Annotated in this window: 56 protein-coding genes, 1 tRNA gene and 1 riboswitch (1 of these 58 running past the window's edge); of the genes, 26 read left to right on the top strand and 31 right to left on the bottom strand. The window is 61.2% G+C overall.

What is annotated here, in order from left to right:
- Positions 1-153 precede the first annotated feature (153 nt).
- The 3 genes from AB0P14_RS10805 to AB0P14_RS10815 all read right to left on the bottom strand — a co-directional run bounded on the left by AB0P14_RS10805 (position 154) and on the right by AB0P14_RS10815 (position 3423).
- Positions 154-990, bottom strand: coding sequence for a winged helix-turn-helix domain-containing protein (locus AB0P14_RS10805; RefSeq protein WP_363841613.1), 837 nt, complete (start codon positions 988-990; stop codon positions 154-156).
- Positions 991-1693: 703 nt separating this feature from the next.
- Positions 1694-2968, bottom strand: coding sequence for an MFS transporter (locus AB0P14_RS10810; protein ID WP_363841616.1), 1275 nt, complete (start codon positions 2966-2968; stop codon positions 1694-1696).
- Entirely contained in the window at positions 2968-3423 is a 456-nt protein-coding gene (locus AB0P14_RS10815; RefSeq protein WP_363841618.1) for a MarR family transcriptional regulator, read from the bottom strand. The genes AB0P14_RS10810 and AB0P14_RS10815 overlap by 1 nt, the downstream gene beginning before the upstream one ends.
- 216 nt (positions 3424-3639) lie before the next feature.
- A riboswitch (cyclic di-AMP (ydaO/yuaA leader) is annotated at positions 3640-3835 on the top strand.
- Positions 3836-3839: 4 nt separating this feature from the next.
- On the opposite strand from AB0P14_RS10815, the gene AB0P14_RS10820 reads away from it, so the two are divergent.
- Positions 3840-4601 (top strand): transglycosylase, encoded by a 762-nt coding sequence (locus AB0P14_RS10820; protein WP_363841621.1) that lies wholly within the window; start codon positions 3840-3842, stop codon positions 4599-4601.
- A gap of 64 nt (positions 4602-4665) precedes the next feature.
- Positions 4666-5541: an SUMF1/EgtB/PvdO family nonheme iron enzyme gene (locus tag AB0P14_RS10825; protein ID WP_363841624.1), complete on the top strand. Its 876-nt coding sequence runs from the start codon at positions 4666-4668 to the stop codon at positions 5539-5541.
- A gap of 126 nt (positions 5542-5667) precedes the next feature.
- Here AB0P14_RS10825 and upp read toward each other — a convergent pair whose 3' ends face one another.
- Positions 5668-6306: a uracil phosphoribosyltransferase gene (gene upp, locus AB0P14_RS10830; protein WP_363841627.1), complete on the bottom strand. Its 639-nt coding sequence runs from the start codon at positions 6304-6306 to the stop codon at positions 5668-5670.
- Positions 6307-6328: 22 nt separating this feature from the next.
- Between upp and tadA the strand changes: the two genes are divergently transcribed.
- Positions 6329-6826 carry a tRNA adenosine(34) deaminase TadA gene (gene tadA, locus AB0P14_RS10835; protein WP_363841630.1) on the top strand — a complete coding sequence of 166 codons (498 nt, stop codon included), beginning with the start codon at positions 6329-6331 and terminating at the stop codon, positions 6824-6826.
- Between the two features lie 32 nt (positions 6827-6858).
- Here tadA and AB0P14_RS10840 read toward each other — a convergent pair whose 3' ends face one another.
- Both AB0P14_RS10840 and AB0P14_RS10845 read right to left on the bottom strand, forming a co-directional pair.
- The gene (locus AB0P14_RS10840) at positions 6859-7341 is read right to left on the bottom strand and encodes a hypothetical protein (protein WP_363841632.1); all 483 of its coding nucleotides are present in this window, start codon (positions 7339-7341) and stop codon (positions 6859-6861) included.
- A gap of 2 nt (positions 7342-7343) precedes the next feature.
- A complete protein-coding gene (locus AB0P14_RS10845) occupies positions 7344-8525 on the bottom strand; it encodes a crosslink repair DNA glycosylase YcaQ family protein (protein WP_363841635.1) in 1182 nt (393 codons plus the stop codon).
- A 92-nt stretch (positions 8526-8617) separates the two neighbouring features.
- Here AB0P14_RS10845 and AB0P14_RS10850 point away from each other — a divergent pair.
- From AB0P14_RS10850 to AB0P14_RS10875, 6 genes are all read left to right on the top strand, one after another.
- A tRNA-Ser gene (locus AB0P14_RS10850) sits at positions 8618-8707 on the top strand.
- Positions 8708-8836: 129 nt separating this feature from the next.
- Positions 8837-9316 carry a hypothetical protein gene (locus tag AB0P14_RS10855; protein WP_363841638.1) on the top strand — a complete coding sequence of 160 codons (480 nt, stop codon included), beginning with the start codon at positions 8837-8839 and terminating at the stop codon, positions 9314-9316.
- Positions 9313-10932 (top strand): DUF5671 domain-containing protein, encoded by a 1620-nt coding sequence (locus AB0P14_RS10860; RefSeq protein WP_363841641.1) that lies wholly within the window; start codon positions 9313-9315, stop codon positions 10930-10932. Before AB0P14_RS10855 ends, AB0P14_RS10860 begins: the two co-directional genes overlap by 4 nt.
- Positions 10933-11081: 149 nt before the next feature.
- Complete coding sequence (locus AB0P14_RS10865; RefSeq protein ID WP_363841644.1) at positions 11082-11480, top strand: hypothetical protein; 399 nt, start codon at positions 11082-11084, stop codon at positions 11478-11480.
- A gap of 3 nt (positions 11481-11483) precedes the next feature.
- On the top strand, positions 11484-12050 hold the full coding sequence (locus AB0P14_RS10870; RefSeq protein ID WP_363841647.1) for an AAA family ATPase: 567 nt from the start codon (positions 11484-11486) through the stop codon (positions 12048-12050).
- Between the two features lie 406 nt (positions 12051-12456).
- Entirely contained in the window at positions 12457-12597 is a 141-nt protein-coding gene (locus AB0P14_RS10875) for a hypothetical protein (protein WP_363841648.1), read from the top strand.
- An 81-nt stretch (positions 12598-12678) separates the two neighbouring features.
- Here the strand turns inward: AB0P14_RS10875 and AB0P14_RS10880 are convergent, their stop codons facing one another.
- A complete protein-coding gene (locus AB0P14_RS10880; RefSeq protein ID WP_363841650.1) occupies positions 12679-13239 on the bottom strand; it encodes an excalibur calcium-binding domain-containing protein in 561 nt (186 codons plus the stop codon).
- A gap of 464 nt (positions 13240-13703) precedes the next feature.
- On the opposite strand from AB0P14_RS10880, the gene AB0P14_RS10885 reads away from it, so the two are divergent.
- The 5 genes from AB0P14_RS10885 (at position 13704) to AB0P14_RS10905 (ending at position 18434) form a co-directional block, all read left to right on the top strand.
- A complete protein-coding gene (locus AB0P14_RS10885; RefSeq protein WP_363841653.1) occupies positions 13704-14510 on the top strand; it encodes a response regulator transcription factor in 807 nt (268 codons plus the stop codon).
- On the top strand, positions 14507-16087 hold the full coding sequence (locus AB0P14_RS10890; RefSeq protein WP_363841656.1) for a HAMP domain-containing sensor histidine kinase: 1581 nt from the start codon (positions 14507-14509) through the stop codon (positions 16085-16087). The genes AB0P14_RS10885 and AB0P14_RS10890 overlap by 4 nt, the downstream gene beginning before the upstream one ends.
- A gap of 33 nt (positions 16088-16120) precedes the next feature.
- Complete coding sequence (locus AB0P14_RS10895; protein ID WP_363841659.1) at positions 16121-16828, top strand: hypothetical protein; 708 nt, start codon at positions 16121-16123, stop codon at positions 16826-16828.
- Positions 16829-16900: 72 nt separating this feature from the next.
- A complete protein-coding gene (locus tag AB0P14_RS10900; protein WP_363841662.1) occupies positions 16901-17614 on the top strand; it encodes a YcnI family protein in 714 nt (237 codons plus the stop codon).
- 118 nt (positions 17615-17732) lie between these two features.
- On the top strand, positions 17733-18434 hold the full coding sequence (locus AB0P14_RS10905) for a DUF4232 domain-containing protein (RefSeq protein WP_363841665.1): 702 nt from the start codon (positions 17733-17735) through the stop codon (positions 18432-18434).
- A 170-nt stretch (positions 18435-18604) separates the two neighbouring features.
- Here AB0P14_RS10905 and AB0P14_RS10910 read toward each other — a convergent pair whose 3' ends face one another.
- The 4 genes from AB0P14_RS10910 to AB0P14_RS10925 are packed head-to-tail and all read right to left on the bottom strand — an operon-like array spanning position 18605 to position 23844.
- Positions 18605-19930 (bottom strand): sugar ABC transporter substrate-binding protein, encoded by a 1326-nt coding sequence (locus AB0P14_RS10910; protein WP_363841668.1) that lies wholly within the window; start codon positions 19928-19930, stop codon positions 18605-18607.
- A gap of 50 nt (positions 19931-19980) precedes the next feature.
- On the bottom strand, positions 19981-20901 hold the full coding sequence (locus AB0P14_RS10915; protein ID WP_363841671.1) for a carbohydrate ABC transporter permease: 921 nt from the start codon (positions 20899-20901) through the stop codon (positions 19981-19983).
- Positions 20894-21820: a sugar ABC transporter permease gene (locus AB0P14_RS10920; RefSeq protein ID WP_363841674.1), complete on the bottom strand. Its 927-nt coding sequence runs from the start codon at positions 21818-21820 to the stop codon at positions 20894-20896. Before AB0P14_RS10920 ends, AB0P14_RS10915 begins: the two co-directional genes overlap by 8 nt.
- On the bottom strand, positions 21817-23844 hold the full coding sequence (locus tag AB0P14_RS10925; protein WP_363841677.1) for a beta-galactosidase: 2028 nt from the start codon (positions 23842-23844) through the stop codon (positions 21817-21819). Before AB0P14_RS10925 ends, AB0P14_RS10920 begins: the two co-directional genes overlap by 4 nt.
- A 193-nt stretch (positions 23845-24037) precedes the next feature.
- Between AB0P14_RS10925 and AB0P14_RS10930 the strand changes: the two genes are divergently transcribed.
- The 3 genes from AB0P14_RS10930 (at position 24038) to AB0P14_RS10940 (ending at position 27168) form a co-directional block, all read left to right on the top strand.
- Positions 24038-25060 (top strand): LacI family DNA-binding transcriptional regulator, encoded by a 1023-nt coding sequence (locus tag AB0P14_RS10930; protein ID WP_363841679.1) that lies wholly within the window; start codon positions 24038-24040, stop codon positions 25058-25060.
- A 475-nt stretch (positions 25061-25535) separates the two neighbouring features.
- Positions 25536-26288, top strand: a complete 753-nt coding sequence (locus AB0P14_RS10935; protein WP_363841682.1) for a hypothetical protein — start codon at positions 25536-25538, stop codon at positions 26286-26288.
- Between the two features lie 457 nt (positions 26289-26745).
- Positions 26746-27168: a hypothetical protein gene (locus tag AB0P14_RS10940; protein ID WP_363841685.1), complete on the top strand. Its 423-nt coding sequence runs from the start codon at positions 26746-26748 to the stop codon at positions 27166-27168.
- Between the two features lie 490 nt (positions 27169-27658).
- On the opposite strand, the gene AB0P14_RS10945 is transcribed toward AB0P14_RS10940, so the two are convergent.
- Together AB0P14_RS10945 and AB0P14_RS10950 are read right to left on the bottom strand one after the other, a co-directional pair.
- Positions 27659-29803: an alpha-galactosidase gene (locus AB0P14_RS10945; RefSeq protein ID WP_363841688.1), complete on the bottom strand. Its 2145-nt coding sequence runs from the start codon at positions 29801-29803 to the stop codon at positions 27659-27661.
- A 288-nt stretch (positions 29804-30091) separates the two neighbouring features.
- Complete coding sequence (locus AB0P14_RS10950; protein ID WP_363841691.1) at positions 30092-30646, bottom strand: hypothetical protein; 555 nt, start codon at positions 30644-30646, stop codon at positions 30092-30094.
- A gap of 288 nt (positions 30647-30934) precedes the next feature.
- Here AB0P14_RS10950 and AB0P14_RS10955 point away from each other — a divergent pair, with 288 nt between their 5' ends.
- The gene (locus AB0P14_RS10955; protein WP_363842169.1) at positions 30935-35788 is read left to right on the top strand and encodes a DEAD/DEAH box helicase; all 4854 of its coding nucleotides are present in this window, start codon (positions 30935-30937) and stop codon (positions 35786-35788) included.
- A 26-nt stretch (positions 35789-35814) separates the two neighbouring features.
- Positions 35815-36636, top strand: a complete 822-nt coding sequence (locus AB0P14_RS10960; RefSeq protein ID WP_363841694.1) for a DNA-formamidopyrimidine glycosylase family protein — start codon at positions 35815-35817, stop codon at positions 36634-36636.
- A 70-nt stretch (positions 36637-36706) separates the two neighbouring features.
- Here the strand turns inward: AB0P14_RS10960 and AB0P14_RS10965 are convergent, their stop codons facing one another.
- Together AB0P14_RS10965 and AB0P14_RS10970 are read right to left on the bottom strand one after the other, a co-directional pair.
- Entirely contained in the window at positions 36707-37342 is a 636-nt protein-coding gene (locus AB0P14_RS10965) for a maleylpyruvate isomerase family mycothiol-dependent enzyme (RefSeq protein ID WP_363841697.1), read from the bottom strand.
- Between the two features lie 32 nt (positions 37343-37374).
- Positions 37375-37767, bottom strand: a complete 393-nt coding sequence (locus AB0P14_RS10970) for a hypothetical protein (protein WP_363841700.1) — start codon at positions 37765-37767, stop codon at positions 37375-37377.
- A 106-nt stretch (positions 37768-37873) separates the two neighbouring features.
- Here AB0P14_RS10970 and AB0P14_RS10975 point away from each other — a divergent pair, with 106 nt between their 5' ends.
- Complete coding sequence (locus AB0P14_RS10975; protein WP_363841703.1) at positions 37874-38800, top strand: pseudouridine synthase; 927 nt, start codon at positions 37874-37876, stop codon at positions 38798-38800.
- Between the two features lie 44 nt (positions 38801-38844).
- Here AB0P14_RS10975 and AB0P14_RS10980 read toward each other — a convergent pair whose 3' ends face one another.
- The 12 genes from AB0P14_RS10980 to AB0P14_RS11035 form a co-directional block, all read right to left on the bottom strand.
- The gene (locus AB0P14_RS10980) at positions 38845-39225 is read right to left on the bottom strand and encodes a hypothetical protein (RefSeq protein ID WP_363841706.1); all 381 of its coding nucleotides are present in this window, start codon (positions 39223-39225) and stop codon (positions 38845-38847) included.
- The gene (locus AB0P14_RS10985; RefSeq protein ID WP_363841709.1) at positions 39222-39908 is read right to left on the bottom strand and encodes an Asp23/Gls24 family envelope stress response protein; all 687 of its coding nucleotides are present in this window, start codon (positions 39906-39908) and stop codon (positions 39222-39224) included. Before AB0P14_RS10985 ends, AB0P14_RS10980 begins: the two co-directional genes overlap by 4 nt.
- Positions 39905-40474, bottom strand: coding sequence for an RNA polymerase sigma factor (locus AB0P14_RS10990; protein WP_363841712.1), 570 nt, complete (start codon positions 40472-40474; stop codon positions 39905-39907). The genes AB0P14_RS10985 and AB0P14_RS10990 overlap by 4 nt, the downstream gene beginning before the upstream one ends.
- Positions 40475-40602: 128 nt before the next feature.
- Positions 40603-40860: a GlsB/YeaQ/YmgE family stress response membrane protein gene (locus tag AB0P14_RS10995; protein ID WP_363841715.1), complete on the bottom strand. Its 258-nt coding sequence runs from the start codon at positions 40858-40860 to the stop codon at positions 40603-40605.
- 22 nt (positions 40861-40882) lie between these two features.
- A complete protein-coding gene (locus AB0P14_RS11000) occupies positions 40883-41575 on the bottom strand; it encodes a hypothetical protein (protein WP_363841718.1) in 693 nt (230 codons plus the stop codon).
- Entirely contained in the window at positions 41572-42162 is a 591-nt protein-coding gene (locus tag AB0P14_RS11005; RefSeq protein ID WP_363841721.1) for a hypothetical protein, read from the bottom strand. Before AB0P14_RS11005 ends, AB0P14_RS11000 begins: the two co-directional genes overlap by 4 nt.
- Positions 42159-42590, bottom strand: a complete 432-nt coding sequence (locus AB0P14_RS11010) for a hypothetical protein (protein ID WP_363841724.1) — start codon at positions 42588-42590, stop codon at positions 42159-42161. The genes AB0P14_RS11005 and AB0P14_RS11010 overlap by 4 nt, the downstream gene beginning before the upstream one ends.
- Entirely contained in the window at positions 42587-42778 is a 192-nt protein-coding gene (locus tag AB0P14_RS11015; RefSeq protein ID WP_363841726.1) for a DUF2273 domain-containing protein, read from the bottom strand. The genes AB0P14_RS11010 and AB0P14_RS11015 overlap by 4 nt, the downstream gene beginning before the upstream one ends.
- Positions 42775-43296, bottom strand: coding sequence for an Asp23/Gls24 family envelope stress response protein (locus AB0P14_RS11020; RefSeq protein WP_363841728.1), 522 nt, complete (start codon positions 43294-43296; stop codon positions 42775-42777). Before AB0P14_RS11020 ends, AB0P14_RS11015 begins: the two co-directional genes overlap by 4 nt.
- Before the next feature lie 180 nt (positions 43297-43476).
- Positions 43477-43782 carry a hypothetical protein gene (locus AB0P14_RS11025; RefSeq protein WP_062285558.1) on the bottom strand — a complete coding sequence of 102 codons (306 nt, stop codon included), beginning with the start codon at positions 43780-43782 and terminating at the stop codon, positions 43477-43479.
- A gap of 181 nt (positions 43783-43963) precedes the next feature.
- Positions 43964-46828: a phosphoenolpyruvate carboxylase gene (ppc, locus tag AB0P14_RS11030; RefSeq protein WP_363841731.1), complete on the bottom strand. Its 2865-nt coding sequence runs from the start codon at positions 46826-46828 to the stop codon at positions 43964-43966.
- A gap of 153 nt (positions 46829-46981) precedes the next feature.
- Positions 46982-47551 carry an SRPBCC family protein gene (locus AB0P14_RS11035; RefSeq protein WP_363841734.1) on the bottom strand — a complete coding sequence of 190 codons (570 nt, stop codon included), beginning with the start codon at positions 47549-47551 and terminating at the stop codon, positions 46982-46984.
- A 126-nt stretch (positions 47552-47677) separates the two neighbouring features.
- Here AB0P14_RS11035 and AB0P14_RS11040 point away from each other — a divergent pair, with 126 nt between their 5' ends.
- The gene (locus tag AB0P14_RS11040; RefSeq protein WP_363841737.1) at positions 47678-48484 is read left to right on the top strand and encodes a DUF1684 domain-containing protein; all 807 of its coding nucleotides are present in this window, start codon (positions 47678-47680) and stop codon (positions 48482-48484) included.
- 3 nt (positions 48485-48487) lie between these two features.
- Here the strand turns inward: AB0P14_RS11040 and AB0P14_RS11045 are convergent, their stop codons facing one another.
- The gene (locus tag AB0P14_RS11045) at positions 48488-49693 is read right to left on the bottom strand and encodes an acyl-CoA dehydrogenase family protein (protein ID WP_363841740.1); all 1206 of its coding nucleotides are present in this window, start codon (positions 49691-49693) and stop codon (positions 48488-48490) included.
- Complete coding sequence (locus tag AB0P14_RS11050; RefSeq protein WP_363841743.1) at positions 49690-50469, bottom strand: 3-hydroxyacyl-CoA dehydrogenase; 780 nt, start codon at positions 50467-50469, stop codon at positions 49690-49692. The genes AB0P14_RS11045 and AB0P14_RS11050 overlap by 4 nt, the downstream gene beginning before the upstream one ends.
- A gap of 198 nt (positions 50470-50667) precedes the next feature.
- Here AB0P14_RS11050 and AB0P14_RS11055 point away from each other — a divergent pair, with 198 nt between their 5' ends.
- A complete protein-coding gene (locus AB0P14_RS11055; protein ID WP_363841746.1) occupies positions 50668-51762 on the top strand; it encodes a glycoside hydrolase family 76 protein in 1095 nt (364 codons plus the stop codon).
- An 8-nt stretch (positions 51763-51770) separates the two neighbouring features.
- On the opposite strand, the gene AB0P14_RS11060 is transcribed toward AB0P14_RS11055, so the two are convergent.
- The gene (locus tag AB0P14_RS11060; RefSeq protein WP_363841749.1) at positions 51771-52361 is read right to left on the bottom strand and encodes a YdeI/OmpD-associated family protein; all 591 of its coding nucleotides are present in this window, start codon (positions 52359-52361) and stop codon (positions 51771-51773) included.
- A 47-nt stretch (positions 52362-52408) separates the two neighbouring features.
- On the opposite strand from AB0P14_RS11060, the gene AB0P14_RS11065 reads away from it, so the two are divergent.
- The 3 genes from AB0P14_RS11065 (at position 52409) to AB0P14_RS11075 (ending at position 54370) form a co-directional block, all read left to right on the top strand.
- Entirely contained in the window at positions 52409-52993 is a 585-nt protein-coding gene (locus AB0P14_RS11065) for a hypothetical protein (RefSeq protein WP_363841752.1), read from the top strand.
- A 55-nt stretch (positions 52994-53048) separates the two neighbouring features.
- Positions 53049-53588, top strand: a complete 540-nt coding sequence (locus AB0P14_RS11070) for an NUDIX hydrolase family protein (protein ID WP_363841755.1) — start codon at positions 53049-53051, stop codon at positions 53586-53588.
- A 65-nt stretch (positions 53589-53653) separates the two neighbouring features.
- Positions 53654-54370 carry an SRPBCC domain-containing protein gene (locus AB0P14_RS11075; protein ID WP_363841758.1) on the top strand — a complete coding sequence of 239 codons (717 nt, stop codon included), beginning with the start codon at positions 53654-53656 and terminating at the stop codon, positions 54368-54370.
- Between the two features lie 53 nt (positions 54371-54423).
- On the opposite strand, the gene AB0P14_RS11080 is transcribed toward AB0P14_RS11075, so the two are convergent.
- Positions 54424-54936: a MarR family winged helix-turn-helix transcriptional regulator gene (locus AB0P14_RS11080; RefSeq protein ID WP_363841761.1), complete on the bottom strand. Its 513-nt coding sequence runs from the start codon at positions 54934-54936 to the stop codon at positions 54424-54426.
- A 142-nt stretch (positions 54937-55078) separates the two neighbouring features.
- On the opposite strand from AB0P14_RS11080, the gene AB0P14_RS11085 reads away from it, so the two are divergent.
- Positions 55079-56041, top strand: partial view of an MFS transporter gene (locus tag AB0P14_RS11085; protein ID WP_363841764.1) — the 5' portion only. 495 nt of this gene lie beyond the right edge of the window; 963 of the gene's 1458 nt are visible here — the first part of the coding sequence; it begins with the start codon at positions 55079-55081; its stop codon lies beyond the right edge, outside the window.

Here is a 56041-nt window from a genome sequence, read left to right on the forward strand (position 1 = left end):
GAGGGACCCGCGCCGAGGCACGAGCCGTGGGAGGGTGTGGTGGGCCCACACACCCGAGGGACCCGCGCCGAGGCACGAGCCGTGGGAGGGTGTGGTGGGCCCACACACCCGAGGGACCCGCGCCGAGGCACGAGCCGTGGGAGGGTGTGGGGATTAGATGGAGTATTCCGGGGCGGCCCAGACAACCACTTCGGGGTGCTCGTAGAAACGGTAGCCTTCGCCGCGGACGGTGCGCACGGTGTTGGCGAGGCGGCCCAATTTGGAGCGCAGCCGGCGAATGTGAACGTCGATGGTGCGCTCGTTCGGCACTTCATCAGCGTTGGACCAGAGGCCTTCGAGGAGTTCATCGCGGCCCACGGTGCGGGTGCCGTTCTCCACGAGGTAGTTCAACAGTTCAAACTCCTTGAAGGTCAGGTTCAAGGTGTCGCCGTCGAGGTGGACTTCGCGGCGGGCAAGATCGATCAGCACGCCGGTGGGACGCTGTTCGGCGGGGGGAATGCGCACGGCTTCTGCGCGCTGGCGGCTGGCAACTGTGGGGTCGCCGAAGGTGGAGCGGACTACATCCAGCGCAGTTCCAACGGCGTCTGAGGGGGCAATCGCCACAGCGGCATAGCTCTGCGCCTGCGGGACGAGAGTTTGGGCGTACGCCCGAATGTCCTGGGCAAGCTTGGCCAGTGATGTGCCAGCAGCCGCTGCCGTATCCTCGTCCACACCCACGTAGAGCACGAAGCCGCGGGCCACGTTGTCGGGGCTGACGCCGCGGAGGTTATCCGAGCCGGCCCCTGCAATCACGGGGGTGGGAGCTGTCATGGGGTTGCTGTCTGTGGCCGGAACTGCGCGTAGACGAGCTGCGGCGTTTCCAGCGTCGGCACGGAAGCCCAGGTGTTCGGGCTGTGCGCTGCGAGTTGAGGATCCCTGGCCGGTGTTGCGGGCAACAGCCTTGGCGGCATTGCGGACAGAGATGTGGACGTAACCGGATGCTACTGACATTGAACTACCTAGCTGTATGGCCGTGTGACTACGGCGCGAATGCTTCCTGCGGTTCTGTCCCTCCAGAACCATGTTGCCTTGTATTCCAAGGCCGACCCAAGGGCCAAGACTTGTACCTGCCACGCCGTACATTGCTTCAAGCGTCATCCGCTGTACTGCTATCCGCCGATGTTTGCAATGATTGCAATGTGCGGTGATCAGGGCTGTGAGTTAGGCCTGCATTCGACAACCACGCATAAGCCCTCCGGTGGCTCCGGAACGGACAGTTGCTGCGGCTGCAGAATTTACTGAGTGGGTGTTCACACTTGTCAGTGTGCTACGTAACAAAGCGAACTTGCAAGTAACAAAGCCCCAAAGTGTCCAGCATGTGAGATTGTGATCTAATTTGTGATCAAGCTAATATTGTTGCTTTCCTCTCATTTTTGAGGAGAAAGGCAAGATATGCCGAATTAAAAGATTCAAAGAGCTTAAGCAGTGGTGGTTTATTCGGCTATATGTCCATTTTTGATAAAATTGTTTTCTCACTGCCAGCGCACGCCCAGAGTGGGTCCTGCAAGTTACTCAAAGCGTGCAGCTTCCTCCCAGAGTTTCACGCTAAGTAAACGGAAGTTTACAAGCAGGTGTCGGGATGGAGTACGCGCTAGCAGGGGCCACTCGCAGGCATAAAGCGGGCCGCACCTGACCGGCCCGACAGTCGAACGGGTTAACTGGCCGAACGGTGCAGGCCCAGGACGGGCCAATGGGGGCGCAGGCCCCTGATCTGGTCCCGCAGCCTGACGTTGTTGCGCCGATTCATCAGGAACAAAGCGGCTAAGCCGGCAAGAAGAGCAACAACCGCGGCGAGCCCCAAGGACCAGCGCGCCCCAAATTCAGTGGCAATCCAGCCCACCAACGGCGCACCTATGGGCGTCCCGCCCTGCAAGACCACCATGTACACGGCAAGAACTCGTCCCCTCATGGCCGCATCGGTGGACAACTGGATGGTGGTGTTACAGGCATTCATGAACGTGAGTGAGGCCAGCCCCACCGGTACCAGAGCCACTGCGTAGAGGACGTAGCTCGGCATGACTGCGGCCACGCCAACGGTGATCCCGAACCCTAGGGCACCGCCAATGATGTACACCATCCGGGTGTTCTGACGCCGGGCCGCCAACAGCGCAGCTCCCAGCGTGCCAATTGCCATGACCGACCCCAGCAGCCCATACTCCCCCGCCCCCAGGTCAAACACAGTGGTGGCCATAAGCGCGTTAGTGATCTGGAAGTTCATGCCAAAGGTGCCCACCACGAACACCAGCACCATGATCATGAGCAGATCGGGCCGCTGCCGAATGTACACTAGCCCTTCACGAATCTGCCCCTTGGCCCGGGGCACGCGCACCGCCGGGACGAGCTGATCGGCTCGCATCCGCCACAGTGAGACGATCACGGCCGCAAAGCTGGCGGCGTTGATCAGGAAGGCCGGTCCCGTGCCAACCAGCGCGATCACCAGCCCGGCAACACCCGGGCCAGCAAGACGGGCCAGATTGAAGGACGCGCTATTAAGTGCGACGGCGTTGGGGACGTCTTCCTTGCCGACGACTTCCGAGACAAACGCCTGTCTTGACGGAGCATCAAAGGCGCTGGCCACACCCAGTAGGAGCGCCAATGCATACACATGCCACAGATGTACAGAGCCCGTGACCACCAAGATTCCCAACAAAAGCGCACAGATCCCCATGGCCGATTGGGTAACTAGCAACAGCTTTCGCTTGTTGACGCGGTCTCCCAAGAGCCCCGCGTAGGGCCCTAGGAAAATAATGGGCAGAAATTGTAGGCCAGTGGTGATTCCCGCGGCTGTTCCTGAATTGTTGGTCAGAACCGTCAAGACCAGCCAGTCTTGCGCCACTCGCTGCATCCACGTACCGATGTTGGAGACCAGCGCACCGGTCACCCAGAGCCGATAGTTGCGCACCTTGAGCGCTCGGAACATTGAACTCATTAGGCGCTCATCTCCTGCAGGATCAAGGCCGCCTCATGGAGAGTGCTCCGCTCCTGTGGGGTCAGCGCGGCAACTCGCTGCGCCAGCCACGCGGTTCGCAAGGAGCGCGCTTGGCGCAGTGCAGCACTCCCGGCAGCGGTGATGCTGATCAATACTTGGCGCTTGTCCAAGGGATTTTCACTCCGGCTGACAAAATTAACTGCCGCTAAGTCATTGACAATCCGAGTCATGGACGGCGCCTGCACCTGTTCCCGTGCAGCCAACTGCCCCACGGTCCGCGGTCCTTCCCCTAGCCCCGCCAGCACCGAGTAGCGTCCGGGACTCAATTCCCCTGTCGCCGCTTCAGCCCGGAGCCGCCTCGAGGTACGCATCACGGCCACCCGCAGTTCCGCGGCCAAGTGCCCTGGATCTTGGGCGTCAGAATCTTGGACGGGTTGCGGGGAATGTTCAGTCATGGTTGCTCATCTACCTAGTTACAAAAGTTTCGTATCTTCTGCTTCCAATCATAGATCGTTAGCATTGCTAAGTAAATGTCAGCTTGCTCACCCGCCAAAAAGTCGCCTACTACAAAGGTCGTTACCATAATGTGACATATGGTTTCGTTTCGGTTACGCTGGCTAAAGTGCCTTCTGAATCATTACCGGTTCTGGCATCAATGGACGGTTCGCCGAGCTCTGCCGCCGCCCATTCCCACCAGATCCATGGCAGAGACGGGGGACCCAATCTTTACGGGCCTTCCCATAATGGAAGCCCTTGGGGTTAAGCCAGCGCAACGAAAATAGGCAGTGAATACTGCCTCTGGAAGCTGCGCGGCCGGATTCTCTAGTCCGTTCCCGACAGCTCACCTCGCAGGCGTAGAGAGGCACCACACATGTCTGCAGCACCTCAGCGCGGCCGTCGTCGCGCAGAACCAGCAAGCCGGCCCTCACTTCGCGACCTAGCTACTGTCCACAAAGGAACGGCCCGCACGGGAACCCGTGCGGCCACCCCGCGCAGCGTTTCTGCTGTCTCTACCACCGCCAAGTGCATGGCCGCTGTAGCCGTCGTGGGCGCCTTGATGGCTGCCGGATCGGTGGCCTCAAACACCATGAACCCTGTGGCCGATGGTGCGGACACGCGCAGCCTGGTCGCAGCCATTGATCAGGGCGTACCCACTGCTATCTCTGCCCCGTCGGACGCAGCCATTAGCTTCTCCGGGATCACCGTCAGCTCCAAGGCTTCGCCCACAACCACACCTTCCGCGGCTCCGGTCAAGCCCGAAGCCGCTGCGGTCACTCCCGTGGCGAGCCCTGAAGCTGCCCCGCTTGCACGCCCCGCCGCCGTGGATGACCCCGCCGCAGCGAAGGCTTTCGCGGCCAGCCAGCTGGGTTCCCACGGCTGGGGTGCGGACCAGATGAACTGCCTAAACCTGCTCTGGGAGCGCGAATCTAACTGGCGCACCACGGCCGAGAACGCCTCCAGTGGCGCTTACGGGATTGTCCAGTCGCTGCCAGCCAGCAAGATGGAAAGCGTCGGATCCGACTGGGCCACCAACTATGAAACCCAAATCCGTTGGGGCCTGGGCTACATCGAAGGCCGTTACGGATCACCTTGCGGGGCCTGGGGCCACTCCGAATCCGTGGGCTGGTACTAACTACAGCGCGAACGCAGCTCAGCGCGAGCCTAGCACCGCTTAGCACCGCATGAAAGGCGAGTCTATGGCTGATGAAACCGCTGCTCTCCACGAGCTGATTACCGCGCTAGGACTACTGCCGATTCCCGGCGGCACCGTCCACTTGCGCGACGCCCGCTCAGGCATCACCCGGGACGAGGCACTACTCCCCTTCACCCTCGGCAAGACCCAACTGACCCGCGGCATGTGGGATCTGGTGAGCGGGCCGACGTCGAACTTCACTTCCTCATTCCCTTCCTCTACTGCCACTGCTAACCCTGCGGTCCCCATGGCGTCTGCCGCTGACGACGCCGGAACCCCACTTGCGCTCGACCGGCGCCCCGCGCAACCCCTCACCTGGTTTGACGCCGTCGGCTGGTGCAATGCTGCCTCGGAATTGGCTGGCCTGACGCCCGCGTACGCCATCGCCGGCCGCGACGTTTTCTGGGATGTCGACTCAGACGGCTTCCGGCTGCCCACGGAAGCGGAATGGGAGTGGGCTGCGCGCGCCGGTTCGACAGGCCCGCTGTACGGTGAACTGCCCGACATTGCCTGGACGTTTTTGGATAGTCTTGACGGCCCGCAAGACGTTGGCACTAAAGAACCCAACAGCTTCGGACTCTTCGACATGATCGGCAATGTCTGGGAATGGTGCTGGGACTACGCCGACACCGCCCGCTACGGTGACTACAGAAGTTTGCGTGGAGCCGGCTGGGATGATCGCCCGTGGAGCGCCCGGGCGTCGGTCCGCCGAGGCAGCGCCCCGGATGCCGTGCTGGAAGATGTGGGATTCAGAGTGGCTCGCGGTGCGGTGGGTAAACCTGGCACCATGGCCGCTCAAGGCTGGTCCGCTGACGCCGACAGAAACAGGGCCGCCATCACGGGTCCACGGCCCGTTGGCTGGACCCCGCTGCGCCACTGACGGCCTCCCTGCGCCGCCCACAGATCAGCTGCGCCGCCGCATACGAAAAATGCCACAGTTTGACGTTGTTGCCATGGTTCAAACCCTGGCAACAACGTCAAACTGTGGCATTTCCTATCAGTGTGCTTAGTCCACTACGCCGTACAGGCGGTCGCCCGCGTCGCCGAGGCCCGGCACGATGTAGGAGTTCTCGTCGAGACCCTCATCGATAGAGGCCAAAACTACGTGCACGTTGTCGCGTCCGCCGTGGGCAGCTTCGAGCTTGGCGAGGCCTTCCGGTGCTGCGAGCAGGCAGATGCAGGTGATGTCCGCGGCACCGCGGTCAAAGAGGAACTTGAATGCCTCGATCAGGGTGCCGCCGGTGGCGAGCATGGGATCCAGGACGTACACCTGGCGGCCAGTGAGGTCTTCGGGAAGACGCTCGGCGTAGGTGATGGCTTCGAGGGTTTCCTCGTTGCGTGCCATGCCCAGGAAGCCAACCTCGGCGGTGGGCAGCAGGCGGGTCATGCCCTCGAGCATGCCCAGGCCAGCACGCAGAATCGGCACGACCAGGGGTGTCGGCTTGACCAGACCAGTACCAATAGCGTTGGTCACGGGCGTCTCGATGTTGACGGGCTCCACGCGCACTTCACGAGTCGCCTCGTAGGCCAGCAACGTGACCAGTTCTTCAGTCAGCTGACGAAAAACCGGTGACGGCGTGTTCTTGTCTCGAAGAACAGTCAACTTGTGGGCAATAAGCGGATGATCCGCAACGAATACGCGCATAAATAAAAGCTACCATTGAGCCGTGTCCAATTCCCCAGATTTGCCAAGAATCGAGACCACTACCACGGCTTTGCATGCTGCGTGGATGGGTATTGCGCTTACTCAGGCACAGCAGGCCTTGCGCACGGCGGATGTCCCCATCGGCGCTGTCGTCCTCGGACCGGACGGTGAAGTCCTGGGTTTGGGCCGAAATGAGCGTGAGGCGCATGGGGATCCCACCGCTCACGCCGAGGTGGTGGCCATCCGTGAGGCTGCCGCGAAGTTGGGGGAATGGCGGCTCGCTAATTGCACTCTCGTGGTGACATTGGAGCCTTGCACCATGTGTGCCGGGGCCATTGTGCTGGCGCGCATTCCGAAGGTGGTCTTTGGCGCGTGGGATGAGAAGGCCGGAGCAGCTGGGTCAGTATTTGATGTGCTGCGCGAACGCCGACTCAACCATTGGGTGGAAGTGTTCCCCGGTGTGCGCGAGGACGAATGCGCCGCTCTCCTGAAAAATTTCTTCGCCAGCCACCGCCTGTAGGCGCCGGGACCGCACCGTCTGAAGCTACGCCGTCAAGGCGTAATCATGATCGACTGTGACGGCATGACGCACGAGACCCGCTGAATTTCTAGCGCTCCGGAATTGGACGGGGCACCCACGCGGTTGTTCCGTCCAGTGTCATCGCACCAGTCGAGAATATATGGATAGGCCGAGACCACTGCTTGGCCGGGGACGGCAGTTTCGGGGAGCAAAAGATCGGTACGGAACCCGCCGGCGTCGTTCATGGGGGCTTGGAGCTCCAGAATTATGGTTCCCGAGGAATCGAGCACCTCAATGTGTATTTGGGCGCTATCGCCGTACCTCGGATTGCAGGTGGCATCATTGGCTTGAACAGTGAAGCTGCCACCGCGCTGAGCCGAATCGGCACTCAGTGAGAACGGTGGCGGCATGCAGGCCGAGCCCATCGGCGCCGTCCCGAGAGGCCCCGAACAGCCCGTGACGGCCATACCCGTGAACAGCGCGGCCACGGCTGCCATGGAGTACACCTTGGGCATGGTCAAACTCCCCTTCCGAAACCTGCCGCTGCATTGAGGGCATCGATCCTTTTCTGCCTGCTGGCGGGGGAATCCAGGCTGAAGGAACGGAAATCTCCCAAGTCCCCGCGGATGAACTCCTCAACCTCAGCAATCCGTTTTTTGACGGCGGCCGTAGCTTTTTTGAACGTCCAGTGCGCAATGCGTTCCTGGCCGGGATCGTATTGCCACAGCCCAATGATCAGGCCGCGGTCGACGATGGGGTGATCCGGCAGGTCCGCCTGGAGCGCAAGTTTGGCACCCACCAGATGGAGCTCCCGGTCCTCCTCGGAAAAATGGTCGGCAGCGTTGCGACGGAGCAAAAAGAGCGTATCCGAGCCAGCAAGCAGCTGAATTTGTTCTTCATCCGGGGCGGTAAAAGTGGCCGCTTCCGCCACATCGCGGGGCAGCATCCACTGTCCGTCACATTCAACAGCACCCACGGCTGCGAGCGCGGCCTTGGTTTGCGCCACGGTAAAGGCGGTGAACCACTGGCTCTGTTTGAGCGTTGCTCCGCCAGTCCAGCCCAGGTAGCTTTCCATCAGGTGAGCCCGGGCTTGTTCCGGAGTCTCCTTGGCAGCGGGCAATCCCCACGCCGTGTAGGCGTAACGCTGCTGGTCCAGCCGCCCATTGATGGGCACGCGGCGAATGCGACCATCGGCCTGCAGCAGCCCGAGCACCGTGGGCAGTGTTGTGGAGGCGCCCTTCTTCTTACCCTCCTCGCCCAGACTGCGCACGGCATCACCGAGTTGGTCTTTGAGTTGTTTCGGATCCAGCGGGCCCTGCGCCTTGTGGAGCATCTTCAGGGTCTTGTCTGCGAGCGCATTCACCTCGGAACGTTCGACGCCGAGCTTGTCTAAGACTTTTACCGTCGCCTCGGCTGCCCCTTGGCCAAGGGACAGCGCCCAGGCGTAGTCACGCTCCCCCAGCACATAGGTGCAGCCGCGCGCCGTCGGGAGTTCATGGATGTGCAGGGCCGCTACCTCGGCGTCGACCTGCTCACGGCGGATGCCTGCGCGTGCGAAGAGCGTCATATAGGGATTGGCGCCGCCGATCGAGCGGGCCCAGCCTGCTTTGGCGAAGACGTCTGCTGCGTTGCTGCCCGCAAGGGATCCGTCGAGGCCCTGTTTGTGCCAGCTCCAGGCACGCTGCGTTGCACTGTCCATGAGGCCATCTTGCCTTATCGATGCACGATCCATAGGCGGGCGCGGAAGCTCATTTTTGTTGTACGGCTTTGACCCGGTAAGGTTGACGCGTTGGTGACGTGTCCGAGCGGCCGAAGGTGCAACACTCGAAATGTTGTTCAGGTGAGAGCCTGACGTGGGTTCAAATCCCACCGTCACCGCCAATGCGATGTTGCGACATCGCCAACGCAAGCTCTCTCCTTCGGGAGGGAGCTTGCGTCGTTTCGGCGTCAGAATTCGGGGTTAGGGGTGGGTTAGCGGCCAAACAACGGTTTCTATCGCATACTTGAGCCATGGAACAGCAACCAGCCGCCGGGAGCCGCACTCCCCTATTCCTGCTGGGCAGCATCTTGTTGCTCGTCGTCGTGGCCTTTGTGGTGGTGCTGACCCGCGGGCCAGCAACTCCCGCAGACCCCGGGTCACCCGAAGGCGTGGTTCAAAGTTACGTCACCGCGTTGCTTGCCGGGGACAAGGAATCCGCCGCTGGCCTACTCTCCTCCGAAGCAACTAGCGAGTGCCACGCCAACGCATTCCTTGACGCAGGCCTTGACGACGGGAACCTACGCGTCGGACTCGTGGCAACCACTATCAGCGGAACAAATGCCACCGTGAAAGTCACCATCAGTGAAACCATGGGTAATGGACCCTTCGGCTTGGGCCAGAGCAACTACCAGGATTCCTTCACGTTGCTGAAATCCGGTGACACCTGGCTCATTAGCGCAGCCCCGTGGCCTTTGTTGGCATGCAGCGAGTCGGCGGTGAACCACCCATGAGCGTGAATCTCCCGGTACAGAGCACCGGTGCTTTGCCAACAGTGCGCAGACTGGTGCTCTACATTCTGCTTTTCACCCTGGTCACCCTCGCGGCGGTCGGTGCCGCAGGACTACTGGGGCTGCTGTTTACCTCGGGAAGTGGCGACGATCCGGGACGCACTGACAATCTGGCCAGATCCCTCGCTTTCGTCATCATTGCGGGTCCGCTGGCACTACTGCTGTGGCGCTCGCTGGCCAAACGCTTGCTGGATTCGTTTGAATCTGCGGCCTTGGCTTGGGGCTTGTATGTGGCAGCCATGTATTCCACATCGCTGGTAGTTGCCAGTACGGGGTTGTTCGTCCTGCTGGGGAAGCTTCTGTCAGCACACACCCAGGGGTGGGCGCAGGACCTTTCAACAGCCCTCATCTGGGCAGGTGTCTGTTGGTGGCACCATCACATGTGGAGCGATACCCGCCGTTCTCCGCGTAGCCTTCCGAATCTGCCGGGCATTCTCGCCAGCTGGTATGCGGTGACACTCGTGGCTACGGCGACGGTGAGTGCCTTAGTCATGGTCTTTTCCGCGGCCGTAGATTCGATCTTCCACAACTTCTCCGCGGGTTTTCCATGGTGGCGCGGGGCGCTGGCGCAGCTGCCTTGGATTGTGGGTGGATTCGCCCTGTGGTGGTGGCATTGGACACGCAAGCACATAGGCAAGGTACATGGCGGTTTCGCCGATGTTGCACTGGTACTTCTTGGTGTACTTGCCGCAGGTGCAGCAGCACTAGGCGGCACCGGTTATCTGCTCTACGCCCTTGGGCGTTCCGCCGTGCACGGAACCGACGCCCAGTCACTCTCGCCGGTGCCGTTGTCACTTGGCGCGGCGCTGGTGGGCGCCCTGATCTTCAGCCTGGCGTGGCAGGAATTGGGTTCGCGTTCCGTGGAGACCATGAGCGCTGGACGGCTTGTGTCCGCGGGGCTCGGTTTGGCATCCATGGCCTCCGGATTCGGCGTCTGCATCAATGCGCTACTTGCCGCGTTGACTCCTCCGCTGGCAGGGGACCGGGGTACTGACCTGCTGTTGGCCGGTCTGATCTGGCTGGTGCTCGGCTCGCTGGTATGGGTTGGGGCTTGGCGCCCCCACAAACCCGCAGATCCACGCGGACGCAGGGTCTATCTAGTGGCGGTGTTCGGTGTCAGCGCGGTGGTGGCCCTGATCGCCCTGCTCTTTGCCGGATTCCGAATCTTCACCTTCTTCTTGGAACCCGGCACTCTGGCATCAGGGCTACTGGATTCGGTGCGCGCACCGATTGGCCTCCTGACAGCCACACTCTTGGTGGCGATCTACCACTTTGCAGTCTGGCGCTCGGACAGGACGCTGATCGAAGCCACGGCACCCGCTAGCTCCGGAACCATTGAATCAATCATTCTGGTAGCCGGAGAAGAGAGCCCCGAAATCAGCCGTGCACTGGGTGCCATGACAGGAGCAAAGATTCAGGTGCTGGTCAGAGCCGGGGAAGGCTACCAAGCCAGCGCTGATGAACTGACGGCAGCCTTGGACGCAGCAGAAACGCAGTCACCGAGGATCATGTTGCTGGTGGAGGGTGCAGGTTCGGTGCGAGTCATCGACCTCGCATAGCCTCGGCAGTTGTCGTGGACCGATGCCCAGCGACCGGATGTGACGTGCGCCCTCAGGTTCGCGCCGGAGATCCTCGCCGCACTCAATACGCTCGGCATGCAGGTCAAGCACCACTACTCTAACCTGTAGCAATCCGCTACAATTGAATTATGAGCAGCACAATTCCCATGAGGGTGGATAGCGACCTGTTCGACGCTGCGAAGTCCGTCGGCGCCGTGGCAAGTCGCAGCGCGGCGCAGCAGATCAGCCACTGGGCGCGGATTGGACGCGAGCTTGAAGCTGCCCCAAACGTGGGCGTGCGCGACATTGAGCGCGTGCTCGCCGGAGAGAAACCATACGATGACCTCGGTGAGCACGATCAGGCAATAGTGCGGGCAAGCTGGGATGAGCGGGTAACCGAACGTCTGGCCAGCTTGGATCTCGCTGCCGAATTCACGCAGGCTGGGCGTTCCTGGACAGAAGCGGATGAGCAAGGCTCTGTCGTCGTGCGGGGTAGCACTAACATACCAAGCCCCGCCGGTCCGGGCCCCACTGATCCGGACGCCTAACAGGTGCCGCTCCTCCACCTAGTTGCCGGGCCGAACGGCTCCGGAAAATCCACCTACGTCGAGCGAATCCTCCAGCCGGTGACACTCCTGCCTTTCGTGAACGCGGATCTCATTGCGGCCGAACGCTGGCCGGAAGCCCAAGTCAAGCATGCTTACGAAGCATCCCGGGCCGCAGCCGACGAACGCTTACAGTTGCTGGCAGATGGGCAGTCGTTCATCACCGAGACGGTGTTCAGCCACCCGAGCAAGCTCGGCCTGATCCGCGAAGCTCACCTTCGGGGGTACCTTGTGCATCTGCACGTGCTGCTCCTCCCCATCGATGCGGCCGTGAATCGCGTCGCCGAACGTGTTCAGCACGGCGGACATGACGTGCCCGAGCAGAAGATCCGCGAACGCCATGCGAGGCTGTGGGACCTGATCGCGGATGCGCGCTCGGTTGCGGACCGCGCCGAATTCTTCGACAACAGCTCCGCTAAACGCCCATTCCGACGCGTCGCCGAATACGAGCGCGGGCGGATTGTGGGCGGACCCGGGTGGCCCGTTTGGGCGCCGGCGACGCTTACCGACTGACACTGCCACCACAGACTCAATCCCCGCGGCTACGCTTGTCACCGCGATCGCAGCCCATCTTCTTTAACTCAGCCACTACATCGTTGAACTGAGAGCGAAGTGGGTGGCTTCCTGCTCGTGACAGCGGCACCGAGGTTATCACTGATGATGCTTTTTCCTTTGACATCTGGCCCTTGAGCTTCTGCCCCAAACCGGCAGTGTTGGTGGTTGCCGTCAGAATTCTACTCACGCAAGCACCCCAGAAGCCTATCCCCCGCCTTTGGCTTAGGGCCCCGACAGGAAATTGCTAAGATGAGATGTCCGACGACGTCGGCGAGCTTGTTTCGTTGCGCACCACATCTGCGGGGCACTAAGGCAACGATGATCCCCGGCCCGGGTCTATAGGGCCGTCGAACAAAGGAAACCATTGGGTACTCAGACAAAAACACAGACTTCGGCACATGCTTCTGAAAGCACCTCCGGTGACATGGCTGGCAACATCATCGGCATCGGCGCAGTAATCATCGGCGTTGCCGGTTTTGGCGGCTTGATCTTTTTCGGCATGTAATCACGCCGTGCACCGCACAAAAACGCCCATCGATAATTCGATGGGCGTTTTTTGGTTGCTGCGGTTGCAACAACCTTTGAACTACTTCTCGCAGGCTATGCCGTCGCCATCGCGATCCAACTTGGTGCTGTAGCCAGGCTGGTTCCTATACAGTGGTGCCGCCCCTGCATCTTTGACTGCCGTGCAGTTTTGATAGGAGACATCGGCCGGCGCCTCCACGAGCGGCTGTATCGCCGGGGCCTGTGGCTGAGCGGCCTCTTGAGCTGCCTCTTGAGCTGCCTGCTGGGCTGCCTTTTCAGCAGCCACACGTGCACTGTCATCGGCCGCGGCTTTCGCGACGGCCGCCGCCTCCACAGCAGCTTTTTCGGCAGCAACCTTTTCCATGGCGGCTTTCTCAACCGCCACCTTTTCATCGGCAACGCGCTTGGCCTCAACACGCTTCTCTTCAGCGCGTTGCGCCAGCAGAGTCGTGGACTCGCTCTCTCCCATCCAGACGAGTGCGTCTTGATCGTCGAGAGTGCACACCAAGGTTGCTGCGCCTTCCTGGACAGATTTGCCGTCGTCAAAGCACTCTTCCAGCAGCACGTATCGAGGAGTCGGGCTGGCTGAGGGAGTAGGCGAAGTTGTCCCTGCTGCAGTCATCTCTGCAAGCGGAACAATGCCACTAGGGGCCGGCTCCGTACCCGGCAGCATCATTGCTCCAGCTATCAAGGTAACTAGGCCTACCCCAACCGCAGCTCCCGCACTTTTGCGGCGCGGTAGTCCCATCCATGATGGGCGGCCAGTAACAAGGGAATAGAGTGCCGAAATAACCAAGAACAAAGCAAAAGCTACCAGCCAGCTCATGAAACCAGCTGTCGGCAAAGTGATAACTAGAATCAGGAGCCAAATCGCCACCGTAATCCAAAATGACTTTGATGCTCGCCAACGACTCTTACTGCTCATCACAGAAAAATTGCCACTCATAACGCCCCCAACGGATCTCTAGTTTTTCCGATACCAACAATGCATCTGGACAGATGTGAGGTCAGCCTAGACCAAAGGGGCACAGAGAACACACAGGGTCCATACAGTGAACCTTGGGGCCGGTATCAGAGAATGGAAGCATGACTTTTCCGTCCGCTCCCCCGGCTGGTAACCTGGCAGCCACCCCGTCAGTAGCGCCTGTAGCCGCACCGGCAGATGCTCCAGCCCCTGCCGCCCTGCCCAAGCTAACGCGCGCCGACGGTGAGCCCATCCGCGCCCTGGTAGTGGATGACGAACCCGAGCTGGCCGATCTGATGCGCCGCGGACTGGAAATCACCGGCTGGGAAGTCAGAACCGCCAACGACGGTTTTGAAGCCTTGAAGATCGCCCGCGAGTTTTTCCCGGACGTTTTGGTGCTGGATATCATGATGCCTGGGATGGACGGCGTCGAACTTCTGCAAAGGATCCGCACCATTTATCCCGAGGTGCCCGCACTGTTCCTGACTGCCAAAGACGCCGTCGCAGACAAGGTCAGCGGTCTGCAATCCGGCGGCGACGATTACGTCAGCAAGCCCTTCAGCATGAAGGAAGTCCTGCTGCGGCTGCACCGAATTGTCCAACGCTCCGGGATCACGGCGCCCAACTTCGGACTCCTCACAGTAGGGGACTTGAGCCTGAACAAAGACACCAAGGCCGTGCAGCGCGCCGGCGTGGACATCAATCTGACCGCCACCGAATTTGAACTGCTGAAATTTCTGATGGAAAACCCACGCCACGTGGTGAGCAAGGCCCGCATTCTGGAACGCGTCTGGAACTACAACTTTGGCGGCCAAAGCAACATTGTGGAGCTCTACATCTCCTACCTGCGCAAGAAGATCGACGCCGGGCAGGAACCCATGCTGCACACCGTCCGCGGCTCCGGCTATGTGATCAAACCATGTCAATGACCAGCATTACGCGCAATCTTCTGCGCCCCAGCAGCTGGCATCTGAGCACCCGCCTAGTAGCCGTCATGCTGGCCCTGCTCACAGTCATTTGTGTGCTGGTGGGCATGGTGAGTTACTCGGCTCTAAGCATGACCGTGCGGAGCCAGCTCGACTCCTCCCTGCAGCAAGCGTCCGGGCGCACAGTCTCCTTCTACACGAGTCAAAACGGCTCCAGCCTGCCGGACCCGCTCAACGCCCGAGCCACCAGCGCAGGCCAGTTGAGCGCGGTCTTGAGCAACGGCGTCGTCCACTATGCGGCGATCCTTTCCGATAAGGGGGAACGCCAACAACTCACCACCGCCGACGCCGATATCCTGGCCGGGCTCTCCCCCAACGGCGAACTCAGCACCAAAACGCTGTCCATCGGCGAATATCGGCTGCAGACCCAAGCCGCTCCCAACCGCGACATCCTCATCACCGGGCTGCCCCTCGCCGCCACCGAGCAGACGCTGTCCACCCTGGTCCTCTCCATCGTGCTGGTCTCGCTGGCCGGACTGCTGGCACTGGGCTGGGCGGGGACAGCCATCATCCGGCGCAGCTTGCGCCCACTCGCGCAGCTTTCGGACACCGCCACCCGGGTTTCAACTCTCAGGCTCGACGCCGGAGAGGTCACCTTGGGTGCCCGGGTTCCGGACGCGGCGGCCCATCCGGGCACCGAGGTGGGCAATGTGGGGCACGCATTCAACGCCATGTTGGAGAACGTCTCCCATGCGCTCGAAGCCCGGCAGCACAGCGAGACCAAACTGCGCCGATTTGTGGCCGATGCCAGCCATGAGCTGCGCACCCCGCTGACCGCCATCCGCGGCTATGCCGAACTGCTGGCCATGACCGAACAGCTCAGCCCGGACGGCCAAACATCGTTGGACCGCGTGCAGGATCAATCGGTGCGCATGAGCCGACTCGTGGAGGATCTGCTGACGTTGGCCCGGTTGGATGAAGCCGCAGCAGGATTGGCTGGTCCAGGGTCCGCCGGCTCAGGAGCAGCTGTTCCAGGAGCAGACGGTTCGGGGGCTGCGCGTAACGGAAAACTGATGGGTGCCCCCACCGTGGTCAATCTAAGTCCGCTGGTTATGGAGACGGTACGCGATATCCAGGTGGCCACCCCTGATCATGTTTGGACACTGACCGTGCCCGATGAACCCGTCGAGGTTTTGGGCGAAGACCAGGCCCTGCGGCAGATCCTCTTAAACTTGCTGTCCAATGCTGCCAAGCACACCCCGTCCGGAACAGCCGTTCACACCGCCGTCTCCCACACACCTGGTGGGTGGTGCCTCCTAGAGGTCAGCGACACCGGACCCGGCATCGACTCGGACTTCCAAAACATCATCTTCGACCGTTTCTCCCGCGCGGATCAGGCCCGCACCGGCACCTCCGGCAGCACTGGGCTGGGCTTGAGTATTGTGCAGGGCATTGTGCGCGCACATCATGGAACTATGAGCGTCACCAGCGTGCCCGGCCTCACCACTTTCACTGTCCGGCTACCCGGCACCACTGCCGCGGCCCATTCGCCGATGCATCCCACCGCATTTTCTCGGTAAGCTAGTTAGGTTAGCTAGTTCGAAGGGAGCGCTGTGCCACACGCACCCTTTAGGCTGCTCCGAACCACACTAGTGGGCGCCACCATCTTCGGTCTTGCAGCCGCGGCTCACCTGGTGGCCGGCGGGACATTGCCAGCGCCACCCATTCTGGCGGCCATTTTGGCACTGCATATTCTGTGCTCCACGGTTGCCACCATGTTCAAGCTGAATCTGCCTGTCATGCTCGCTCTGCTAGCCAGCAGTCAGGTGGTTCTGCACCAAAGTTTTGACAGTCTCTCGCACAGCGCCCACGCCGTTGCGGTCACGGGAGCACAGGCACAAGCACAGGCACAGGCACTGAGCCACCACGGTATGTCTGCCGAGGGACACGCCGCCGCCATGCTGTCCACCGTGATGGCCCCGGACCTGTCATCAACCATGGCATCAGGCATGTCATCAGGCATGGCCTCCTCAGGGCTAGAAGCTCTAAGCCATTCCGGCCCGCTCTCCCTGTGGATGTGGGCGGCCCACATCGCGGCAACACTAGCTGCTGCCGGCCTACTGGCCTACGGCGAGAACGCTCTGTGGTCGCTTGCGAACTGGCTGCGTCCGCTGTACCAGCGCGCCGCCGCGGTGCTAGTCATCCCGGCCCAGTCCACACGTCCCACCGTGGTCCCGCGCCCGCTGCCCCGTCAGCCGTGGCGCAATCTACGTCCCAATACGCGCCGCGGGCCGCCCCTTTCGGTAGCAGCTTTCGCCTAACACCCTTCGAGCACTTCGCAGGGTGTCCTCCCTGTATCTCTTGCGCATCAGCGCGTTCGAAAGGTTTTCATCATGCGTTTTTCTCGTCCCCTCAAGACCACCCTCGCCGTCGGCGCCACAGGCACTTTGATGCTGATGGGTCTGGGCAGCGCCTCGGCCCACGTCAGCGCCACGCCCACGGAAACCGCCGCCGGCGCCTACACTCTTGTCACTTTCGCCGTAGGCCACGGTTGCGAGGGTTCTTCCACCACCTCGGTGACCATCACCTTGCCCGATGAGCTGAACGCGGCCACCCCCACGGTCAACCCGAACTGGACCATCAGTACGGCCACGCAGAAGCTGGACACCCCGCGCACTTTGGCCAACGGCAGCAAGATCAGTGAGCGCACCGAGTCCATCACCTACACGGCTAAGACTCCGCTGGCTGACCACGAGCGCGACACCTTCACGCTCTCACTCCAACTGCCCGACGCCGCCGGGACCACCCTGAACTTCCCCACCCTGCAGAAGTGTGAAACGGGCCAGACCGATTGGAAGGAGATTCCGGCCGCCGGCGCGGACCACGATTCGGTGGATTCCCCCGCCCCGGCCATGACCATCACGGCGGCAGTGGCCGGGGATGCGCACGGCGGGCACGGCAGCAGTTCTGATTCCGCTTCTGCTTCTCATACTTCTGAGAAGAACGACGCCGGCACCTCCTGGCCCGCATGGCTTGGCTTGGGTGCGGGGCTGGCCGGGTTGATCTTGGGCGGCTTGGCCTTCTTGCGCACCACCAAAAAGGCGTAGCAGCAAAAGCTCTCATGCCAGCAAGCACTACCCCGCGGAAGCACGGTCTTATTCATAGGACCGTGCCTCCGCGGCGGGGCCTGTTGACTCAGGAATCCATGAGCGGAACAGTGGTGACATGACTACCGCACAGCGAACCATTGACGCACAGCGATCCCCAACCCATCGCCCCACGTGGAGAACCGCACTCGTCCTAGCGGTGGCGCTCGGACTCGGTGGCTCGTTGGCGGCATGTGGCCCAGATAATTCCGGAGATCTGCCCTCCTCGGCCAGTCCCAGTAACACGAGCTCCAGCAGCACTAGCTCAGCCAGCCCCAGCGCAAGTTCAACTGCCTCCACAACGGAGGCAACGCCGTCGTCCGCACCAAGCAGCGCCCCGGTCACACCGTCGGGGCAAACCCCCGTGCTCTGCCCGGCGGCATCGCTGAAGGGTTCCCTCGATGACACAGGCGGCGGTGCTGCGGGACATATTTATATGACGTTATCGGTGACGAATACCTCCGCGGCCGATTGCATTCTGGACGGCTACCCGGGCGTCTCGATGGTGAGCGCTGGCAGCACCGAGGCGATCGGGGCACCAGCGGACCGTGATCCGGCGGCGCCGTCGAACGGTCCCATCACGCTGGCACCGGGCCAAAGCGCGGGTGCCACGCTGCGCTACACGCAGGCGGGAAATTACCAGAACTGCCAGCGTGTACAGGCGGAATCACTGCTGGTTTATCCGCCCAGCGCCTACGACAGCCTTGAGATCGCCCACCCCTTGACCGCGTGCAGCAACGCGGACATCAAGTTGCTCACGATCGGGGCTTTTATGCCGTAACCGTACGGCTTCGTCGGGGCCGTTCCCTCGGGGCCGTAAGGATTCTCAGGGCCTGTACACCTACGCAAAATGACCTGTTGCTCCAGCGGATTTCCACTGGAGCAACAGGTCACTTTTATATCTGTCTGAACCCGTTGGGCTAAGACAGAAGTTCTAGATCAAGGCGGAGATTACTCAGCCACGGGAATCGATTGGGTCTTCAGTTCCTTGATGGTTGCTTCCTGAGCAGTCTTCAAGGAATCTACAAGGGTACCCTTGCTGGTGACGGCAGCCTTGAAGCCATCTGAAACGCTATTGTAGGTTTGTGTCATGGTCGGGCCCCAGAGGAAATCGCTGGATACCTGGGTGGAGGCGTCAGCGAAGACGTCGTAGATCTTCTGGTCGCCATAGAATTCAACGCCTTCCTTCAATGCGGGAAGTTCCAAACCAGCGGTTGTGGCCGGGTAGATATTCGCGGACTCGTTGAGCATGGTCAATGATTCCGCTGAGGTGTTCAGCCACAGAGCAAACTTTGTTGCTTCGTAGGGGTGCTCGGAGCCTGTGAAGACAACCGTTGATGAACCGCCCCAGTTACCGCTGGCATTATCGCCCTTCTTCCACTGCGGCATGGGTGCGACGCTCCAGGAACCAGCCGTGTCAGGTGCACCTGAGGCAATGGAGTTTGCACCCCAGACTGCTGAGTTCCAGCTCCATACATTGCCCGTGTTGTAGGCGTTGTCCCACTCAGAGGTCCAGCCGGGGTAGCTGGAGACCAGGTCGCGGTCAATCAGGTCCTGCCAGTATTCGGCTACGGAGGTGCTGCCCGGGCCAGTCAATTCGACGTTCCATGCGTCGCCGTCGTTCTTGAACCAGCTGTCACCGGTCTGCCACACAAAGCCGGCGAACTGGTTGATATCGTTTTGCGAGAAGTTGGTGATGTAGCTGCCGGTCTTGCGTACTTCGACGGCGGCAGCTGCGAACTCATCCCAGGTGGTGGGGATGGCAATGTTGTTCTTCGCGAACAGATCGCTGCGGTAGAACAGCGCCATGGGACCGGTGTCCTGGGGGATTCCGTACGCGGATCCCTCTTCGCCAAAGCTGACCTGGTTCCAAGCCCACGGAATGAAATCGCTCTGCGCATCGGCCACGTCCTGGCATGCGCCAACGTCCATCAGGCCGTCCTGAACGCGGAAGTTCGGCAAAGCGTCGTACTCTACTTGGCCAAGGTCAGGGGCGTTGCCGGCCTTGAGCTGGTTGAAGAAGTTCTGGTACGTTCCGCTGTTTCCGTTCGGGCCGGTCTGCACCTTGACCTGGATCTCCGGGTTGGCCTTGTTCCAGACGTCAACAACGCTCTCAATCCCGGGGATCCAGGAGGTGAAGGAGAGGTTCACGGGACCATCTGAGGGTGCGCAATCGATCGCGGCACCGGCGTTCTCGGTAGTGTCAGCACTTGAACATCCGGTGAGGACCATAGCTGAGAGCATTGCGACTGCGATGGCGCTTTTTAGTGGTTTCATTTCTTCCTCGAAGTGATTGATAGTGATGGATTGAAAATGTGGGGTGAAAACTATTTGACTGAGCCAGCGCCAAGTCCGCTTCGCCAGAAGCGTTGCAGGAGCAAGAAGGCAATGATCAGCGGAATGATGGACAACAGGGCACCAACGAGCACGTACATACGCAGCTCGGGGATCTGGTTGATCTGAGAGTTCCAGGTGTAGAGACCAAGGGTCACAGGGAAGTTTCCTTCATCACGAAGCATGATCAACGGGAGGAAGAAGTTGTTCCAGATGGCGACGAACTGGAACAGGAAGACTGTGACCAGGGCTGGGAACATGAGCTTCACGGAGACACTGAAGAAGGTGCGTAATTCACTTGCACCATCGAGCCGTGCGGCTTCCATCAGTTCGTCAGGGACACTGGAGCCGGCGTAAATGCGTGTCAGGTAGACGCCGAATGGGCTCACAATGCTGGGCAGGAACACAGCCCAGAAAGTGTTGGTGGCGTTGACTTGGCTGAACATCAAGAACAGTGGCAGTGCCAGCGCGGTGGCTGGAACCAGTACGCCGCCGAGGATGATGTTGAAGACTAGCTCCCGAGCCTTGAACCGGTACTTGGCCAGTGCATAACCGCACATTCCAGCGAGTACCGTCGCAATCAGAGCGCCACCACCGGCGTAGGCGACGCTGTTGCCCAGCCATCGCACAAAGATCCCGTCCCGGTACGTCAGGACATTGCCGATGTTTTCAAAGAGGTTGAATTCGGCAAACCAGAGCGGGTTGGAACTGGTCAGTTCCCCCTTGGATTTCGATGCGGAGACAAACAGCCACCAGATCGGTGTGAGGAAGTAGAAGGCGAAAACCACCATGATGAGCATGGCGCCGAAGCGAGGGAGCAGGTTCTCGCGGGGTCCGCGCGGCCCTGAGGACTGCACAGAGGCCTCATAGGGTGCGTCCTTCAGCTTCGAAGGGCGAGTTGAAGGCTTACTCATTGTCTTTTCCCTTCGGCGCAGTGAACTTGAGGAACGCAAAGGACAGCACGAAGGTAGTTAAGGCAAGAACTACTGACATCGCTGCAGCCAGGTGGATGTTTGGAATGGAGGAAGTGGTCAGGACAGCAAGGTTCGGGGTGAAGGTGCTGTTGACGGCAGAACTGAAGGTACGGAAAACCTGAGGTTCTGCAAGCAGCTGAAGCGTTCCGATGATGGAGAAGATGGCCGTCATGACGATGGCCGGAATCACCAACGGGATCTTGATGGACAAAGCGATGCGCAGCTGTCCTGCGCCGTCGAGCCGTGCGGCCTCATAAATTTCTGTCGGTATGGACAGCAACGCCGAGTAGATGATGAGCATGTTGTAACCCACGAATACCCAGGTCACCACATTCGCCATCGCCCACAACACCAGATCCGCAGACAGGAAGTTAATGTTGCTGGTGACTTGAGTAAATGGAGACAAGTTCGGGGAGTACAAGAATCCCCACATGATGGCGGCGATGACGCCAGGTACTGCGTAGGGGACGAAGAATGCCAGGCGGAAGAACTTCTTTCCTCTGACCAAGGGAGAGTCCAACAGCAGGGCAAAAAGCAACGCCAAGCCCAGCATCACCGGGACCTGCACAACACCGAAAAGAAACACCCGGCCTATGGATTCCCAGAAAGGTCCATTTTGAAATACGGCAATGTACTGGGTGAAGCCACCAAATACTTCCTTGGCCTTCCCGAAGGTTCCTTGCCGTTCCACCTTCAAGAATGATTGGTAGAGAGCGTAAGTGATCGGCGCGAGGTAGAAGAGTACAAAGAGCAAACCGAAGGGTGCTACAAAGAGCACAATCGCTTTGTTGAATTTGTTCTTCGGCTTTCGCGTTTCGAGGACCGCTGGCTCGGCGTTGAGCAGTTTAGTGCGGCTCATGGCAGTATTTCCTCTCGTATTACACGCACAGATCCGGCAGGAACAATGAGTGACTGAGAAACCGTGGTTTCTGTGATGATCTCGTAGCCTGCGGTGGACAGGCTCCGGTCTTGCTGGCCGTGGTTGATGACGAACAGGAAAGAAGCGTTGGCAGCTGAGCGCCGAACCATTTCCAAGCTGGCATCCGCTTCTGCGGCTACCGGCTTCACCCCTGCACTCTCGAGCGCGGTACGGACGACGTTCAGCAATCCGTCCTGATCCAAGGCCGTGCCGATGTACCAGGCGCGCCCCTGCCCAAACTCATGGCAGGTGACTGCCGGACCGCCGGGCATGGGTCCGTCAACATAGCTGGAAACGGCGGTGGCACCTTGCAAGGTGGTCCGCTCAGTCCAGAGCGAGGACGTCCGGCCATCGGAAAGTTCGAGCACCTGATCGGGCAAGAGTGGCGAAAATTCTTCGGTCCGGATCCCCAGCATCTCCCGGAAAGCACCTGGGTAGCCGCCGGTACGCACCCGGTCTTCTTCGTCAACGATTCCGCTGTAGAAGGTGATTACTGCGTGCCCGCCATTGCCGACATAATCATTGATTACACCGGCATGGTCATCGGAAACCATATACAGCGTAGGGACAATGACAAGGTCATAGCCGCTGAGATCTGATCCCGGAGCAACCATGGTCACGGTGGTCCCGAGGGCATGTATCGCGGCGTAAATTGCATGAGCCTGCTCCAAATAGGAAACAGATTCAGACGGGCGAGTCTCTGCATCAACTGCCCACCACGATTCCCAACTGAAAATGAAGGCCACAGTGGACTCAACCCGTGTGCCAACTACCTCAGCCAAACTCGCAACGGTCTTCCCGAGTGCGACGACGTCGCGCCACAGTTCAGAGTCCTCGCCAGCGTGGGGCATGAGTGCGGAGTGGAACTTTTCAGATCCCTGCAGCGAAGCTCGCCACTGGAAGAAGCAGACGCCGTCGGCGCCGCGGGCAACGTGAGCCAAGGAGTTGCGCATCATTTCCCCGGGCGTTTTGGCCGGGTTGTGCGGTTGCCAGTTGACGGAGCCGGTGGAGTGCTCCATGAGAATCCATGGATCGTTCTTGGCGAGGCCCCTTGTGAGGTCTGCTGCAAACGACAGCTCAGTGGTCGGCTCGCCCAGCCTGTGGTCCAAGTAGTGATCGTTGGCAATGATGTCCATGTCCGCAGTCCACGAGAAATAATCCATGTTGCGAATGTGTGCGGTCACCATAAAGTTTGTCGTCACCGGGACGTCGCTGTGCCTGCGAATGATGTCCGCTTCCAGACGGTAGTTTTCCAGCAGTGCATCGCTGCTAAAACGCCGAAAGTCCATGCTTTGGCCCGGGTTGCGGCTGGAGAGGGTAAGCCGCGGCGTGAAGATCTCACTCCAGTCCGACACCCGTTGGCTCCAAAAATCAGTGCCCCACGCGGCGTTGAGGTTTTCAATGCTCTCGTACCGTTCCATCAGCCAGGCACGGAACGCGATGGAGGAGGTTTCGCAGTAGCAATGGGCGTTGTGGCAGCCAATCTCATTTGAAACATGCCACAGTGCGACGGCGGGATGGTTGCCGTAGCGTTGGGCTACTTTTTCCACCAAGAGTGCCGCATGGTGCCGGTAGATGGGTGAACTGGGGCAAAATGCTTGCCTGCCGCCCGGGTACCGCTTGGTGCCATCTTCCACGACGGGAAGTACCTGCGGATAGGTGGTTGTCAGCCATGGCGGAGGAGAAGCGGTGGCCGTCGCTAGGTTGATGCGGATCCCGTGTTCGTGCAGGAGCTCGATGATGGCATCAAGATTGCTGAAGTCGTACTCGCCTTCGCGTGGTTCTAGGTGAGACCAGCCGAAAATGTTGATGGCAACAAAGTTGACTCCGGCCTGCTGCATGGCGGTAGCGTCTTGTGCCCAGACTGCCGGATCCCATTGTTCCGGGTTGTAGTCGCACCCAAAGGCCATGCCGGAATCCAATTCAATGATTGGACGCGGCTGCCCCGCTAGCGAGCTGTTCATGTAAATCCTTACTGAGGTGTTGCCTACTGGTCGTTCAGCGGCAACCTACACCGCTCTGTGCACGTTCACAGACGACCGGACTTCAAAGGACGTCGAGTTTTTCTGTGAACGTACACAGAGTATGGCTGGCGTCACAGCGCTGTCAAGTCCTCGCCATGCGCCCAGCCCTGCTGTAGCCCGGTAAGGTAAAGGAATGGCTCCTCTACCTAGCAGAAAAAAGCGCGCAACCATCCTGGACGTTGCAACAGTTGCAGGCATTTCGCGAGGAACAGTCAGCCGGGTACTCAACGGCGAACGGTACGTTTCTGCCGAGGCCCGGGAAGCCATCGACAAGGCTATCAAGGCCGTGGGTTATGTCCCCAACACGGCAGCCAGAAATCTGGTGCGACAACGCTCACAGGCTGTGGGCCTGCTGATTCACGAGCCACATTCGTTATTTCTTGAGGATCCAAATTTAGGCTCGATCATCCTTGGCGCGAACACTGTTCTCTCGCAAGCCGGATACCAAATGGTGTGCTTGATCATCGATTCCGAACGGGACGAAACCCGCGTGGGCCAGTACCTCAATGGCGGCTCCATCGATGGGGCCATTGTTGTTTCGGCTCGAGAAAATGACCACATCACGGAGATCATTGAAAACCTCGGACTGCCGTCGGCGTTCGTAGGCCCCCCACCCAATCACCGTCCGCTTCCTTTTGTCTCGATCAATAACAGGCAAGCAGCAGCAGAAATTACGGCAAAACTCATGGCATCCGGGAGGACTCAGATCGGCATGATCGCTTCCGCCTTGGACAGGGCATCCGGAGCCGACCGTTTGGAGGGCTTTAAAGATGCCCTGGGCTCAAGCTATCGCCCAGAGCTGGTCGCCAAAGTAGACCGCTTCTCCTTCGATGCTGGAACTGTGGGCATGCGCAAACTTCTTGCAGCATGTCCCACGATCGACGGCGTCTTCGCCGCCTCTGACGCCGTGGCTGCGGGAGCTCTGAGCGTCCTTCAGCAAACAGGGCACCGAGTGCCTGACGATGTGGCCTTGATCGGGTTCGATGACAGTAGCTGGGCGAAGCGCACCACTCCCCCACTGTCCACTGTCCATCAACCCGCTTCAGAGCTGGGATCCTGTGCAGCGGAGCTGGTCTTGGCCCAAATTAAGGGTCGGGAGATTAACCGCGACGGCGTGTATTTGGAAACGTCCATCGTCTGGCGCGAATCAGTCTGATCCGCCCCGCCTACCAGCGGCGTTGCCTGTGCCCCGATCACAGAAATTCTCAATTTCGCAACACTTCCCTGCGGCCGACCGTAGGCGTTCGACATACCGTCCCGGATAAGGAGCACGGGCATTAAGTCGGGCGGGGCCTACGGGAATTTGGAGACCGCTGGAACACACAGAGCGTCAATCCTGCGAACTTTGTTCACCACTGCTCCAGTCAACGACCGGCTTGCGGGGCAATCTCGATAGTGCGCTTCATCTATGCTTAGACTGTACAAAAGTCAGGGTGACAGGATGGAACAATGCCGAGCGAACTAGCAGCAAAAGTCTTCGGCGACAAAGAAAATCCTCGACTGCGGTTGAAGGGCATCTTTGGCGGATCACCAAACCTAGTCGGGCCGCCACCGGTTGCACGCGAATGGGCGAAGAAAGTTCTTGACGAAGCTGGAGTAGATCCAGCAGGCCATAGTGTCCTGGCAATAAGATGCCTTCGTACGGCCCAACCCCGCCTCACGCTAAAAGCAGCGGCGTATCTGGCCAACGACGTGTCGCAGCGATAGCCCGTCCCACTCACTATTTGGCTTCTGGCCGGTCGCTCAGGGCGTCGCGGAAGGATGAGACCATGCGTGTGCTCTTTGACGGCCTGGTGTTCACGTCGTATGCGCAGATGACATTGACGACAGGGATAGTCGAGCCGCCGATCCCCGATGTCGCATTCATCGATCAGGTGAACGGGCTGTGCGGGGCGACGGTCCCCGGGGCGCTGTTCCTCATCACGGGGACGCACACCGGCTGGGTACCCGTGCGAGTCAGTCTATGGGACGACGCGCCCGGCCTCGGCGAGTGGGAGGAAGTGGTCGAGGCGGGCCTTGTCCCTGCGGGCGAGGCCGCGTTCGCTGGCTGGGCGGAGGACCCGGTTGTGCGCTTCGATCTGCCCGCCCCCAGCTACCGGGTTCAGTGGAACGCTCGGGGCATGGACGCCGGCCACGCGCAGTCCAATGCCGATGTCGAGCATCCCGCGCCCGACTCCTACGAGCTGATGCTGTGGCCTGCGCCGCACTCCGCACTCCGCCGACGCGATTCTGCGGCGCACGGCGGCACAGGCCGCGTACTGGCACGACGAGGCATTCACTCGCCGCTAACCGAGGGCCCGTCCCGACTATTCCTGCAACACGGCAGGAATCAGCACCGCTCAGCAAAAGACTCCCCACCTGCCTTCCTCCCTACGGGCAGATGAATAGGGCAGCCTCGCCGGGCTTGGATGAACTATGAGACCTTGCAGAAAGACTGTGTACGCAACATTGGGGATTCTGCTGGTTCTTGTATCAGTTGTAGGCGTTCCGCTGGTGTAACTCGGACCGTGGAGGTCCTGTCCGGAGGCTGACAACAATATGGGCTGCCCAGGAACTCCGGGTGATGTTGGCCTACTTGGTGTTGCTGTTATCGTTCTGGTCGCTGGGATAATGCGTCTGGCCATCTCAGTATCCATGCGGAAGGAGATAGTTCCCTCCGATGCTGCCGGACCTTTTGGGGATGCCATCTAGCTCCGCTGGAAGTTCAGTCCCGGAAATCCAGCGGCGGGCTACCGCGTGCTTTACATTGTTCGGTCAGGGTTCCTTCTGCTAACGATTGAGCTGACTGCATGAGATTCCGCTGAGGGAGAATGATGCTGAGTATCGGGTTAGGCTCGCCGTATGAAGGCTCGAGTCATAGTCATGCTTGCCGGTGGTGCTCTAGCCACCGTGGTAGCTGTTGCCGCCTTGGTAGGACTGCTGCCTGGCATGAACCGGGCGTGTCCAGCAATCGGATACGCATATGTCGGCGATGTGGAGCTGGTCTTTTCCGGGCAGCCGGAGTCAGTAACGGCTTGTTTTGGGGAGGGCTGCACACCTGAACCCGTCGCGCCCCGCGATGGAAAATGGTTGGTGCCCCAGTCGCCACCGTATCTAATCCCACCCGTTGGCGTCACGTCAATCTACGTCGAAGCCGTGGCCTTTTCTGGTGCCCGAACCGCTCGTACCCTGCCAATAGAAACGCAATCAACCGGGGAGCACCCCTTCGGCCTCCAATGCGGTGGACCAGCCAAGTTCAATCCTGTGCATGTGCTCTTTGACTGAGGGCACCAATCTCGCTCGGATCTTCAAACAAGTTGTTTAGCCTCGGGATCTATACGACACATGCCATTGCAGATATCGACGGAGCGTCCCGTCGCAGGTTCCCCCTGCGGGACTGTCCCCCATCTCGTTGTGGATGAAGCCAACTAAAAACGGATGATGCAGACACTAGCGGACGCAACCCTGATGGCAAGGCTGCTTCCTCATGACCACTAACGATCGTTGAATTCTGATGGTGACAATTCGCCGGTACCCAAAGGGGGCCAGTCCTCAAACATCAGAGATTCGACGATTTACGTCAACTAAGTTGAGACAAAAGGGGGAAAATATCCGTCATCTCATTGCCCGAAAACGCTAGATTTCAGGCTTCTCGTGCTTCACCTTGGATGAGGGAAGGGCATCACGAAATTGGGGAGTGTGTCAAGCAGCTTGGAATCCTCCTCTCACGGTAGATCAGTACTCCGGATCCTTCGTACCGTGTCACGCGTCGGCGCTATACGCCGTCGGATTCGATGCTTGTGAACATGATGAGCACGGATTGCTCAGGGAAAAGCACCGGTGCTTGAATGCCCACAGTCTCCAGTACGGATCCAGTGAGCACACACTCGTTCAGGGGCCATTCCAGCGGTGACTGGCCATTGCCCAGTTCCTCGTCAAGTGGGTGCGACAAACTGAGACGATATTTCACATCCGGCACCAGACCCGGCACAGTGATACGACCGGACGGGTAGCTGATGGAGGCTTCTCTTTGGGTCAGAGCAAAAATTGCTCGCCCACCGTCTTGCGCAACGACGCCGCGCAGATCCATAGCAGGGTCCGGGAGATCGGCGTGAACTGAGACGCCCGTGTGGAAAAGTCCACGGTGGGCCTTGTGGAACTGGACCCACTCGGTAAGTTCTGCTGTTTGCTCTGCGTCGATGTCGGCAATGTTCCATTCGATGCCAAAATGGCCGAAGATGGCGGTGCGCGCCATGAATCCTAGGCTGTGTCGGCGACGGGTCGAGTGTGATTCGGGCCCGCCGATGTGGGCTCCCATCAGCTCGTAGGGGACCAATAGGCCGGTGTTGGCCTGGTTGTCGAGCCGTTCGATCGGGTCGATGCAGTCGCTGGTCCAGATCCTGTCGGTGTAATCGAGAATGCCCAGATCTACTCGGGCCCCGCCAGAGGCGCAGCTTTCAACTTCCAGGCTCGGGTGACGGCTTTTCAGTTCACCCAGCAGCCTGTAGAGAGCCAGAGTGGTATTCCTGACAGCGGGGTGGCCGGTGCGCGGGTCGGCGGCTTCCAGCAAGTCACGATTGTGGTCCCATTTGATGTAGCTGATGGGGTATTCGCTCAAAATGGCGTCAAGGCGGCCCAAGAGGTAGTCGAAGCACTCTGGATTGGCCAGGTTGAGTACCTGTTGCTGGCGCGCACTGACCGGCCATCGGCCCTCGGTGTGCAGAATCCAGTCGGGGTGGTTGCGCGCCAGTTCGCTGTCGGGGTTGACCATTTCGGGTTCAAACCAGAGCCCGAATTCCATGCCGAGGTCGTGAACATGGTTGATGATGGGCCCCAGCCCATCGGCCCACACCGCGGGGTCAACAAACCAGTCGCCCAAACCGGCGGTGTCATCGCGGCGGCCAAGGAACCAGCCGTCGTCGAGCACAAATCGCTCCACGCCGATGGCGGCCGCCTTGTTGGCAAGCGTTTTCAACGTCTCGAGGTTATGGTCAAAGTAGACGGCCTCCCAAGTGTTGAGGGTGACGGGTCGGGGCCGGGCGGGATGCTGTGGGCGGGCACGCAAGTCCTCGTGGAACCGGGAGGCAAGTTGGTCCAATCCGCTGCCCCAAGAACCCAGCGACCACGGGGTTGAGTACTTCTCACCCGGAGCAAGCACCACTTCGCCAGGCAGCAGCAGCTCGCCGGCGCTGAGGAAGCGATCGCTGGTGATGGTGCGTTCAGCGCTGAATCGATGGTTGCCGCTCCAAGCCGTGTGGACGCCGTGAACAAGTCCGCTGCGATGCCCCATTCCGTCCGTGCCCGCAAGCATGAGCAGCGTGGCATCAGCGCCGGGGCGCCCGCGTCGGCTTTCTCGAACATGCGCGCCGACCGTCAACGGGCGCTGTTGACTGCTGCGTTCCTTGAGGTGCCGCCCGGTGAAGTCTTGCACCGTGGTGGCGCTAGCCGGTAGCGGGAAGATGGTGTCGAGCCTATGCAGTTCGTACTCGGTACTTCCGGTGTTTGTCAGTGTGTGGCGCTGTCGGAGCACGCCGGCCGCGGTGAGGGATAGTTCGGTGACCATGCTCAGTTCAGCTGCCGAGTCTTCCGCGGTAATGGTGACGCTGGAACTGTCGGCAACAGTCGATACGGTGCTTAGCGCAGCGCCCCATCCGCGTCGAGACCGCTGCCCCTGAAGCGCTGGCGAGCCCTGCCAGCCGAAGGTTTCTTGGGGCAGGAGTGTCAATCGCGCGGGAACATCAATACCCCCGGATACGCGTTGGGGGCGGGCGGCCACGGCCAGGGAGCTGAGCTCGGCCGGGGAAAGAACACCTGTTGCCGGCCCCCAATGGATGATCGTAGGGAGGCCTGCGGTGCTCAAGTCAACAATCACTGAGGTGCCACCGCGATGCAACTGCGTGTAGGAGGAGTCAGAATTCATTCATTAGTTTTATATCGAAAGAAAATACCTGTCAAAAGCATCACCCATAAACCATGCAAACTGAGACAGGCCTAGACAGGGCCGGTGGTTCGAGGACGTCCACAAAGTATTCACCGCAGCCTACACCGCTTGATAGCCCGTTAAACGCCTTGCGCAGCGGCGTAAATTCAGGGACAACCACGTGGCTCCAAACACCGCGCTGGTGATGGCTAAAGCCAGGATCGAGGCCCTCGCTAGGCTATGAATTGCGTGCCGTTGCGGCAGCTCTTCGAATTTCGCATTAGGGCATTAGGGACGGAGCGCCTCATCGCGGTCGAACTCCTCGAAGGTGCCGATGAAGTCCGGCTCGCTGTCGGCCGCTTCCCGGCGCCGTCCGTGGCGCAAGATATGCAACCGGTTAGCGCCGACGGCCAGAATGACTGTGGTCATCAAGTGCAACGCACCGCCCCAAATATCGGCGCGGATCAACATAACCAACAGGCCCGTCAACACCACCCCCGATCCGACTGTCATAAGAAGCCGCAAGCGTTCAAAATATCCGTAGACCACAATAGCCGCACCGAGTACAACCCAGGGCCCAGCCCCATTGAGGAAGGGCAGGAGTGCGGACAGTACAACGCCCACGGCTGTCCCTCCTGCAAGGTATAGGTAGTGGTTACGCGGAGCGATCCACCAGGAGGGGCGCTTCCACAGCCAGACAGCACTTAATGCCCCCACCAAAAGGGTGCCGGCCGTAAAGAAGCCAGCGTCAGCACCGTTACCGCGATCGGCCACCATACTGATGGCCCCAGAGATCAAAAAGAGTAGCGCCAACCCCACTAAGGGAACCCAGTTGTTCCCCACATGCCGTGTGTGCACTGTCCCTTAACCTCCCCAAAATCTTCTCTCGCAGGAGCACAAGCAGACACGTTGCAAAGAACGGACCGGCCTCGGCAATCGTTGCCGCTCCTACCGATAGATTACCGCGCGGCAACGACACTGCTGAACCAGAAAACAATTGGTCAGATATTTTTCACCCAGGAACAGTCCTTCCCATCATTTTCTCATCGCTTCCTCATCACTTTTTCAGCGGCTCGGGCACGCAATGTCAGTGGCATGCGGCATGATGGAGCCGTGGATGCAACAACCCAGATGAGCGCAATGAGCCAGTTCGCGGAACCGACCCGCGAGTGGTTTCTGGGCGCCTTCGGCACGCCCACTCCGGCCCAAGCTGGTGCGTGGGACGCCGTATCCAACGGGGCTCACTCCTTGGTGGTGGCACCCACAGGTTCCGGCAAAACCTTGGCCGCCTTCTTATGGGCCTTGGATGGACTCATTGCTAGAAGCAGTTCCCCGGAATCTACTGCCACAGCACCCAAGCAGGGCACCAGCGTCCTGTACATCTCCCCTTTGAAGGCCTTGGGCGTGGACGTGGAACGGAACCTACGCGCTCCGCTTATTGGCATCACACAAACAGCTGCCCGGCTTGGCTTGGACGCCCCACACGTCAGCGTCGGAGTACGCTCCGGTGACACCCCTGCCAATGAGCGCCGCCGCCTGCTCAGCCATCCGCCGGATATCCTCATCACCACGCCCGAGTCCCTCTATTTGATGCTGACTTCCAAAGCACGCGAAACGCTGAGCCACGTCCACACCATCATCATCGACGAGGTCCACGCCGTCGCCGGCACAAAGCGCGGCGCCCACCTGGCCGTATCCCTTGAGCGCCTCGATGCCCTGCTGGAAACCCCGGCCCAACGCATCGGACTGTCCGCCACTGTGGAGCCACATTCCACCGTGGCCCGCTTCTTGGGCGGGCAGGCCCCTGTCACCATCGTTGCCCCGGCCAGTACCAAAACCTGGAACCTGGGCGTCACAGTCCCGGTCGCGGATATGACGGAATTGCCCGCACTCGCCGCCGCCCACGATCTGGGCCCAGCCTCCGGGCTGCAGCCGAACGCCTCCATTTGGCCTCATGTCGAGGAAAAGATCGTGGATGCCGTCCTGGCCAAAAAGTCCACCATCATCTTCGCCAACTCCCGCCGTCTGGCTGAACGGCTGACCGGGCGCCTCAACGAAATCTACCTTGAGCGGCTGGAACTGGCCGAGCTGGAGGCCTCCGCTGCGTCTTCTCCGACGTCCGACGCCGCACCCTCCTCCCCCGATCCGTGGCGGACCGCACCGTCCCCCACCTCGTCCCCCACCAGGCTGCCGGCGGAAATGATGGCCCAAGCCGGGGCTGTTGCGGGTGCCCCCAACGTCCTGGCCAAGGCGCACCACGGCTCGGTGTCCAAGGAGCAGCGGGCGCTGATTGAGGACGATCTCAAGTCCGGGCGACTGCGCGCTGTGGTGGCTACGTCGAGCTTGGAATTAGGCATCGATATGGGGGCCGTGGACTTGGTGATCCAGGTGGAGTCCCCGCCGTCGGTAGCTAGCGGGCTGCAGCGGGTGGGGCGCGCCGGGCACCAGGTGGGCGAGATTTCCGAGGGCTTACTGTTCCCCAAACACCGTGCTGATTTGCTGCACTCGGCCGTCACGGTAGAGCGGATGCTTGCGGGCGAAATCGAGCCACTGTCCATCCCGGCCAATCCCTTGGACATCCTGGCGCAGCAGACAGTAGCCGCCACGGCGCTGGAAGCCATCGGGGTGGAGGAATGGTTTGAGACGGTTCGTCGCAGCGCACCCTTTGCGGCCCTCCCGCGGTCAGCCTTCGACGCCACCCTGGACCTACTAGCCGGACGCTACCCCTCGGACGAATTTGCCGAGCTGCGCCCACGCATCGTGTGGGACCGCACGGCTGGCACCATCACCGGGCGGCCCGGCGCGCAACGGCTGGCCGTCACTTCCGGCGGAACCATCCCGGACCGCGGCCTCTTTGGTGTCTTCATTGTTGGTTCAGAAGATGCCGGCGCAGGAAAGGCTGCCAAGGGCGGCCGGCGCGTGGGCGAACTCGACGAGGAGATGGTCTACGAGTCACGGGTGGGCGATGTCTTTGCCCTCGGCGCCACAAGCTGGAAGATCGAGGACATCACCTTTGACCGGGTGCTGGTTTCCCCCGCCTTCGGCCAACCGGGGAAGCTGCCGTTCTGGAAGGGTGATTCCCTGGGCCGCCCGGTTGAACTGGGCCGTGCACTGGGTGCCTTCATCCGTGAAGTCAGCGCCGCCCCACGCAAAAAGGCCCTGGCCCGCTGCGAAGCCACGGGCTTGGATGAATGGGCTGCCAACAACCTGCTCGGGTATTTGGAAGAGCAGAAGGCTGCCACCACAGCCGTCCCCGATGACAGAACCCTCATGGTTGAGCGCTTCCACGACGAGCTCGGCGATTGGCGCGTGGTGCTGCACAGTCCCTTCGGCATGCCGGTTCACGCGCCATGGGCATTGGCCGTGGCCGCCCGCCTGCATGAACGCTATGGTCTGGACGGCTCGGCCATGGCCTCCGACGACGGCGTTGTGCTGCGCGTTCCCCTCATGGATGACGAGCCACCCGGCGCCGACTTGTTCATGTTTGACCCCGAAGAACTGGACGGGATCGTCACGGCCGAGGTGGGCGGCTCTGCCCTGTTTGCCAGCCGTTTCCGCGAATGTGCCGCCCGCGCACTGCTGCTCCCCCGGCAGAATCCAGGCAAACGTTCACCCCTATGGCAGCAGCGCCAACGCTCGGCCCAACTGCTCGATGTTGCCCGCAAATACCCGCAGTTCCCGATCGTGCTGGAAACCGTGCGCGAATGCCTGCAAGACGTTTACGATCTCCCCGCGCTGAAGGACATTGCTGCCTCGATCGAGAGGCGCGAGCTGCGGATCGTGGAAACCACCACGAATGAACCGTCGCCTTTCGCCCGGTCTCTGCTGTTCGGCTACGTGGCCAGCTTCCTGTACGAGGGCGATTCCCCGCTCGCCGAACGCCGCGCCGCCGCTCTCTCCCTGGACCCGGCGCTGCTGGATGAGCTGCTGGGCCGGGCTGAGCTGCGCGAACTTCTTGACCCGGCAGTTATCGCCGCCACCGCGGCCCAGCTGCAGCGTCTAGCCGGTGCTGGTGGCGACGCCGATCGCCGCGTGCGTGGCCTGGAAGGCGTGGCGGATCTGCTCCGGTTGTTGGGCCCGTTGAGCGTTGCGGAGGTTGCCGCCCGGCTGCTTCCCGAAGTTCCCCAACCCCAAGAAGCGTCCGACGCCGGGCACTCCCCTGACGCTGCGGCCTCGCCCGATCCTGTGGGCTCATCGAATCCTGCGGCCCCGTCCGAGCAGGCCTCCGCGCCTCATCTGGCGCTGGCCGCCGCTCACCTATCGGGACTGCGCGCTGCGAACCGCGCACTGCGGGTGAACATGGCAGGCCAGGAACGGTACGCCGCCATTGAGGACGCTGCACGGTTGCGCGATGCCCTCGGCATTCCGCTGCCCATGGGTGTTCCGCTGGCGTTCATTGAACCGGTGGCCGATCCGCTCGGCGACCTGTTGGGCCGCTACGCCCGCACCCACGGACCCTTCACCGCCGCGGAAGCGGCTGCGAGGCTGGGACTCGGCGTCGCCGTCGTCCATTCCGGGCTAGCCAGGTTGGCGGCGGACAGACGCGTCACCGAAGGTGAATTTTTGCCTCTGCACGCCGAAAATGGTGCCAGTGAGTGGTGCGACGTTCAGGTCCTGCGGCAGTTGCGCAGTAGATCGCTGGCGGCGTTGCGTGCCGAAGTTGAGCCCGTCGACGCGGCAGCCTTTGCCCGGTTCCTCCCAGCCTGGCAGCATGTCACCTCGGCCGCTAGCTCGCCTGCTCTGCGTGGTTTGGACGGTGTGCTGACGGTGGTGGATCAGCTGGCTGGCGTGCCCATCCCGGCATCGGCGTGGGAACCGCTGGTGCTGGCTGCGCGCGTGGCCGATTACTCCCCCGCCATGCTGGATGAGCTGACGGCCACCGGCGAAGTGCTCGTTTCAGGTGCAGGATCGTTGGGCTCAAATGATGGCTGGCTAAGTCTCCACATTGCGGATTCTGCGGATCTGACACTGCAAACAGCGGAGGGTTTCACGCCCACCGAATTTCACGAACGCATCATGGCAGCGTTGCACACTGGCGGCGCCTACTTCTTCCACCAGCTGCGCGAAATGACCGCCGACGGCCCAGATCTGGTGGCTTCCGACACCGAGATGATCGCCGCGCTGTGGGAGCTGTTCTGGGCTGGGCGCATCAGCAATGACACCTTCGCCCCGGTCCGGGCCCTGCTATCCGGCGGGCATACGGCGCACAAGCAAAAGGCCCCGCCCTCGCGGCTGCGCCCTGCCCGCGCTGGCCGTTATGGGCGCGTGCCGGGACGTGCTGCAGGTGTGCGGCGCGGCGCCCCACCCATGGGCGCCGGGCGCTGGAGTTTGTTGACGATGCCTGCCGCCGAAGCCGACAGCGCTCAAACCACCCTGCGCAGTCACGCCCTCGCCGAGTTGTTTCTGGACCGGTATGGGGTGGTCACGCGCGGTTCCGTCATGAACCACGGACTTCCCGGCGGTTTCGGCCTCATGTACAAGGTGCTGGCCCGGTTGGAGGAGAGCGGAAAGTGCCGCCGCGGCTACTTCATCGAGCATCTGGGCGCGGCGCAGTTTGCCGTGCCGGCCACCGTGGATCGGCTGCGCACCTTCAGCGAGGACGCATCGCTGAACCCGCGTCCACCGTACGCTTTAGCCTTGGCCGCGACCGATCCCGCCAACCCCTACGGCGCAGCTCTGCCCTGGCCTCCGCTGGAATCCGGGCACCGGCCAGGACGCAAGGCGGGCGCCTTGGTGGTGATGGTCGACGGCGCACTGGTCCTCTACGTGGAGCGCGGCGGCCGCACGCTATTGTGCTTCAGCGACGACGAATCCTTGGTCTCGCTCGCTGGCACGGCGCTGGTCAATGTGGTCAAGCGCGGAGCGATCGACAAGATGGCCATTGAAAAAGTCAACGGCGGTGAGGTTTTGGGTACCCCGCTGGCTGCAGCAATGCTCGCCTCGGGGGCGTACAGCTCGCCACGAGGAGTGCGGATCCGTGCCTGAGACTGGCCGGACACCGGGAGACAGCCGTGCCTGAGGGAGATACCGTTTGGCGGCAGGCGCGTGACTTGCGGGCAGTCCTTGAAGGACAAACCCTGATCGCCACTGATTTTCGAGTACCCGCGTACGCCACACTGGATTTGTCGGGCTCAGTGGTTTCCAGGGTCCAGTCACGGGGGAAACATTTGCTCATGTTTGTTGGCGGGTTAGCCATCCACTCGCACCTGTCCATGGAGGGCCATTGGGATATTTACCCAGCAACCAGCAACGGCCGTCCGGCAAAGTGGCGGCGGCCCGCCTTCACCGCCCGGGCGGTGCTGCAAACCAAGCTGGGAACAGCTGTGGGCTTTTCGCTGGGCACGCTGGAAGTCCTGCCTGAAGCGCTGGTGGCAGACGCCGTCGGACATCTTGGACCGGATCTGCTGGGTCCAGATTGGGATGCGGAGGAAGCACTGCGCCGTTTACTGGCGGCCCCGGATCGTGCTGTTGGCTTGGCACTGTTGGATCAGCAGAATCTGGCCGGGATCGGCAATATTTATCGCAACGAGTTGTGCTTCCTCGGTGGCGTTCACCCGGCGGCGCCCGTGCGGGATACACCGGATCTGCCCCGAGTTATTGCCATGGCAAAGCGCCTCTTGGAGGCTAACAAGGACCGCTCCGCCCGTTCCACGACTGGTGGACCGGCTCGTGGCGAAGCGGCATCGTGGGTCTATGGGCTGGCGGGGAAACCGTGCAAACGGTGCGGGACCCTGATTCGGCATGACAAGTTAGCAGATCCGACATTCCCGTCCCGCGGATCCCGGGATATCTATTGGTGTCCGCGCTGCCAGCCGTTGCCGCTGCAAGCTTGAATTAGGGGCGTGAGCTACGGGAGCTTGAGTTAGGGGCGTGAGCTACGGGAGCTTGAGTTAGGGGCGCGAGCTACAGGCGTGAGCGTAGGATCTCAACGCCTGGACCCTTGAGCTTGTCCAAGTGCGCACTCCGTCCGGCCAAGACCATCACCAGAGACAGCGTTGGCCCCTCAAGAAGAGGACCTGTTCCGGCAGTATAAGGGCCATCGTCAGCTTTGAGCTGGAGACCGGCAGCATTGCGGTGGCTGGGAACGGCGAAGTCGCGGAGGGCATAAAACTCAGCGACCGGCATCAGGGCAGCCATGGGCGGGGTATGGCTCAGCCCCAAAGGATGGCGAATATCTTCGGCATGCACCAGAACTTCGCCCAGATAGGCCGGGGTGTGGGATGACGGCGCAACACTGCTATTGATGACCGCACGGAACCTCTCGAGAGTTTCGCCCGAAGTGGCACCAAGATGTTCAGCTAACCGGCGTTGGTTGTGCACGGCCGGGCGGAAACGCGCGCCGATCATGCTGCGCATCCACCGCCACTGTCCAACGCTCGCTGCCGCCGTCAGATGCGCCAGCACATGCTCAATATCCCACTGCCCGCACAGCGATTCGTGCTTCCATTGGGCCGGTGTCAGAGCCGCCAAATCCTCCGCGAGCGCGGCTCGTTCAGCATGGGCGAAGGCCCAGAGCCCGCTGTCCTGAATCTTTGCCATGTGTAGCTCATTCCATAGATTGTGCGGTGTGGCTAGCTGGCAGACACCGACACGATAATGACTTGGGTCCTCTTGCTGCCGTCATAGCGCAGATCATAGCTGACAGCGAAGCCGGGCCTAAAACCAGGTGACAGCACGTACTCATGTTTCTCTTCCGGATGGGCTTTGACGCTTTCAATCCAGTTCTCGGCGTCGGCCTGGTCAATGCCCAGATTCGCCACACCGCCGCGAACCAGCTGGAACTTTTCTCCTTGCGGGGCAACCAAGCCGGGCCCATAGGCCGAATCCGGCAGGCCGACGTCGGACTTCACAATGGCATCTGTGCGGAAATCGAGACGGATCGATTTGCCCGTATTAATCTTGGCAACGCCGCTCTCATCCAACATGAGAAATTCAGTGTTCAGGGCGGGAGACAAGTGAGGCAAGGGAGGTCCTTTGGACGCTGTTCATCCACCCTATGCGATCCGACGATGCGATCGGCAAAGTGTGTGGTCAGGCTAGGGGACGAACCCTCGGTACCCTTGAAAGGTGATGAAATCTCCCCTTCCCGTCCGCAATGGCGTCAATGCAACACGCGTGCGAGTCCCCGATGAAGGCCCCTGGGCAACGGCCATGGATTTTGTGTTGGACAAGTTCAGCCATGTGGATCCGGCAGGAATCGTTGACCGCTTTGAACGTGGCGAGGTTCAGGCGCTGGGCGGGGAAATTGTCACACCCACCACACCCCTGAACGAACACATGTTCATTTGGTATTACCGCGAGCTGCCCATTGAAAAGCGCCTGCCCGTAGAACTGTCCATCCTGCACCAGGACGAGAATCTGGTAGTGGTGGACAAGCCACATTTCCTGCCCACCACGCCCGGCGGCATGTACGTGCAGGAATCAGCGCTGGTCCGTCTGCGAGTGCTGTTGGACGCCCCGGATTTAGTGCCGATTCACCGTTTGGACCGCATGACCGCTGGTGTGCTGCTGTTTTCCGCCAACCCGGAAACCCGCGGCAAGTATCAACTGCTCTTTGAAAAACGACGCATCGAAAAGACCTACCGCGCCGTGGCCCCGGTGCGTGAGGACCTAGAGTTTCCCATGGTGGTGCGTAGCCGCATGATCAAATCGCGCACGTATCTGCTGGCGCAAGAAATTGAGGGCGAGCCCAATGCTGAAACCCGCATCGAGCTCATGGATACCCGCGTTGATGCCACCACCGGCCAGAAGCTGGGCCTCTACGATCTGGCACCGCACACCGGTAAAACCCACCAGTTGCGGGTGCACTTGGCGTCGCAAGGCATCGGCATCATGAATGATCCGTTCTATCCCGTGCTGCACGAACAAGCTCCGGACGATTACACCAAACCGCTGCAGCTGCTGGCCCACAGCATTTCCTTCACCGACCCGCTGACCCGCGAACCGGTGAAGTACTTCTCAGAACTGGAACTGTCCGAGTTCCCCGACCACAAATAGCTGCCTTTCGCACTGAAACTGGGCTGGCTTGGGCGGCGATCCACTCAAACACCGATCGCGGAGATCTCCACCACGGCCTTCACCTGAACATCCGGGTGCAGAGCAGTGACAAAGGTACGGATGGCGCCGGCCACCGACCGGGCCATGTCGGGGGCCCGTAGTGCGCCATCGGTGCCGATCCGGATCTTGACGGTCATGACGGACCGGCAACTGCTGCCGCCGGTGCTGCCGGCATCGCCGGTGTCTGTCTCAGAAGACGCTGCTTCCGAGCACACCACAAAGGGAACCGGCTGCGCGGCGCTGTCTGGATCCATCAATGACCCCAGCTGCTTGAGCGCGCTCAGCCACACCGGATCAGCGGCATAGACCGTGGCCACGCCGTCCATGGACAGCACCATCTGGTGGATATCCTCTTCTAGGCTCATTGCGGCCCCTCCCCAATCCCTGATTCGCCAGACCTAGATTCAGCAGACCTAGTTTCGGCAGGCCCTGTTTCGCCAGGCCCAGTTTCGCCGGAACCGTTGCTGGGACTGTTTGCCATCGGCGGGCGCATATCCGTGAAGGCCACATGGATGGCCTTCACATTGAGCTCCGTCTCCACCAACAACTCGGCAAAGACAGCGTCGCGCAACGTCTGTGCGAGTGACGGCAGCGGGTACCCGTAGCGCGCGGAAACGTTGATCTTCACATCTATTGGGGCTCCAGCCACGCTGACGTCACCCTCAAGTTGGCAGCGCCCAATGAGGACCCCGCCCAGCGAGTCACCCACAGTACGGATCAGCGCAATGACGGCACCTTCGGTCTCACTCAACTCATCCAGCTCACCGCCATCCACACCGTCGCCACTGAGCGGAATCGAGCGCCCTGCCCGTGTTTCCAGACGGAGGTTCGCCATGATGCCGTCAAGCCAGCCGGTGTCGTCGGCAGCTGCGGAAGCAACGTCGTCGTCCATCATCAAAAGCGCGGCGGCACTCAGGCCGCGCAGTCCAGCAAGGTACGCCTGGCACTGCGGGCAATGGTCAATGTGCTCGGCATCAGGTGAGGTGCCGCTATCCAAATAGTCGCTGAGGGCTTCGATGCGCCGACCGCAATCATGCGTGGGGTTCATCGCCATTCCTCCATTTCCTTCATAAGCGTTGTTCGCGCCCTGGCCAACCGGCCGCGAACGCTGGCGGCGCTAATTCCTAGCGTCTGGGCGATCTCCTCATAGGATTGACCGCCTATTTCCTTCAAAACCCAGCATCTTCGCTGTTCCTCGGGCAGCCTAGACAGCGCGGTATTCAAGGCCCGACGCGCGGACCCGGCCACCGCTGCCTGCTCCGGCGTAGGCAAGCGGTCTGGCGCTTCAGGCTGGTCCTCGAGGTTATCGTGGGACTTTCGACGCCGGCCGGTGTCCACCGCGCGACGGGACACAATCCGCATAAGCCACGCCTTCGCGGCCGTGCCGTCCTGCAGATGAGCAATGTCTTTCCATGCCGCAATGAGCGCATCTTGCACAACGTCGTCGGCCTCGGCATGGGAGTTAACCAGACGCCGGGCATAGGCGCGCATGAGCGGGGCGTGCCTGCGCGCCAGCATTTCAAAGGCGGCAACATCCCCGTCGCCGGCCCGTTCGGCCAAAACGGCGTCCGGGGCATCGGCTAGTTTGTGGGGCAGATCCTGCAGTAGTTTCACCGGCGTGTGCCTTTCGGGGTTCGCGGGGCCAGTAGGAGCAGCGGGGCAAGAACACTCACGGACGAGCCTATATGCGCCGACGGCCGGCAGCGCGAGTGCGTCTGCCGACCGTCGGCCGTCCATGCAACTTACTTGCGGCCCTTGATGGCGCCGTAGGCTGCTGCAACTACCAGACCGCCACCGATCGACAACAGCCAGGTCCGGATGTTGAAGAACGATCCCAGGTCAGCGCTGAAGATAATGGAACCCAGCCACCCACCGACGATCGCACCAACCACACCCAAGATAATGCTGGTGATCCAGCCGCCCTGGACCTTGCCCGGCATGATTGCCTTGACGATGGCGCCGACGATCAAACCCAAAATGATGAAGCTAATGAAACCCATAATGTTCTCCTTGTGCGAATGCTTATGCCACGCGTTCGGTGCGGGCAAATAGTGTGCGGGTGCCGGCCTTAATACGGACCAGCACAGGTGGGCGGAAACCGAGAAGTTGATCCAGACCCTCTACCAAATGGTCGACGGCGGCCATCACCTCAACGGGTGAGGCACCTTTCCGGGTTTGGATACTGATCTTCAACCCGGAGTTGCTACCGCCGCTTGTGTTGTTCCAAGCCTTATTAGTCCAAGACTTGTTATTCCAGGACTTGTTGTTCCAGGACTGCACCGACGTCGCCAAGACCTGCGTGTTATCTGCCAGCGCAGCCTTGATGGCTTGCGCTGCGACGGCGGTGTCCACGGTGGTCTTGCCGGTGGTGTCGCTTCCTGCTCCGGCTCTTTCTGTATCGCTGTTGCTGTCCTGTTGAGCCAACTGGTTGCTGCGGCCCGTGCCTTGTGAAGCGATCCAGCACACCAGCAATACTGCGACGATGACGAGTGTGGCAAGCACTGCCACGCTCCACCAGCTGATGTCCGCGCCAGGGATCTTGGCGGCAGCCAAGCTGCCCTGGACACTGGCCCAAAGTTCGGTGCCGGTAGCTGTCCAGCGTTGGGCGAATGCCGGGCTGGTTCCCGCCAAGATGGAGATGGCTCCTGCCGCGGCAAGGGCCAGTCCGAGCACCCCCAACAATGCGCGGTTCAAACCGCGATGGGTACCGTTCATGAACCCACCACCGTACTGGTGGTCACGCCGACAGCCAGCGGCTTGCCCAGCCCGTAAGCGTTCAGTTCACGCGCCACGGTTTCCCTGATGTGTTCAGTGTCCACTGCCCGGCCTGAGCTGGGGTGAACGCTCACGTCAATGCGTTTGCGGCTGACACTTGTGGCCACTTGTTCAGGAGCCAGGTGAGCCGCGGTACGGGCCGTCCGGGAGAGCGCCGCCGCAAGAACGGCATTGTCAACCACTACGGCCGAACGCTTGTTAGCGATGACGTGCCGAGCCTTAGTTCCCGGCAGCACCGCCATAGCCAGCAGGAAAATCCCTAGCAATACGGCCGCCACCCCCACGGCAACAAGTGCACCGGGGATAAGCTGCGTCGCCAGCGAAGCAAGGCCTTGAGCCAACTCTGCAGGGCTCCCCAGCACTGGTGCGTTCTGCGTTGCCGAAAGCACCAGTTCCAGAGCCAGCCAGAGCGTCACCACCAGCAGAGCCGCAGCTACCACGATGGACACCGCCGCCCGGCTGGAACGGGTTTCACGCCTGTTCAGCCTGTTGATGATCCGCGCCTCACGCGCTTGTTCATCTCTCATTGGACCCTCCCTGCGTTCCTTGGATCTGGCTCATGAATACCGGTGAAGCGGACATCTACCCGGCCCACCGTTGAGCCAGCCAGCGCCTCAATGCCTTGAGCAACACGTTGCCGGCCCGAGGCAGCCCGCTCAAACACGGTGCCGCCATTCATGCCAGTGCCAACGTTCAGCTCACTGCGGCCATTTAGCTCAGCGGCTAGGCGCAGAGCCAAAGGCACGGCGAGTGAGACGCTAACTTGCCCCGATTCGTCGTGCACTCCGGCCCGCACGTCCTTGAGTGGAACGTTGAAGGCGTCAGCTGCAATAGCTGCTACCAACTTGTCCATGGTGCCGGTGGAAATGCTGGTGTACCCGGCACGCATTCGTGGGCGGCTGTGCACAGTGGATTGCTGCGCCAACCTCTCAATCTCCAGCGTGCCGGCACTCATGAGGACGTGCGCTTCCCGCGAAGGGCGTCAATGGCGCCTCGTAGGTCCAGGTTGCCGTCAATGCTGCGCCCGATCACTGCGCCTACGGCCATGAACAGAGCCACCAGCAGCATGGCCCAAAATCCAAAGGCCAAAGCCGAGATCGCGAGGGTTGCAGCTATTGCTGTTCCTGCCAAGGTGGCACTCATGAGACGCGAGCTTCGCGCTGGTTCACCTGATCGTCTGCAACGACGTCGGTGCGCTTGTTCGCAGCAGGCTTCTCATCGTCTTCGGACGGGATGTGAATGTCGGTGATGGAGACGTTAACCTCTGTCACTTCCATCCCAACCACATCTTCGACTGCTGCGTAGATGGCGTCGCGCACGGCGTCTGCCACCTTCTGCAGCGGGTGCGGGTACTCCACCACGAGTGTGACATCCACTGCCACCTGGGTCAGACCGACCTCGACGCTGACACCCTGAGTCAGATCCTTCTGACCCACGGCTTCGCGGATGCTACCCAAGGCGCGTGCTGCGCCACCACCGAGTGCGAATACGCCCGGGATGTCCTGGGCAGCGATGCCGGCAACCTTGGCCACCACACCGTCTGCAACCGTGGTGGTGCCTCGGCTAGTGACCGTCTGCTTGCCTGAAGCGCTGTTGTTGGCGTTGTTGGCTGAAGCATTGTTTCCTGATGCGTTGTTCTTGATCTGAGGCTGAGTAGTCAAAATAATCACTCCCGAAGTTCTTCGTGTCAGTTTTTCTTCAAGCTCGGTGCCGTTTGGCGCCTACACAAGTAAGGCGTACTGAAAGGTAACATCGTCACGGTCAACCCACTGTGAACTGCGTCACACTCCAGTTTGGGTGCGGAAAGACGGGGTTTTCGGTGCCACATTGAACTAAAAAACTTAGACGGTGAGCCACTTACCGGCCGAACGGCGGTAGGTGCGCAACGCACCCGTGGTGGCCACTTCGTTGACTCCCTGAGCCAAGGAGATGGCAGCGTGACGGGCAAACTGGTTCTCGGCGTCGTACTCGCTGGCCTCCACCATGAAGCGGACGGTGATGCGCGGGATGCCAGCCACAATGTCCAGCTGATTGGCTTCAACCACGTGCGCCGAACCCACGGCAGCAACCGCCATGTCCATGACTTCTTCGGGGGCGTGGCCGGGGCGCAGGCCGGTGATTTGAATGGTGGCGCGGAAGGAAGGCATGTCTCCAGCCTATCGGCGGCGCCCCGCACGCAAAAAAGATGGCGCTTGCGGGAAAAGACGGCCGTCTACCGGCGTCTTTTCCCGCAAGCGCCGTCTTTACTCGACCGAGGGGAGCAGTTGGGTGGGCCCACGCGCCCGAGGGCCCCACCCCGAGCTTGCGAAGGGTGGGAGGGTGCGGGGATTATCCGGTGTTGCGCAGGCCGGCAGCCACACCGTTGATGGTGATCAGCATGGCCCGCTGCAGCCGCTCATCCACCTCGGACTTGGAAATGTCAGCTTCGCGGACGCGGCGCAAGAGCTCAACCTGCAGGTAGGAGATCGGGTCCAGGTACTGATCGCGGACGTTCAGTGAACGCTTCAGCAGCGGCTGGTTGTCCAACAACTCGGATTCGCCCGTCAGCAGCTGAAGTTCAGCCACCGTGAGATCGTACTCGGCACGGATCACGGCGAACAGGTGCTGCAATTCGGCGGGGACCAGCGTGCGCACGTAGTGGGCGGCAATGTCCATATCGGTTTTGGCCAGCGTCATTTCCACGTTGGAGATGGTGGAGGAGAAGAAGTGCCAGTGATCCAGCATTTCCAACAGATCAGCGGAGCGGCCGGCCTCGCGGGCAGCCTTCAGTCCGGAGCCCACACCGAACCAGCCGGGCACGATCTGCCGGGACTGGGTCCAGCCGAACACCCACGGGATAGCGCGCAGCCCACCCAGACCGGAGCCCGAATCGGGGCGCTTGGACGGGCGTGAACCAATGTTCAGCGACCCCAGCTGTTCCACCGGGGTGGAAGCCATGAAGTAAGCGGGCAGGTCCGCGTGATCGATCAGCGTCCGGTACCTGCCGAAGGCGGCGTCGGAGATGACTTCCATGATCTCGCCGAAGCGGTCCAGATCGTCATCGGAGTGGCGCGGCGCCTGGTGCAAGGCCGAACCCTGCATGACAGCGGCGAGTGACAGCTCCAGGTTTTCGCGGGCCAGTTCAGGCAGCGAGTACTTATCGGAGATGACTTCACCCTGTTCGGTGAACTTGATGGCACCTTCCAAGACGCCATTGGGCTGGGCCATGATGGCGTCATAGGTGGGTCCGCCACCGCGCCCCACGGAGCCGCCGCGGCCGTGGAACATGCGCACGTTCACGCCATGCTTCACCGCAACGTCGCGCAGCTTGCGCTGAGTCTTGTGGATCTCCCACTGGCTGGTCAGCACACCGGATTCCTTGTTGGAGTCCGAATAGCCGAGCATGATCTCCTGGACGTTCCCACGCAGGCGCACCAATTCGCGGTAGGACGGGTCGGAGAGCAACTGGTCCACAATCTCTGCCGAAGCACGCAGCTCGTCAACGGTTTCCAGCAGCGGGGCGAAGCCGATCTTCGCGTACCGGTTCTCCCCCGTGAGCTGAACCAGGCCGGCCTCGCGGGCCAGCACCGCCGGCGCCAGGACGTCGTCGGCTCCGCGGGTCATCGAGATGATGTACGTTTCGATGACATCCGGGCCGTACGTTCGCAAGGCGCGGCGAACCACACGGAAGACGTCGTAGGTGCCGTTCGCTGCGCCGTCGAGCTTAATCGGGTGACCGGAGAGCGGCCGGTGGCTGGCCAGTTCGGTGCTCAAAACGGCCAAGCGCGCAGCCCGGTCCAAGTCGGCGTACGGCGTACCCAGCTCACCCACGCGGTCCACGAGCTGGCCGACGGCGTCATGGTGGTAGTCGGCGTGTTCGCGGATGTCCAGGGTGGCCAAGTGCAGACCGAAGGAAGAGATGGCGCGGCGCACCGAGGCGAGGGCACCGTCGGCCACGAGCGCGGCCGAGTTGTTGCGCAACGAAATTTCCAGCAGTTCCAGATCGGCGATGAGCTCGGAGGTGGCACTGTAATCGCGGCCGGGCTCGTGGTAGGCGTCTGCGGCAACGCGCTTCTGGGTGTTGAACAGCTTGGCCTTGATGCAGGTGAGCTTGAGACGGTAGGGCTCTTCGGCGTTGAGTTCCAGGATGCGCGGGTCAATGCCGGGCAGATTTGCCAGGTCCACGGCAATGGAATCCGTCAGGGCGGCATCTGCTTGGTAGAGGGAGCTGGAGTTGGAGAGGATGGTCAGCAGCTCATCGATCAAGACGATCGAGATCCGCACAGCGTTCTGGTTTTGCAGAATCAGCACGTCCCGAGTGACCTCGGGGGTCACGTTCGGGTTGCCGTCACGGTCGCCACCAATCCAGGAGCCAAAACGCAGCGGGGCGGCGTCGGCCGGCAGGGAAACGCCGTGCTCGCCGAGCAAGTCACTGAGCTCGGTCAGCACCTCCGGCATGGCGTCGGTGAGGATGTTGCGCAGGTAGTAAATGGCGTTGCGGGCCTCATCCATGGGGGTGGGGCGGACCTTGCGCAGCTCATCGGTCTGCCACATCTGGTCAATGATTTCAGCGAGCTTGCGGTCCTGGCGGGCGCGAGCAGTGCTGCCTTCCTCGGATGGTGTGGCCAGGATGTCGGAGAGCTTGCGGACCTTGTCCAGCACCGAGCGCCGTGAAGCTTCGGTGGGGTGAGCGGTGAAAATGGGACGCACATCGAGCTCGTTGACCACCTTTTGCAGCGCCTCGGCACCGGCTTGCTCGGCGATTTCAGTGACAGCCTTGGCCAGCCACCCGTCCTTTTCCGGGCGGGAGCGGAGGCTGCGCACGCGGTGCACTTGCTCGGCGGCATTGGCCAAGTGGAAGTAGAACGCAAAGGCACGGACCAGATCGGTGGCCTGCTCGAGCGGCAGGGAGGAGAGGACCTCGCGGACCTGCTCGGCGACGTCGTTCGCGCTCCACGGCCCGGTGCCGGACTCGCCACGAGCGGCTTCCTTGGATTCCTTGGTCAGCAGGCGGACCTGTTCCACCAAGGCGAGTAGCTCTGGACCGTGCTGGCGGACCAAGGAATCACCCAAAAGGGTGCTGACGCGGCGCACATCGGCGCGCAGATCGGTGTCCTGTTCCTGACCTTCCAAGGTGAGCGCCGGGGTTTCCGCGGTGTCCACCGTTTCCGGCGTCTCCGTGTCCTGAGGGCGTGCTGGCAAATCTGAGCTCATGAGTCATTGTCCTTACGGTCTGTGATTCTGGGGTGCTCGTATGCGGCGTTGAATACGGTGTCGGCCCAAGAGCGGGCCTGTTGGATACTACGTCGGCAGGCTTAGAAGGCGCCAATCCGTCTCACATAGTTGCTGGCATAGTTACGAACGGAGCTACGAACGCGATGCCTGGCCACCAGCCTGGTACTCGGCATGAATTTGCTCCCAGCACGGGTAGAAATCATCCCACCAGCGCTGCCAATCAACACTCTTGCCCTCGAGCGCATCGTGCAGGTGGTCAAGATGCACATGCCAGCCTGCCAGCGACATCAACACCACCTCGGCCGGTACCGCCACGGTATTTCGGAACGTCATCACCGTGCCCGATTCAGTGGCCTCCAGTTCAATCCGGATCCGACCATGCATGGAGTTGGAGATTTCCAGCAGACGCGGCGCCTCCGCAGCAATCACGCGCCCGTTCCACCAGTCGGTTTCGGTCCCGTGGCCTTCATCCTTAACATTGAGCCATTTCAGATCAAAGGACGAGCCCGTCTTCGCCTGGCCACGCACCTTGGCCCACCACTGCGGAGTCTTCTCCGGATCGGTCAGCATGGCCCAGAGAACCTCCGGAGCCACTGCATAGTGCCGCGTGAAAACCAGTTCCGTGCGCTCGTCATCCACTGGCGCAGCGGCGCCCAGCGGGAATCGGGTCATGTCCTTATTGAATTCATCGTTCGATGCCATGCCCCCATTCTTCCACCGCAACCCGCCCTGCCCACCATTCTTCGCCGCCTGTTCGCCAGCGGAATATGCGCCCGCCTCCGCCCGTTGTGCACACTAGTGGATAACTCGCACACCCCAAGGAGCACCATGAGCACCACCACCGCCGAGATCGACCGCCTCACCCAGCGCTGGGAACGCTTTCGAACCGGACGCAACACCTCCTTGGCCGGCGATCACGGCTGGCTGACCCTGACCTCCTTCCACTGGCTCCCCTCCGCCCCGGCCGCCTTGGACGGCGTCCCGGGCTTGTGGAGTTTTGAAGGTACGACGGCGGTCCTCACCGCAACTGCCGAGGACCGCTTGACGCTGGTGGAAAGCGGCGAGCCGGCGGTAGGAACCATCACGGCAGAGCTCACCGATGAACAATCAATCATGTGGGTTTCTTGGGGCACGGTGGTGGTGGAGCTGGGCATGCGCGCCAATCGCTACATGATCCGCACCCGCGATTCAGCGTCCCCGGTGCTCACCGAGTTCTCTGCGGTGCCGGTGTTTTCCTACGATCCGGCTCTGGTAGTAAAAGGCACATTTGAGCGCTGGGATACGCCTCGCCCCACCACGATTGCTACGGCCAACCCGTTGGTTCCTGGCGTGGCAGAGCTGGTGGGCGAGGTGTCCTTTGAGCTCAAAGGGAAGCAGTACCGGCTGGCCGCCGAAGAGGGCGGCCTGGGATCGCTGGTGCTCACCTTCCACGACGCCAGCAATGAAATCTCCACATCCCATTGGCGCAAGGTGGAACTCACCAGGCCCCGTCCGGAAGGATCCGTGGTGATTGATTTCAACCGCGCCATCAACTATCCCAGCGCCTTCACCGATTACGGCACTTGCCCCGCTCCCGTTACCGGCAACACGCTGAATATCGCCATCGAGGCCGGCGAGCGCGACCCTCGCGCCTAGCTCCTAGACGATCGCGCTGATTCCGGTGATGGCCCGCCCGGCGATCAAGGTATTGATCTCATGTGTTCCCTCATAGGTGTAAATGGCTTCGGCGTCGGCAAAAACCTTCGCCATGCCGTAATCGCTGACAATGCCGTTGCCACCCAGAATAGAGCGGCCCAGCGAGACGGTCTCGCGCATGGCCGCCGTGGTGTGTGCCTTGGCCAGCGCCACCTGGGCCATGGTTGCCTCCGTGCTTGTGCCATCCTGCAGTCCGGCAATCCGCACCATCATGGCCATGGACGATGTGGCGTTGCCCAGCATTCTCACCAATTGCGACTGGATCATTTGGAACGCCGCGATGGGACGGCCAAACTGCTGGCGTTCCAGCGCGTAGGCGCGAGCAATATCAAAGGCGGCGAGCTGTTGCCCCACGGCCTGCCATGCCACGGAGATTCGCGATCCCAACAACAGGTGGTTGGTGTCCTCGAAGGAGTTGACCGCCACGATCCTGTCCGCATCAGGCACTTGCACATCGTTCAAGGTGATGTGCGCGTTTTGCACCGTGCGCAGCGCGATCTTGTTTTCAATCTTGCTCCTCGCCACGCCCTCTGCTGCGGCGTCGAGAAAGAAGCCACGCACCTGCCCCGTGTCAGCATCACGCGCCCACAGCAGCACCCGGTCACAAAACGTCCCATTGCCAATCCAGCGCTTGGCGCCGTTGAGCACCCAGTGGGTGCCGGCGTCGTCCGTTATTTGGCGCGCGGTGGTCACCATGCCACCGGCCACATCGCTGCCGTGATCTGGTTCGGTCAGGGCGAAGGCGCCGGTGGTGCGCAGTGCGAGCGCGTCCGGGAGCAGCCGCACACGCTGTTCGTCGGTGCCGAAATCGAGCAGCGCCTGGACGAAGAGGTCGTGGTGGACCAGGAAGAAGGTTGCCAGCGAGGTGTCCACCCGAGTCATCTCGGCAACCACTAGGCCGGTGAATAGGTGGCTGAATTCGCGGCGATCAGGGGCGGCCAGCTCCAGCGCGGCAATTTTGGGCAGGATATGTTCCGGGAACTGCGCCTCATTCCACCAGCCGACGGCGTGCGGGGCCACTTCCGCGGTCAGGAACTCGCGCAACTGCGCCAGCTTGGCCTTTTCGGCAGGGCTGAGCAGTGCCTCGAAATCGTAGAAGTCGGCGGCGGGCAGCTCGGTGGCCGGGAGGGCCCGGTGCTGCTTGCTCATTTCGGTGACATTCGGATGGCCCCGTCGAGCCTGATGGTCTCGCCGTTGAGCATCGCGTTGGCGACGATGTGCTCCACGAGTGCCGCGTACTCCGCCGGTTTGCCCAGCCGCGAGGGGTGCGGAACCTGCTGTCCGAGGGAATCCTGCGCGGCCTGCGGCAGACCAGCCAGCATGGGAGTTTCGAAGATGCCGGGGGCAATGGTCATGACCCGGATTTGGGAGCGGGCCAGTTCCCTAGCGATGGGCAGCGTCATGGCGGCCACGGCGCCCTTCGATGCTGCGTAGGCGGGTTGGCCAATCTGCCCGTCAAAAGCTGCAACAGAAGCCGTGTTCACGATGACGCCACGTTCGGGACCGAACTCACCGGCGAGCGGTTCCGCCGCTGACATGGCCTCGGCGCACAGCCGCAGCACGTTGAAGGTGCCTATCAAGTTGATCTGGACCACGCGGCTGAACTGCTCCAAAGGCAATACGCCCTCGCGTCCCAACACCTTCCCGGGAGTTGCCACGCCGGCGCAGTTCACCACGATCCGCAACGTGCCCAGCTCTGCCGCGGCCTCGATGGCGGCGCGCACCTGGTCTTCGTTGGTGACATCGGCCGGGGCAAACACGGCCCGCTCCCCCAGCTCCGCTGCCAGTTCGGCACCCGTTGAGTTTGGCAGATCTACAAGAACCACGGCGGCGCCGTCTGCGTGGAGTCGTCGAGCCGTCGCGGCGCCTAGCCCGGACGCGCCGCCGGTAATGAGTGCAACGGTGCCGTTTTCGGAAATTTCCATGGTTCCTCCTCGTTGAGGTGATTGCCGTCCCGGCCGGGCACAGCAAACTTGCGTTAATGCATACTAACCGAAATTCTCCGGTGGCCGCCGAGCCGATTCTTTTCGGCAGCTACGGTGAGTGTTTTCGTCTCACACCCGCCGTAGCTGCCCAAACGAATGAGCGGGAAGAGAAATACGGTGGGACGTAGGCTAGAACTCATGACAGGCCCAGACTCACATGCAGGACAACGCCAGCCCGCCAGGAACTGGGCAGCGCTCGCTGCCCAGGCTGCTGCCGATGTGAATACACGCTTCGGGCATCGGCTGATGGGCCTACCCGGAACGTGGATTGGCTCCCTCGAAGCACACCAGTCCGGAGATAGCCTGGCCCCTGCTTCTGCAGCAGCTAAAAGGCTTCCCAAGCCGTGGTCGGAATGGCATTACTGGTGGCAATCCCACTACCTCGACGCGATTGTTGACACCGGAAATCAGGCATTGACCCAAGGAGACCAGACCGGCGCCCGCCGCGAGCTGCAGCATGGAAAGGCACTCCTACGCGGCATCTTGATCCGCAATTTCTGCCGCTTCCCCAACCACTATTACGATGACATGGCCTGGCTGGCGCTCGCGGCTACCAGGCTCAACGAGCTCTCGCTGCACCTGACCGCCAAACCAGCAAGGTTGGCCCGATTCGCCGCTCGAACCCTCACCAAACAACTCCACAAAGCCCATGACCCGGTGTTGGGCGGTGGCCTCTATTGGTCCCGGAAACGTGACTACAAAAACACGCCCGTGAATGGCCCGGCCGCGGCTCACTTTGCCCGGCTCGGGGAACACCAGATCGCGGGAGCAGTAGCCGACTGGTTGCGCACCGAACTCTTCGACGCGGAAACCGGGCTCTACTTGGACGGCGTCCACCCCTCCGCCGCTGACCGTGATCCAGCCCTGGGTCGTGATGTGGAAGCCACCATTTACACCTACAACCAGGGACCCATTCTTGGCGCACTCCTCAAGCTTGGCCGTCCTCAGGATCTTATCGACGCGGACACCCTCATCGATGCCATTGGCCGCCACCTCCACACGCCCGGCCAAGGACTTCGCCTCGAGTCAGGCGGTGACGGCAGCCTGTTCACCGGCATCCTCTGCCGCTACCTGGCACTCGCTGCGCAGGAGGAAAGACTCCGGGCGCAGACCCGGGCAACGGCGTCGAAACTCATCCACGAGACAGCGGCCACCGTTGCCGATCAGCACCCGGAGATACTCTCGGCCGCCATCCAGCGCTGGACCATCCTCAGCGCCGCCGCAGAGGTATAGGCGGGCAGCTACTCGGGCCGGCGTTTTTGCGGGTACGGCGTCTGATGTTCCGCCAGCATGGCCACGAATCCGGCAATTTTTGCGGCCCGCACGGACGGTGACTTGACCGCGTTGGTGCGGTAAATCAAGGCGTAACGATTAACCGAGGTCAGGACCTCAAACATGTTTTGGGCCGGGGGGCTAGCAGCAATTGCGGCGGCGAGATCCTCCGGGACCACGGCACTGGCCGCCCCGGAGTAGGCCGCCTCCCAGCGACCGTCGGCCTTGGCAGCGTCGGCGGCTGCCACCCCGGCTGCCCTCATGCGGCCTTCAGTCACGAGCCGTTCAAAATGCCCCACGTTGATCTTTGACCATGTGCTGGCTTTGGTCCGGGGCGTGAAGCGGCGGACGAAGGAATGCTCGTCTCGCTTGCCCACTACGCCGTCAATCCAGCCAAAACACAAGGCCTCTTCAAGCGCGGCTGCGTAGTCCAGCTCCGTGACACTGCCACCCTTTTTGTGCAGGACCAGCTTCACGCCCGGACTCGTCGGGTGATGTTCGGTCAGCCAAGCGCGCCATGCAGCAGCGTCCGGGACCAGGAGTTCAGGAAGTTCAGCCATGGCTCAACATTAGTATTGGTGGCATTGGACGAACCATAAGGAGAACCATGCTGCGCGTGCGCCCCATCATTTTGACCTCGAATTTCAACCAGACCGTTGCGCAGTTGTTTGCTCTGGGCTTGAGCTGTTTAGAGAACGACGGCGACTGGGCCGAATTTGATTCCGGCAACGGCAAAGTAGGAGTTTTCATTGAGGTCCCGGAGACAGAAGGCATTGAGCTGGGCTTCGAGGTGCGCGATGCCGCCATTTTTGTCCGCCGCACCCTCGCAGACGGCACGCACGCCGAAGAGGCCGTCACCTCCACCGGGCCCGGCGCACGCGTCACCGCGCCCGACGGTTTCACTTTTGAGCTGGCTGCTTCCGAGGATCTGCGTCTGCCCAAGCCCGATACTGATCCTTTCGAGTCATCATCCATTGCAGCCATCTGGCGCACTCCGAATCCGGCTGCGGCCAACAAGGTGCTGGCAGGTATCGGGGCCAAGTTCGTGCAGGAAAGTCCAGACGGCGGCGCTCTGTTCCGGGCCAAGAATGGCGGTTTCGTGGCCACGGCGAAAGGTGCGGTGACCGGCGTCGAACTTGAAATAAGGCATCAGGGTGAGACGCTCACTTTTGGCGCCGAGAGCGAATCCTGAGAGATTTCGGGGGCGGCGGGAAGCGTGTAAGGCTCGAATGGGGTAGAACTTAGATATGAGCGTGCGCACCCCTGATCCGTATCCCGGCTGGCTGTCCCCCGAGGACTTGTACGAGGCCCGAAACCGGCTTCCCATGGTTTATGTTGAAGCGGTTCCCGTGCGGCTGGACCCGCTGGGCTACGTCAACGAGGTGGGGTTGCTACTGCAGGCTGACGAGAACGGTTCAATGGTCCGCACCCTGGTGTCCGGGCGTGTGCTGTATCGCGAGACCATCCGTGCCGCGCTGATCCGCCACATTGAAAAGGATCTGGGTCCGCTGGCCTTCCCGCAGCTGCCAGTCAGCCCGGTGCCGTTCACGGTAGCTGAGTACTTGCCCTCGCCTTCGCAAACGGGTTTCACCGACGAACGCCAGCACGCGGTGGCCATGGTCTATGTCATCCCTGTGACCGGCGAATGCGAACCCCGTCAGGATGCTCTCGAGCTGACCTGGATGACGCCCGAAGAGGTCCTCAGCCCCGGCGTCCAGGAAGAATTTGTGGGCGGTCGCGGCGCGTTAGTGCGTCAGGCGATCTCCTACGCCGGGCTGGGCCGCTAACCCGTTCGGCTTCGTTCCAGGGTGAGCGCTAGCCGGTTCGTCCGATCCGGCGTAGATTACCTGTCATGGCGACCACTCAGCTCCCCGTCCTTATCAACGCCGATGCCGAACAAGTGTGGCTCATGCTGCGCGAGCCGGCCCGGACTGCCCAGTGGCACGGCTGGGAGATGGAGGGGCTGGATACTGAGATTCAGCAAATCTTCCACTCCAATGTGCGCGAAAGCAATGACCACCTGCGCCTCGAGCTGGAAATGGGCGATGTCTTCACCCTTGAGCCACGTGCCGACGGCACGCTGCTGACCCTGACACGCGGTCAGGCTACGGGCGAGTGGGAGAAGTACGACGACGACATCACCTCCGGTTGGTCCATGTTTATGCAACAACTCAAGTTCGCGTTGGAACGCCATCCCAAGACTGCCCGGCGTACCGTGTTTGTCGATGGCACCAGCGCGGCTCACACGAATTTGTGGGACGTTTTGGGCATCGATACGGGCTGGCTCCCGGACCCCGGCCAACCTTATGAGGTCACGCTGAACACCGGAGCCACACTGACTGGCAAGGTTTGGTACCGCAATGAGACCCAGGTGGGATTGACGGTGGAAACTTATGCCGAACACGGTGACGGGCTGCTGATCATCGCCCAACAAGATCCTCTGGAAGGCGTTCGGGAACATCCGGGTGCCCAGATCATTGCATCCACCTACGGACTCGGCGCCGCAGCTCTGGACGCCATCGGCGAGCAATGGGATGCCTTCATGGAAGAGCACTACCCGGACGAATAATTGCGCCGCTAACTACGCCGCCACGTGAGCCGTAGAGTTCAACCCCGCTAGCTTCACTCCGCCGTTGCCGACCCAGTTGCCGACCCAGTTGGTGGCTCAGTTGGTCGCGCATCGCCCCACCGCGGCCACGGCGTATTCTCGAGATCTTCAACATCCTGATTGAATCTCCGCAGGAGCGTTAGAAATTGTTCCCGACGTTTTTGCGGCCAGCCACCCATAACACCGCGAAGTCCCTCCTCGTTAATGGCCCTCGTTTCAATCAGCGCCCGGAGCCCCGCAGGCGTTGGAGCAAGCCGGCGCGCCACTTCACCCGGCAGGCCAAGGACGTACTCAACATGTTCCGATCGCAGCAACGCTCCCACCTGTCGATGAACCGTGGAGATGTCGAGATTCAGAGCCCGCGAAAGTTCTTTCAGCGTCATCGGCTCTACCAATTCGAGGCGGCTCAGCAACAAAAAAGCCGAACGCTCAAGCATTCCGTCCGCACGCGGGTGGGGACGGAACTGATAACGGGATAAGAGCATCATCTCGTACTGCATCGCCTGCACTGTGTCGCGGTGTTCCACGTGCCATGTCCTTTGGTTCTAAACGTTACTTGATGAAGTATAGCAAGGCTTTGTATCAAACAAATTGTTTGTACGATGCATATGCACTGTACGATACACAAACGCGTTTTTTGTCCGTCGTACCGATCTTTTCAGGAGCCTCGTGAGTCACAGCAGTCCAATATCTAGCCACAAAGTTACCTCTCCCCGAACCGCCGTCGCCGTTCTGGCCTTTGTGGGCATCATTGCCTCACTCATGCAGACCATCGTGGTACCGCTGATCCCCCAGCTGCCCACACTTTTGCACACCACCGCATCGAACACCTCATGGGTCATCACCGCCACGCTGCTGGCCGGCGCCATCGTCACTCCCATCGCCGGACGTTTGGGTGACATCTTCGGTAAGCGCCGCATCCTTCTCATATCGTTGGTGCTGCTCATCATCGGCTCCGTCATCTGCGCCCTCACCAGCTCACTAGGCTTGCTGCTCGCCGGACGCATCCTCCAAGGTCTTTCCATGGGAGTCATCCCCTTGGGTATCAGCATTCTGCGCGACGAACTCCCCCGCGAAAAGGTCGGATCGGCCGTTGCAACCATTAGCGCAACCATGGGCGTCGGTGGCGCCATTGGCCTGCCGATCTCGGCCCTCATTGCCCAAAATGCCGATTGGCACGTATTGTTTTGGGCTGCCACCGGCCTCGCCATTATGGCCTTCGTCCTGGTGCTTGTTGCCCTGCCGGAATCTCCTTTGCGCACACCTTCAAAGTTCGACGGCGTTGGCGCCTTCGGTTTGGCTGCTGGCCTGGTGGCGCTTTTGCTGCCTGTTTCCAAGGGTGCGGATTGGGGCTGGTCCAGCCCGCTAACGCTGGGATTGTTTGGCGCCGCCGTGGTCATCTTGGTGCTGTGGGGAATCTTGGAACTACGTGTCGCTTCCCCCTTGGTTGACCTTCGCGTCACCGCCAAGCCTCAGGTCTTGTTCACGAACTTGGCTTCAGTTGCCGTGGGCTTCGGCATGTACGGCATGAGCCTGACGTTCCCGCAGCTACTCATGGCTCCTGACGCCACAGGTTACGGACTCGGTCTTTCAATGGTTCAGGCTGGCTTGGCGATGGCTCCAGGCGGATTG

The organism is Specibacter sp. NPDC078709, from assembly GCF_040686795.1.
Lineage (GTDB): Bacteria > Actinomycetota > Actinomycetes > Actinomycetales > Micrococcaceae > Specibacter.

Excerpts from the sequence above, each read along its gene's own strand:
- AB0P14_RS10805 (WP_363841613.1), bottom strand. The coding sequence starts at position 990 with ATGTCAGTAGCATCCGGTTACGTCCACATCTCTGTCCGCAATGCCGCC.
- AB0P14_RS10810 (WP_363841616.1), bottom strand. The coding sequence starts at position 2,968 with ATGAGTTCAATGTTCCGAGCGCTCAAGGTGCGCAACTATCGGCTCTGG.
- AB0P14_RS10815 (WP_363841618.1), bottom strand. The coding sequence starts at position 3,423 with ATGACTGAACATTCCCCGCAACCCGTCCAAGATTCTGACGCCCAAGAT.
- AB0P14_RS10820 (WP_363841621.1), top strand. The coding sequence starts at position 3,840 with ATGTCTGCAGCACCTCAGCGCGGCCGTCGTCGCGCAGAACCAGCAAGC.
- AB0P14_RS10825 (WP_363841624.1), top strand. The coding sequence starts at position 4,666 with ATGGCTGATGAAACCGCTGCTCTCCACGAGCTGATTACCGCGCTAGGA.
- upp (WP_363841627.1), bottom strand. The coding sequence starts at position 6,306 with ATGCGCGTATTCGTTGCGGATCATCCGCTTATTGCCCACAAGTTGACT.
- AB0P14_RS10840 (WP_363841632.1), bottom strand. The coding sequence starts at position 7,341 with ATGCCCAAGGTGTACTCCATGGCAGCCGTGGCCGCGCTGTTCACGGGT.
- AB0P14_RS10845 (WP_363841635.1), bottom strand. The coding sequence starts at position 8,525 with ATGGACAGTGCAACGCAGCGTGCCTGGAGCTGGCACAAACAGGGCCTC.
- AB0P14_RS10855 (WP_363841638.1), top strand. The coding sequence starts at position 8,837 with ATGGAACAGCAACCAGCCGCCGGGAGCCGCACTCCCCTATTCCTGCTG.
- AB0P14_RS10860 (WP_363841641.1), top strand. The coding sequence starts at position 9,313 with ATGAGCGTGAATCTCCCGGTACAGAGCACCGGTGCTTTGCCAACAGTG.
- AB0P14_RS10865 (WP_363841644.1), top strand. The coding sequence starts at position 11,082 with ATGAGCAGCACAATTCCCATGAGGGTGGATAGCGACCTGTTCGACGCT.
- AB0P14_RS10880 (WP_363841650.1), bottom strand. The coding sequence starts at position 13,239 with ATGACTGCAGCAGGGACAACTTCGCCTACTCCCTCAGCCAGCCCGACT.
- AB0P14_RS10885 (WP_363841653.1), top strand. The coding sequence starts at position 13,704 with ATGACTTTTCCGTCCGCTCCCCCGGCTGGTAACCTGGCAGCCACCCCG.
- AB0P14_RS10890 (WP_363841656.1), top strand. The coding sequence starts at position 14,507 with ATGACCAGCATTACGCGCAATCTTCTGCGCCCCAGCAGCTGGCATCTG.
- AB0P14_RS10900 (WP_363841662.1), top strand. The coding sequence starts at position 16,901 with ATGCGTTTTTCTCGTCCCCTCAAGACCACCCTCGCCGTCGGCGCCACA.
- AB0P14_RS10905 (WP_363841665.1), top strand. The coding sequence starts at position 17,733 with ATGACTACCGCACAGCGAACCATTGACGCACAGCGATCCCCAACCCAT.
- AB0P14_RS10910 (WP_363841668.1), bottom strand. The coding sequence starts at position 19,930 with ATGAAACCACTAAAAAGCGCCATCGCAGTCGCAATGCTCTCAGCTATG.
- AB0P14_RS10915 (WP_363841671.1), bottom strand. The coding sequence starts at position 20,901 with ATGAGTAAGCCTTCAACTCGCCCTTCGAAGCTGAAGGACGCACCCTAT.
- AB0P14_RS10920 (WP_363841674.1), bottom strand. The coding sequence starts at position 21,820 with ATGAGCCGCACTAAACTGCTCAACGCCGAGCCAGCGGTCCTCGAAACG.
- AB0P14_RS10925 (WP_363841677.1), bottom strand. The coding sequence starts at position 23,844 with ATGAACAGCTCGCTAGCGGGGCAGCCGCGTCCAATCATTGAATTGGAT.
- AB0P14_RS10930 (WP_363841679.1), top strand. The coding sequence starts at position 24,038 with ATGGCTCCTCTACCTAGCAGAAAAAAGCGCGCAACCATCCTGGACGTT.
- AB0P14_RS10935 (WP_363841682.1), top strand. The coding sequence starts at position 25,536 with ATGCCTTCGTACGGCCCAACCCCGCCTCACGCTAAAAGCAGCGGCGTA.
- AB0P14_RS10940 (WP_363841685.1), top strand. The coding sequence starts at position 26,746 with ATGAAGGCTCGAGTCATAGTCATGCTTGCCGGTGGTGCTCTAGCCACC.
- AB0P14_RS10945 (WP_363841688.1), bottom strand. The coding sequence starts at position 29,803 with ATGAATTCTGACTCCTCCTACACGCAGTTGCATCGCGGTGGCACCTCA.
- AB0P14_RS10955 (WP_363842169.1), top strand. The coding sequence starts at position 30,935 with ATGAGCGCAATGAGCCAGTTCGCGGAACCGACCCGCGAGTGGTTTCTG.
- AB0P14_RS10965 (WP_363841697.1), bottom strand. The coding sequence starts at position 37,342 with ATGGCAAAGATTCAGGACAGCGGGCTCTGGGCCTTCGCCCATGCTGAA.
- AB0P14_RS10975 (WP_363841703.1), top strand. The coding sequence starts at position 37,874 with ATGAAATCTCCCCTTCCCGTCCGCAATGGCGTCAATGCAACACGCGTG.
- AB0P14_RS10980 (WP_363841706.1), bottom strand. The coding sequence starts at position 39,225 with ATGAGCCTAGAAGAGGATATCCACCAGATGGTGCTGTCCATGGACGGC.
- AB0P14_RS10985 (WP_363841709.1), bottom strand. The coding sequence starts at position 39,908 with ATGAACCCCACGCATGATTGCGGTCGGCGCATCGAAGCCCTCAGCGAC.
- AB0P14_RS10995 (WP_363841715.1), bottom strand. The coding sequence starts at position 40,860 with ATGGGTTTCATTAGCTTCATCATTTTGGGTTTGATCGTCGGCGCCATC.
- AB0P14_RS11000 (WP_363841718.1), bottom strand. The coding sequence starts at position 41,575 with ATGAACGGTACCCATCGCGGTTTGAACCGCGCATTGTTGGGGGTGCTC.
- AB0P14_RS11005 (WP_363841721.1), bottom strand. The coding sequence starts at position 42,162 with ATGAGAGATGAACAAGCGCGTGAGGCGCGGATCATCAACAGGCTGAAC.
- AB0P14_RS11010 (WP_363841724.1), bottom strand. The coding sequence starts at position 42,590 with ATGAGTGCCGGCACGCTGGAGATTGAGAGGTTGGCGCAGCAATCCACT.
- AB0P14_RS11015 (WP_363841726.1), bottom strand. The coding sequence starts at position 42,778 with ATGAGTGCCACCTTGGCAGGAACAGCAATAGCTGCAACCCTCGCGATC.
- AB0P14_RS11025 (WP_062285558.1), bottom strand. The coding sequence starts at position 43,782 with ATGCCTTCCTTCCGCGCCACCATTCAAATCACCGGCCTGCGCCCCGGC.
- ppc (WP_363841731.1), bottom strand. The coding sequence starts at position 46,828 with ATGAGCTCAGATTTGCCAGCACGCCCTCAGGACACGGAGACGCCGGAA.
- AB0P14_RS11035 (WP_363841734.1), bottom strand. The coding sequence starts at position 47,551 with ATGGCATCGAACGATGAATTCAATAAGGACATGACCCGATTCCCGCTG.
- AB0P14_RS11040 (WP_363841737.1), top strand. The coding sequence starts at position 47,678 with ATGAGCACCACCACCGCCGAGATCGACCGCCTCACCCAGCGCTGGGAA.
- AB0P14_RS11045 (WP_363841740.1), bottom strand. The coding sequence starts at position 49,693 with ATGAGCAAGCAGCACCGGGCCCTCCCGGCCACCGAGCTGCCCGCCGCC.
- AB0P14_RS11050 (WP_363841743.1), bottom strand. The coding sequence starts at position 50,469 with ATGGAAATTTCCGAAAACGGCACCGTTGCACTCATTACCGGCGGCGCG.
- AB0P14_RS11055 (WP_363841746.1), top strand. The coding sequence starts at position 50,668 with ATGACAGGCCCAGACTCACATGCAGGACAACGCCAGCCCGCCAGGAAC.
- AB0P14_RS11060 (WP_363841749.1), bottom strand. The coding sequence starts at position 52,361 with ATGGCTGAACTTCCTGAACTCCTGGTCCCGGACGCTGCTGCATGGCGC.
- AB0P14_RS11065 (WP_363841752.1), top strand. The coding sequence starts at position 52,409 with ATGCTGCGCGTGCGCCCCATCATTTTGACCTCGAATTTCAACCAGACC.
- AB0P14_RS11070 (WP_363841755.1), top strand. The coding sequence starts at position 53,049 with ATGAGCGTGCGCACCCCTGATCCGTATCCCGGCTGGCTGTCCCCCGAG.
- AB0P14_RS11075 (WP_363841758.1), top strand. The coding sequence starts at position 53,654 with ATGGCGACCACTCAGCTCCCCGTCCTTATCAACGCCGATGCCGAACAA.